53 protein-coding genes, 3 tRNA genes and 9 pseudogenes (1 of these 65 running past the window's edge) are annotated in these 57,671 nt (G+C 44.6%); 54 read left to right on the top strand and 11 right to left on the bottom strand.

What is annotated here, in order from left to right; translation table 11 throughout:
• The 13 genes and pseudogenes from JCM10519_RS00005 to JCM10519_RS00035 all read left to right on the top strand — a co-directional run.
• The coding region (locus JCM10519_RS00005) for an iron-containing alcohol dehydrogenase (protein ID WP_054737570.1) at positions 1-887 on the top strand (887 nt) is incomplete at its 5' end.
• Positions 888-963: 76 nt separating this feature from the next.
• Positions 964-1,935 (top strand): annotated as a pseudogene (locus tag JCM10519_RS00010) (dihydroxyacetone kinase subunit DhaK).
• A 91-nt stretch (positions 1,936-2,026) separates the two neighbouring features.
• Positions 2,027-2,350 carry a DAK2 domain-containing protein gene (locus tag JCM10519_RS24465; RefSeq protein WP_347842614.1) on the top strand — a complete coding sequence of 108 codons (324 nt, stop codon included), beginning with the start codon at positions 2,027-2,029 and terminating at the stop codon, positions 2,348-2,350.
• Positions 2,283-2,534, top strand: a complete 252-nt coding sequence (locus tag JCM10519_RS24470) for a DAK2 domain-containing protein (RefSeq protein WP_347842615.1) — start codon at positions 2,283-2,285, stop codon at positions 2,532-2,534. The genes JCM10519_RS24465 and JCM10519_RS24470 overlap by 68 nt, the downstream gene beginning before the upstream one ends.
• A 547-nt stretch (positions 2,535-3,081) precedes the next feature.
• On the top strand, positions 3,082-3,384 hold the full coding sequence (locus JCM10519_RS24475; RefSeq protein WP_347842616.1) for a PTS transporter subunit EIIB: 303 nt from the start codon (positions 3,082-3,084) through the stop codon (positions 3,382-3,384).
• A 69-nt stretch (positions 3,385-3,453) separates the two neighbouring features.
• Positions 3,454-3,921 carry a PTS transporter subunit EIIC gene (locus tag JCM10519_RS24480; protein WP_347842617.1) on the top strand — a complete coding sequence of 156 codons (468 nt, stop codon included), beginning with the start codon at positions 3,454-3,456 and terminating at the stop codon, positions 3,919-3,921.
• Complete coding sequence (locus JCM10519_RS24485) at positions 3,858-4,661, top strand: PTS transporter subunit EIIC (RefSeq protein WP_347842618.1); 804 nt, start codon at positions 3,858-3,860, stop codon at positions 4,659-4,661. The genes JCM10519_RS24480 and JCM10519_RS24485 overlap by 64 nt, the downstream gene beginning before the upstream one ends.
• A pseudogene (locus JCM10519_RS24490) lies at positions 4,618-4,862 on the top strand (PTS glucose transporter subunit IIA). The gene JCM10519_RS24485 and the pseudogene JCM10519_RS24490 overlap by 44 nt, the downstream one beginning before the upstream one ends.
• Positions 4,808-5,002 (top strand): PTS glucose transporter subunit IIA, encoded by a 195-nt coding sequence (locus JCM10519_RS24495; RefSeq protein ID WP_347842619.1) that lies wholly within the window; start codon positions 4,808-4,810, stop codon positions 5,000-5,002. Before JCM10519_RS24490 ends, JCM10519_RS24495 begins: the two are co-directional and overlap by 55 nt.
• Before the next feature lie 13 nt (positions 5,003-5,015).
• Positions 5,016-6,440 carry a family 1 glycosylhydrolase gene (locus tag JCM10519_RS00025; RefSeq protein WP_054737572.1) on the top strand — a complete coding sequence of 475 codons (1,425 nt, stop codon included), beginning with the start codon at positions 5,016-5,018 and terminating at the stop codon, positions 6,438-6,440.
• A 20-nt stretch (positions 6,441-6,460) separates the two neighbouring features.
• Positions 6,461-7,318: a PRD domain-containing protein gene (locus tag JCM10519_RS00030; protein ID WP_054737575.1), complete on the top strand. Its 858-nt coding sequence runs from the start codon at positions 6,461-6,463 to the stop codon at positions 7,316-7,318.
• Complete coding sequence (locus tag JCM10519_RS24500) at positions 7,315-7,554, top strand: hypothetical protein (protein WP_347842620.1); 240 nt, start codon at positions 7,315-7,317, stop codon at positions 7,552-7,554. Before JCM10519_RS00030 ends, JCM10519_RS24500 begins: the two co-directional genes overlap by 4 nt.
• A gap of 83 nt (positions 7,555-7,637) precedes the next feature.
• Positions 7,638-8,513 (top strand): MFS transporter, encoded by an 876-nt coding sequence (locus tag JCM10519_RS00035; protein ID WP_347842621.1) that lies wholly within the window; start codon positions 7,638-7,640, stop codon positions 8,511-8,513.
• A 35-nt stretch (positions 8,514-8,548) separates the two neighbouring features.
• Here the strand turns inward: JCM10519_RS00035 and JCM10519_RS24505 are convergent, their stop codons facing one another.
• From JCM10519_RS24505 to JCM10519_RS24520, 5 genes are all read right to left on the bottom strand, one after another.
• Positions 8,549-9,130, bottom strand: coding sequence for a S8 family serine peptidase (locus JCM10519_RS24505; RefSeq protein ID WP_347842622.1), 582 nt, complete (start codon positions 9,128-9,130; stop codon positions 8,549-8,551).
• 331 nt (positions 9,131-9,461) lie between these two features.
• Positions 9,462-10,220, bottom strand: a complete 759-nt coding sequence (locus JCM10519_RS24510; protein ID WP_347842623.1) for a S8 family serine peptidase — start codon at positions 10,218-10,220, stop codon at positions 9,462-9,464.
• A gap of 787 nt (positions 10,221-11,007) precedes the next feature.
• Positions 11,008-11,430, bottom strand: a complete 423-nt coding sequence (locus JCM10519_RS00045; protein WP_054737577.1) for a hypothetical protein — start codon at positions 11,428-11,430, stop codon at positions 11,008-11,010.
• A 121-nt stretch (positions 11,431-11,551) separates the two neighbouring features.
• Positions 11,552-11,707, bottom strand: coding sequence for a TetR-like C-terminal domain-containing protein (locus JCM10519_RS24515; RefSeq protein ID WP_347842624.1), 156 nt, complete (start codon positions 11,705-11,707; stop codon positions 11,552-11,554).
• Positions 11,685-12,062 (bottom strand): TetR/AcrR family transcriptional regulator, encoded by a 378-nt coding sequence (locus JCM10519_RS24520; protein WP_347842625.1) that lies wholly within the window; start codon positions 12,060-12,062, stop codon positions 11,685-11,687. The genes JCM10519_RS24515 and JCM10519_RS24520 overlap by 23 nt, the downstream gene beginning before the upstream one ends.
• A 313-nt stretch (positions 12,063-12,375) precedes the next feature.
• Between JCM10519_RS24520 and JCM10519_RS24525 the strand changes: the two genes are divergently transcribed.
• The 37 genes and pseudogenes from JCM10519_RS24525 (at position 12,376) to JCM10519_RS00200 (ending at position 48,505) form a co-directional block, all read left to right on the top strand.
• Complete coding sequence (locus JCM10519_RS24525) at positions 12,376-12,639, top strand: hypothetical protein (RefSeq protein WP_347842626.1); 264 nt, start codon at positions 12,376-12,378, stop codon at positions 12,637-12,639.
• A 162-nt stretch (positions 12,640-12,801) separates the two neighbouring features.
• Positions 12,802-13,345 (top strand): annotated as a pseudogene (locus JCM10519_RS24530) (MMPL family transporter); the annotation flags it as partial.
• 399 nt (positions 13,346-13,744) lie between these two features.
• The gene (locus JCM10519_RS24535) at positions 13,745-14,560 is read left to right on the top strand and encodes an MMPL family transporter (RefSeq protein ID WP_347842897.1); all 816 of its coding nucleotides are present in this window, start codon (positions 13,745-13,747) and stop codon (positions 14,558-14,560) included.
• On the top strand, positions 14,547-14,762 hold the full coding sequence (locus tag JCM10519_RS24540; protein WP_347842627.1) for a hypothetical protein: 216 nt from the start codon (positions 14,547-14,549) through the stop codon (positions 14,760-14,762). Before JCM10519_RS24535 ends, JCM10519_RS24540 begins: the two co-directional genes overlap by 14 nt.
• A complete protein-coding gene (locus JCM10519_RS24545) occupies positions 14,740-15,117 on the top strand; it encodes a hypothetical protein (protein ID WP_347842628.1) in 378 nt (125 codons plus the stop codon). The genes JCM10519_RS24540 and JCM10519_RS24545 overlap by 23 nt, the downstream gene beginning before the upstream one ends.
• Positions 15,118-15,119: 2 nt before the next feature.
• Positions 15,120-15,734 (top strand): hypothetical protein, encoded by a 615-nt coding sequence (locus tag JCM10519_RS24550; protein ID WP_347842629.1) that lies wholly within the window; start codon positions 15,120-15,122, stop codon positions 15,732-15,734.
• A gap of 109 nt (positions 15,735-15,843) precedes the next feature.
• Positions 15,844-16,785, top strand: coding sequence for a hypothetical protein (locus JCM10519_RS24555; protein ID WP_347842630.1), 942 nt, complete (start codon positions 15,844-15,846; stop codon positions 16,783-16,785).
• A 417-nt stretch (positions 16,786-17,202) separates the two neighbouring features.
• Positions 17,203-18,529, top strand: a pseudogene (locus JCM10519_RS00070) (putative DNA modification/repair radical SAM protein).
• The gene (locus JCM10519_RS00075) at positions 18,526-19,305 is read left to right on the top strand and encodes a TIGR03915 family putative DNA repair protein (RefSeq protein WP_054737581.1); all 780 of its coding nucleotides are present in this window, start codon (positions 18,526-18,528) and stop codon (positions 19,303-19,305) included. Before JCM10519_RS00070 ends, JCM10519_RS00075 begins: the two are co-directional and overlap by 4 nt.
• A 289-nt stretch (positions 19,306-19,594) precedes the next feature.
• On the top strand, positions 19,595-20,017 hold the full coding sequence (locus tag JCM10519_RS00080) for a magnesium chelatase domain-containing protein (RefSeq protein ID WP_347842631.1): 423 nt from the start codon (positions 19,595-19,597) through the stop codon (positions 20,015-20,017).
• Positions 20,007-21,143, top strand: a complete 1,137-nt coding sequence (locus tag JCM10519_RS00085) for a YifB family Mg chelatase-like AAA ATPase (RefSeq protein WP_347842898.1) — start codon at positions 20,007-20,009, stop codon at positions 21,141-21,143. Before JCM10519_RS00080 ends, JCM10519_RS00085 begins: the two co-directional genes overlap by 11 nt.
• Positions 21,130-21,309, top strand: coding sequence for a hypothetical protein (locus JCM10519_RS24560; protein WP_347842632.1), 180 nt, complete (start codon positions 21,130-21,132; stop codon positions 21,307-21,309). The genes JCM10519_RS00085 and JCM10519_RS24560 overlap by 14 nt, the downstream gene beginning before the upstream one ends.
• Before the next feature lie 4 nt (positions 21,310-21,313).
• Complete coding sequence (dprA, locus tag JCM10519_RS00090) at positions 21,314-22,084, top strand: DNA-processing protein DprA (RefSeq protein WP_347842633.1); 771 nt, start codon at positions 21,314-21,316, stop codon at positions 22,082-22,084.
• Between the two features lie 19 nt (positions 22,085-22,103).
• Complete coding sequence (locus JCM10519_RS24565) at positions 22,104-22,232, top strand: hypothetical protein (protein WP_347842899.1); 129 nt, start codon at positions 22,104-22,106, stop codon at positions 22,230-22,232.
• A 14-nt stretch (positions 22,233-22,246) separates the two neighbouring features.
• Positions 22,247-24,314: pseudogene (topA, locus tag JCM10519_RS00095) on the top strand (type I DNA topoisomerase).
• 133 nt (positions 24,315-24,447) lie between these two features.
• Positions 24,448-25,263 (top strand): GTP-sensing pleiotropic transcriptional regulator CodY, encoded by an 816-nt coding sequence (codY, locus tag JCM10519_RS00100; protein WP_054737586.1) that lies wholly within the window; start codon positions 24,448-24,450, stop codon positions 25,261-25,263.
• A 325-nt stretch (positions 25,264-25,588) separates the two neighbouring features.
• On the top strand, positions 25,589-26,329 hold the full coding sequence (gene rpsB, locus JCM10519_RS00105) for a 30S ribosomal protein S2 (RefSeq protein WP_054737588.1): 741 nt from the start codon (positions 25,589-25,591) through the stop codon (positions 26,327-26,329).
• Between the two features lie 190 nt (positions 26,330-26,519).
• On the top strand, positions 26,520-27,443 hold the full coding sequence (tsf, locus tag JCM10519_RS00110; protein ID WP_054737590.1) for a translation elongation factor Ts: 924 nt from the start codon (positions 26,520-26,522) through the stop codon (positions 27,441-27,443).
• A 129-nt stretch (positions 27,444-27,572) separates the two neighbouring features.
• Positions 27,573-28,489: pseudogene (locus tag JCM10519_RS00115) on the top strand (ABC transporter permease).
• Between the two features lie 17 nt (positions 28,490-28,506).
• Positions 28,507-29,547 carry an ABC transporter permease subunit gene (locus tag JCM10519_RS00120; protein WP_054737592.1) on the top strand — a complete coding sequence of 347 codons (1,041 nt, stop codon included), beginning with the start codon at positions 28,507-28,509 and terminating at the stop codon, positions 29,545-29,547.
• 13 nt (positions 29,548-29,560) lie between these two features.
• Complete coding sequence (locus JCM10519_RS00125) at positions 29,561-30,571, top strand: oligopeptide/dipeptide ABC transporter ATP-binding protein (RefSeq protein ID WP_054737595.1); 1,011 nt, start codon at positions 29,561-29,563, stop codon at positions 30,569-30,571.
• The gene (locus JCM10519_RS00130) at positions 30,568-31,548 is read left to right on the top strand and encodes an oligopeptide/dipeptide ABC transporter ATP-binding protein (RefSeq protein WP_054737597.1); all 981 of its coding nucleotides are present in this window, start codon (positions 30,568-30,570) and stop codon (positions 31,546-31,548) included. Before JCM10519_RS00125 ends, JCM10519_RS00130 begins: the two co-directional genes overlap by 4 nt.
• A 116-nt stretch (positions 31,549-31,664) precedes the next feature.
• Positions 31,665-33,347, top strand: coding sequence for an ABC transporter substrate-binding protein (locus JCM10519_RS00135; protein WP_054737599.1), 1,683 nt, complete (start codon positions 31,665-31,667; stop codon positions 33,345-33,347).
• A gap of 193 nt (positions 33,348-33,540) precedes the next feature.
• The gene (locus tag JCM10519_RS00140; RefSeq protein WP_054737601.1) at positions 33,541-35,241 is read left to right on the top strand and encodes an ABC transporter substrate-binding protein; all 1,701 of its coding nucleotides are present in this window, start codon (positions 33,541-33,543) and stop codon (positions 35,239-35,241) included.
• 160 nt (positions 35,242-35,401) lie between these two features.
• Entirely contained in the window at positions 35,402-36,103 is a 702-nt protein-coding gene (pyrH, locus tag JCM10519_RS00145) for a UMP kinase (RefSeq protein ID WP_054737603.1), read from the top strand.
• A gap of 14 nt (positions 36,104-36,117) precedes the next feature.
• Positions 36,118-36,672, top strand: a complete 555-nt coding sequence (gene frr, locus JCM10519_RS00150) for a ribosome recycling factor (RefSeq protein WP_054737605.1) — start codon at positions 36,118-36,120, stop codon at positions 36,670-36,672.
• A 201-nt stretch (positions 36,673-36,873) separates the two neighbouring features.
• On the top strand, positions 36,874-37,596 hold the full coding sequence (locus JCM10519_RS00155) for an isoprenyl transferase (protein WP_054737606.1): 723 nt from the start codon (positions 36,874-36,876) through the stop codon (positions 37,594-37,596).
• Positions 37,597-37,615: 19 nt separating this feature from the next.
• Positions 37,616-38,418 (top strand): annotated as a pseudogene (locus JCM10519_RS00160) (phosphatidate cytidylyltransferase).
• A 103-nt stretch (positions 38,419-38,521) separates the two neighbouring features.
• The gene (locus JCM10519_RS00165) at positions 38,522-39,664 is read left to right on the top strand and encodes a 1-deoxy-D-xylulose-5-phosphate reductoisomerase (RefSeq protein WP_054737609.1); all 1,143 of its coding nucleotides are present in this window, start codon (positions 38,522-38,524) and stop codon (positions 39,662-39,664) included.
• Between the two features lies 1 nt (position 39,665).
• The gene (locus JCM10519_RS24570) at positions 39,666-39,866 is read left to right on the top strand and encodes a site-2 protease family protein (RefSeq protein WP_347842634.1); all 201 of its coding nucleotides are present in this window, start codon (positions 39,666-39,668) and stop codon (positions 39,864-39,866) included.
• Positions 39,863-40,726: an RIP metalloprotease RseP gene (gene rseP / locus JCM10519_RS00170; protein WP_347842635.1), complete on the top strand. Its 864-nt coding sequence runs from the start codon at positions 39,863-39,865 to the stop codon at positions 40,724-40,726. Before JCM10519_RS24570 ends, rseP begins: the two co-directional genes overlap by 4 nt.
• A 223-nt stretch (positions 40,727-40,949) precedes the next feature.
• Positions 40,950-42,006 (top strand): annotated as a pseudogene (gene ispG, locus JCM10519_RS00175) (flavodoxin-dependent (E)-4-hydroxy-3-methylbut-2-enyl-diphosphate synthase).
• A gap of 8 nt (positions 42,007-42,014) precedes the next feature.
• Positions 42,015-46,569: pseudogene (locus JCM10519_RS00180) on the top strand (PolC-type DNA polymerase III).
• Between the two features lie 153 nt (positions 46,570-46,722).
• A tRNA-Pro gene (locus tag JCM10519_RS00185) sits at positions 46,723-46,796 on the top strand.
• Positions 46,797-46,821: 25 nt separating this feature from the next.
• Positions 46,822-46,893 (top strand) — tRNA-Glu (locus JCM10519_RS00190).
• 150 nt (positions 46,894-47,043) lie between these two features.
• On the top strand, positions 47,044-47,490 hold the full coding sequence (locus JCM10519_RS00195; protein WP_347842636.1) for a flavodoxin domain-containing protein: 447 nt from the start codon (positions 47,044-47,046) through the stop codon (positions 47,488-47,490).
• 193 nt (positions 47,491-47,683) lie between these two features.
• Positions 47,684-48,505: a GGDEF domain-containing protein gene (locus tag JCM10519_RS00200; protein WP_347842637.1), complete on the top strand. Its 822-nt coding sequence runs from the start codon at positions 47,684-47,686 to the stop codon at positions 48,503-48,505.
• Between the two features lie 92 nt (positions 48,506-48,597).
• Here JCM10519_RS00200 and JCM10519_RS00205 read toward each other — a convergent pair whose 3' ends face one another.
• The 4 genes from JCM10519_RS00205 to JCM10519_RS00220 all read right to left on the bottom strand — a co-directional run bounded on the left by JCM10519_RS00205 (position 48,598) and on the right by JCM10519_RS00220 (position 51,407).
• Positions 48,598-49,935, bottom strand: a complete 1,338-nt coding sequence (locus tag JCM10519_RS00205; protein WP_347842638.1) for an SPFH domain-containing protein — start codon at positions 49,933-49,935, stop codon at positions 48,598-48,600.
• A gap of 304 nt (positions 49,936-50,239) precedes the next feature.
• Positions 50,240-50,312 (bottom strand) — tRNA-Thr (locus JCM10519_RS00210).
• Between the two features lie 593 nt (positions 50,313-50,905).
• Complete coding sequence (locus JCM10519_RS00215; RefSeq protein WP_347842900.1) at positions 50,906-51,208, bottom strand: GntR family transcriptional regulator; 303 nt, start codon at positions 51,206-51,208, stop codon at positions 50,906-50,908.
• Positions 51,180-51,407, bottom strand: coding sequence for a hypothetical protein (locus tag JCM10519_RS00220; RefSeq protein ID WP_054737616.1), 228 nt, complete (start codon positions 51,405-51,407; stop codon positions 51,180-51,182). Before JCM10519_RS00220 ends, JCM10519_RS00215 begins: the two co-directional genes overlap by 29 nt.
• Before the next feature lie 430 nt (positions 51,408-51,837).
• Between JCM10519_RS00220 and JCM10519_RS00225 the strand changes: the two genes are divergently transcribed.
• From JCM10519_RS00225 to JCM10519_RS00235, 3 genes are all read left to right on the top strand, one after another.
• The gene (locus JCM10519_RS00225) at positions 51,838-53,373 is read left to right on the top strand and encodes an alanine:cation symporter family protein (RefSeq protein ID WP_054737618.1); all 1,536 of its coding nucleotides are present in this window, start codon (positions 51,838-51,840) and stop codon (positions 53,371-53,373) included.
• A gap of 8 nt (positions 53,374-53,381) precedes the next feature.
• Complete coding sequence (locus JCM10519_RS00230) at positions 53,382-54,782, top strand: tyrosine phenol-lyase (protein WP_347842901.1); 1,401 nt, start codon at positions 53,382-53,384, stop codon at positions 54,780-54,782.
• Positions 54,783-55,379: 597 nt separating this feature from the next.
• Complete coding sequence (locus tag JCM10519_RS00235) at positions 55,380-55,661, top strand: acylphosphatase (RefSeq protein ID WP_054737622.1); 282 nt, start codon at positions 55,380-55,382, stop codon at positions 55,659-55,661.
• 274 nt (positions 55,662-55,935) lie between these two features.
• On the opposite strand, the gene JCM10519_RS00240 is transcribed toward JCM10519_RS00235, so the two are convergent.
• Positions 55,936-56,136 carry a cold shock domain-containing protein gene (locus tag JCM10519_RS00240; RefSeq protein WP_054737624.1) on the bottom strand — a complete coding sequence of 67 codons (201 nt, stop codon included), beginning with the start codon at positions 56,134-56,136 and terminating at the stop codon, positions 55,936-55,938.
• A 610-nt stretch (positions 56,137-56,746) separates the two neighbouring features.
• Here JCM10519_RS00240 and JCM10519_RS00245 point away from each other — a divergent pair.
• Complete coding sequence (locus tag JCM10519_RS00245; protein WP_347842639.1) at positions 56,747-57,010, top strand: hypothetical protein; 264 nt, start codon at positions 56,747-56,749, stop codon at positions 57,008-57,010.
• 48 nt (positions 57,011-57,058) lie between these two features.
• Here the strand turns inward: JCM10519_RS00245 and JCM10519_RS00250 are convergent, their stop codons facing one another.
• A protein-coding gene (locus JCM10519_RS00250) for a hypothetical protein (protein ID WP_347842902.1) crosses the window boundary here: on the bottom strand, positions 57,059-57,671 show its 3' portion. The gene runs 65 nt beyond the window's last position; 613 of the gene's 678 nt are visible here — the last part of the coding sequence; the start codon falls outside the window, past its right edge — the gene reads right to left on this strand; its stop codon occupies positions 57,059-57,061.

Below are 57,671 nucleotides of genomic sequence, written 5' to 3' on the forward strand. Positions count from 1 at the left end.
TGGCTGTGGGCGGAGGCTCTGCCATAGACACGGCAAAGGCAGTCAGCATTGTGATGGCAAACGGGGGTAAGGTAGAGGATTATGAAGGGGTGGGCCGCTCTCTTAATCCGGGAATGCCCATTGTTGCAGTGAATACTACCGCAGGAACCGGTTCTGAGGTCACCTCGTTCTATATCGTGACCGACCCCGTAAGACATTCCAAAATGTGTATGGTGGACCCTAACTGCATGGTCACCATTGCCGTCAATGATGTGGATTTCATGATGAGCATGCCAAAGGCCCTTACGGCTTCCACGGGAATGGATGCCATGACCCATGCCATTGAGGCGGCTATAGCGAAACGGGCCACTCCCTATACAGATAAGGACGCTCTATGGGCAATGGGCGTGATTAATACCTATCTTCCTGAAGCGGTGGCCGACGGAAGCAATGAGAAAGCCAGGGAAATGATGGCTTATGGGGAATACAGCGCGGGCATGGCGTTTTCCAATGCAGGCCTTGGCATGGTTCATGCCATGGCTCATTCCCTTGGAGGGCTTATGAACCTGCCTCACGGCATCTGCAATGCGGTTTTGCTGCCTTTTGTCATGGAATTTAATGGAAGCAGACCGGAAGCAGCAGAACGATATAAGAAAGTGGCAGAGGGACTTAGGCTTCCCGGGGCGGCTTCCATGACTGGGGAACAGGCAGTGAAGGAATCGGTGGCCTGTATCAGGCGGCTGTCAAGGAAGGTTGGGATTACACAGAGCCTTGGGGAGCTTAAAGTAAATCCTGAGGATTTTAAGGCTCTGGCAGAGATTGCGCTGAGGGATTCCTGTATGGAGGACAATCCCTTTAAACCGACTGTACAAGAGGTCATAGAAGTATATCGGAACGCATATGGTTGAACTGCAATAAATTGTGGGAAGGAGAAGGAATTGATGAAAAAAACTGATTAATGTACCGGAAAACTATGTAAATGAGATGCTGGAGGGAATCTATCTTGCTCATCCAGACTATGTTACTTACGCCGAAGGCGACTTGCGCTGCCTGGTCACCTCCAATAAGGTGGAGGGAAAAGTGGGGATCGCGACCGGAGGGGGTTCGGGACACCTTCCTCTGTTTTTGGGTTATGTAGGAAAAGGAATGTTAGATGGCTGCTCGGTTGGAGATGTTTTCCAGTCTCCCAGTGCGGAGCAGATGCTCAACGTGACGAAAAGCATTGATTCCGGAGCAGGTGTTCTTTATATTTACGGAAATTATAACGGGGATATCTTTAATTTTGACATGGCTGTAGAGATGGCCGACATGGAAGAGGGAATCCGCGTGGAAAGCGTTGTTGCAGGGGAAGATGTGGCATCCCCTAAGGCGGCTCCCGGAGAAAAAAAACACCAGAAGAGGAGTGACCGGTATCTTTTTTGTATATAAATGCGCTGGAGCGGCGGCGCGGCCGGGAAGAATTTGGAAGAGGTAAAGCGGATTGCAGAGAAAGCAGCTGCCAATGTAAGGACCATGGGAGTGGCACTTACCCCTTGTACAGTGCCGAGAGTCGGTCATCCGGGGTTTGAGATCGGAGAGGATGAGATGGAAATCGGCATGGGAATCCATGGAGAGCCTGGAATCCGCCGGGGGAAAATGGAAACAGCAGATGAGGTCACATCGGAAATGATGGAAAAGATCCTTGAAGATATTCCTTACTGCGCTGGAGACGAGGTTGCGGTTCTGGTCAACGGGCTTGGAGCCACTCCTCTTGACGAACAGTACATTGTGACGAGAAAGGTCAATCAGATTCTGGAAGAGAAGGGAATCAGGGTGCACCGTTATTATGTGGGTGAATATGTGACTTCCATTGAGATGGCCGGCCTGTCCATTTCCCTTTTGAAAATGGATGAGGAATTAAAGGGATATCTGGATGCTCCGGCTGATACCCCATTCTTTAAGCAGGGTATTGTCTAAATATATCATATATAGAAGAAAATGGCAGGGACACATACCCTTTGTTACGATTATTTAAGCCGCCGTCATCAGCGGCAGAATGGAGGTTTATATGAACCAGCAGGAACTGATAGCCATGCTTGGTAGAATAAGTAAGATCATGGTGGAAAACCGAAACTACTTAATTGAACTGGATAGTGTTGTGGGAGACAGTGATCTGGGGCTGACGATGACGGATGGATTCCAGGCGGCCTACGAAGCGGTAATGGATGGATCGGAGACGGATCTGGGCAGGCTTTTGTACAAGGCAGGAAAGACCATGGGAAATAAGGTACCTTCTACCATGGGGACATTGATGGCGGCAGCTGATGCGTGCCGGAAAGACCTTAAAAGGAAAGACGGAATTATCCGGCGCAGATGTTGTTGCTTTGTTTGAAGCCTATGAGGCAGGTGTTGCTGATCTTGGTAAGGCCAAACTGGGAGATAAGACCTTTTTGGATGGATTTCATCCCGGAGTACAGGTGCTAAAAGCGGAAGTGGAAGCCGGAGTGCCCCTGAAAGAAGCTTTTGAGGAAGCTGCAACGGCTGCATGGAATGGCTTTGAACGTACACAACGATGATTGCGGTTCACGGAAGAGCGGCAACACGAGGGGAAGCATCCCGTTCCTTAAAGGATCCCGGGGCTGCTGTGGCAGCACTTATTATGAAAGCAGCGGCAGACAGATAAAATAATGACCGGAGCAAACGGAAATGGGTTGCTCCGGTTTTTGTTTGATTTGCCATTGAGCCCGGGCGCATCAAAACATTTATGGTTAAGCCGGAATAATAACGGGAATTTTTAAGGAAAACGGAAAAAAGTATTTGTGTTAAGATTTTTGTAAAAAAATAGCCGATTTTTCGGTTGAAAAATTGGGAAAAATGCAGAAAATTCTAAAATCGGTTGCATCAATCTGCAAACGGTGTTATATTGTGCTTAGTTGAGAACAACTGAATAGCAAAACAGGAAGACGTGTTACTGGTAATGCAGGCAAGATCGGATTGAGCGAAGAGTTATAAGACTTATTATTATTTATGGTCTTATGATTCCCATAGCTTGGTCGGGTCTTTTTTATTTTGTCATTCCGGCCGGATGATAAGATATTAAAACACTTGAAAGGGGTTTGGAAAATGAATTATAATCAAATAGCCAAAGACATCATAGCAAACGTCGGCGGCGACCATAACATAAAGGGACTTACCCATTGTTTTACCAGATTAAGGTTTGAGTTAAGAGATTCAAAGAAGGCAAAGAAAGAAGTAATTGAACATCTGGAAGGTGTTATTTCTGTTGTGGAAAGCGGCGGGCAGTTCCAGGTCGTACTGGGAACAAAGGTAACAAAGGTTTACGAAGCAATCCTTCCCATGGTATCATTAGAGGAAAGCACAGCTGCCGGCATTGAAGATAAGGTTCTGTCTGGAACCGGATTCTGATTGCCATTTCCTCCATGTTCACTCCTATGGTTCCGGCGATTGCGGCCTCCGGTCTTTTAAAAGGTTTTTTTGACCATTGCAAGAATTACGGCCTCCAATCACGGGATGGATATTACGGTCAACCAGACTTATATTCTTATTATGGCTGCCACAGACGCATTGTTTTATTTCATGCCCATTATTCTTGCCTATACCAGTGCAAAGGTATTTAAGGCAAATGAATTTATTGCCATGGCTCTGGGCGGTACCATGTGCTACCCGGCAGTTGTTTCCCTGATGACCGGGAAAGAGGCTGTAAGCATGTTCGGCATTGCCATTACCAAGGCAAGCTATGCATCATCAGTAATTCCCATTGTTATCGGGGTATTTATTCTTGCATATATACAGAAGTTTTTAGAAAAGATAATTCCGGAAGTATTGAAGATCATACTTGTTCCAGGCATATCCTTACTGGTTATGATCCTGCAACCTTTATGGTGTTTGGCCCTATCGGCATCTACATCGGTAATGGCATTAACTTTATCTACACTGGAATGATGAATTTAAGCCCTGCCCTGTGCGGCGCTTTTGTGGGCGGTATGTGGTGTGTATTTGTTATTTTCGGAGCACACAGGGCCCTTCTTCCCATTGGGATCAATGATGTGGCCCAGTTCGGCCACCAGAACCTGCTGGCTTTTGCCGGTGCGGCAAATTTCTCCCAGGGCGGTGCAGCCCTTGGTGTTATGTTAAAAACGAAAAGCAAGGATTTAAAAACAGTCGCAGCTTCTGCAGCCATATCCGCTTCTGTGTGCGGCATTACGGAGCCGGCCATTTACGGCTGCAACCTGCGGTTGAAAAGGCCTATGATCTATGCCATTATCTGCGGCGCAATCGGCGGTGCCATCATGGGCATAGGCGGCGTGTACGGCGATTCCTTTGCCAATAATGGAGTGCTTACCTTTGCAACCTATGCGGCTTTTGGTATGAAGACCTTTATTTATTATCTGATCGGTGTTGCCGTATCCTTCTTTGGCGCAATGGGCCTTACCTTCCTTTTTGGTTTTGATGATATTACTGGAAAAGGCGGACAAGGTTCCGGATCAGGCGGAGCTTCTGACCGGAAAACAGAGGAAGGATCAGCCGAATTTCAGGATGTTTTGGATATCACTTCCAAAGCAGACATATTGATCAGCTCACCGGTGGAAGGCAGGGCAGTTCCCATGACATCGGTAAACGATGAGGTTTTTTTCTTCCATGGCATTGGGGAACGGAATTGCCATTATCCCGGAAAAGGGTGAAGTCGTCGCTCCCGAAGACTGTACCGTGACCCTGGTCTACCCGACCTTCATGCCCTTGGGCTTATGCTGGACAGCGGGGCTGAAATGATTATTCACGTAGGCATCAATACGGTCCAGCTGGAAGGGAAGCATTTTAAAAAAAATATGTGGAAGAAGGGGTCCATGTCAAAAAGGGAACCAGACTTCTGTCCTTTAACTTAGATGCCTTAAAGAAAGAAGGATATGATACGGTCGTTCCAATCATCATCAGCAATACCGCCGCTTTCCATGAAGTGACGGGAATTAACGGAGTCAGGGCTTCTCTTGAAAAGCCGGTGATTGCAATCAAAAATAATCAGTAAAGGAAATGTAGATATGGAAGTAAGGAAAGCAAATTTTCCGGAGAACTTTTTGTGGGGAGCCTCTTCTTCGGCATTCCAGATAGAAGGCGGATGGGATGAAGGAGGAAAGGGCCTTACGGTTGCCGATGTAAACTCCTTTAAGCGTTCGGATATACAGGCTGACAGCAAGGCCGCCAGTGATTTTTACCATCATTGGGAGGAGGATATCCGGCTCATGAAGGAACTGGGAATGCAGATTTACCGGTTCTCCATTTCCTGGGCCAGGATCCTGCCAGATGGAGATGGGGAAATAAACCAGGCAGGGATTGATTTTTATAATAAAATCATTGACCGTCTGCTGGAACAGGGCATTCAGCCTTTTATCACCTTATATCACTTTGACCTTCCTTATGCCCTTGTTGAAAAATACAATGGCTGGGAATCCAGGGAATGTGTAAAAGCCTTTGAGCATTACGCAAACATATGCTTTAAAGCCTTCGGAGACAGAGTCACTTACTGGCAGGTCCACAACGAGCAGAATCTTATGGTGAGGGTAAATGAACGTGTGAACATCACCGCGGACGAGCCATGGGAAGCCGACCGCCAGAGAGCCCAGATGGACTACCATATGTTCCTGGCTCATGCCCTGGCAGTGAAAGCCTGCCATTCCATCATACCAAATGGAAAGATCGGTCCTGCAGTATCCGCCACCTGCACCTATCCGGAAAGCAACAGACCGGAGGATGTATGGGCGGCCCGAATGAACGACTGGTTTAAAACGGATTACTGCCTGGATATGCATTATTACGGCCGTTATCCGGGATATTACATGCGCTATCTGGAGGAAAGAAATATTGTGCCGGTTATGGAGCCGGAAGATGAGGAAATTTTAAAAGACGCAAAGATGGATTTTATTGCCCTGAATTATTACCGGACCTTATGTGTCAGGTACCTTCCGGCAGATGAGGGACATCCGGCAGGGGAGAGGGCGTTCCCCATCAATGAAGTAGATTTTGACCAGTATGGTTATTTTCATCATATTAAAAATGAGCATCTGGCTTCCAGTGAATATGGAGCCCAGATCGACCCGCTTGGCCTTCGGACCGTATTGAACAGCTATTATCAGAAATACCACCTTCCCCTCATTATTACGGAAAATGGCCTGGGATCTGCCGATACCCTGACAGAAGACGGCAAAGTCCATGATGAGTACCGGATCAGCTACTTAAGGGCGCACATCCAGGCCATAAGCCAGGCAATGGAAGACGGGGTTTCGGTCATGGGATATTCTCCCTGGTCGTTTATGGATCTTCTAAGTTCCCATGAGGGCTTCCGAAAGCGGTATGGTTTTGTCTATGTCAACCGGGAAGACCATGACTTAAAGGATATGCGCCGCATCAAAAAGGACAGTTATTTCTGGTACAGGCGAGTGATTGAAACCAATGGAAACGAACTCTGATTGAGAAATGGGGTTGGGTTATGAGGGTTGTAAAAGTAATGAATAATTCCCTGCTGCTGGCACTTGATGACAGCGGCAGGGAAGTGATCCTGATGGGCAAGGGAATCGGATTTAATAAGTCCATCGGGCATCATTTAAAAAGTGAAGACATTGAAAAGGTATTTGTCTTAAAGGATCGGTCTATATCCAAGAATATCATCAGGCTTGCCTCCGAAATAGACAGTACCTATTTTGAGCTGGCAAAGCAGGTCATTGATTATGCCATCGACACCTATGGAATGGTACTGATGGAGCATATTTATCTGGGACTTACGGACCATTTGTCCTTTGCTGTAAAAAGAAACAATGAGGGGATTTTAATACAGAATTTTTACACGCAGACCTTAAAACGTTTTAATCCAAAGGAATACCAGGTTGGCTTATATGCCCTGCAGCTTGTGAGGGAGCAGCTGCAGGTGGAGCTTCCTGAAGATGAGGCCGGAAATATTGCTTTTCATTTTATCAATGCACAGACAAATAACTCTGACAGTACGGATAACCAGAAGATATTTGAAACGGTCAAGGGAATTTTGGATATTGTAAAATACAATTTCTCCATCATCTACGATGAGGACGGCATCGGCTACACCCGCTTTGTGACTCATCTGCGTCTCTTTGCACAGCGGCTTGTAAACGGCAAACAGGATTTATATGATTATGAAGATTCTTTTTATTCTCATGTGCTTGAGAGCTGCACCAGGGAATATGAATGTGTGAAAAAAATCGGCGTTTTTATTAAAGAGAAATTTGATTCAAAACTGTCCAGACAGGAAGAAATGTACCTTGCCGTCCATATTCACAGGATTTTAGAGGAATACGCTCAGAGGAAGAAAACATGAAAGAACAGACTTTTAATCAGCTTACGTTTACACGCGATCAGGAAATCCGTTATCTTGCTATGGTATCGCTGTTCTGGTTTGCGCAATATGTATATATTCCATACCAGACCACTTTTTTTGACTGCCAGCGGAGCAAGCAGCGCATTTACCGGAATGGTTGTGGGGGCTTATGGAATTTCCCAGTTGTTGTTAAGGTTTCCCATAGGACTTTGTGCGGATTCTGTTGGCAGGCATAAGCATTTTATTATGGCAGGAGCTATCGCTTCCGGAACCGCATCTGTTTTCCGGGTATTTTGGTGTAATGGAGCCGGCTTTCTGGTTGCCAATTTTTTTCTCAGGACTTGCTTCCGCCATGTGGATTTCTTTTATGGTGTTCTATACCAATCATTTTTCTGCCGGGGATCAGCAGGCAGCCACCAGCCGGATTGTACTGTTCAATAATTTTGGAATGCTTCTTGGTTTTCTGTGCAGCACAATCACCTATCACCGTATCGGCATGGCTGGAATCTGCCTGTTAAGCGTCTGTGCAGGCTTGCTTGCTTTTCTTCTTTCTGCCGGGATCAAAGAAAATGATGTGAAACCCGGCATACATAAGACCAGGGAACTGCTTTCTGTTTGTAAAATCAGGCATCTGTGGATGTTCTCTGCCATTGCCCTGATTCAGCAGGGGATCCAGCTGACCACTGCCATGTCATTTACAAACCAGATATTAAAAACACTGGGTGCAACAGACGGAGTTGTAGGGATATCCTCTGTGATCTATATGATGTCATCAGTAGGATTTGCAGCTTTCGCAGCTTCCGGCACCTGCAGCCGTAAAGGTCCAAGATTCTGGATCCCCCTGGTATTTGCTGTTGTGGCTTTGTACTGTATACTGGTTCCGGCCGCAGGAAGCGTGCCTGTGATTTTACTGCTGCAAATTTTACCGGGGATGTCCACGGGAATTTTGTTTTCTTTTGCGACCTCGGAAGCAATGCAGAAAATTCCGGCCGGCTGTAAATCCACGGCAATGGGACTTTACCAGGCTGTATATGCGGTGGGGATGACAACTTTCCCGGTTTTTACAGGGGCGCTGGCTTTAAGGGCAGGAATATTGAACGGGTATCTGCTGCTTTCCGGAATTGCCTTTCTGGGCGGCATTGGAGCAGTAGTATATTATAGAAGAGAAGCTGCCAGCCAGGAGGCAGGCAGCTAAAGCTTATTTTCTCATTCTTAAGTTCCATGCGTTCATCAGATCACAGAGATCCTCTGAAACAGTCTGTATACGTCTATCTGGCCATATCCCCAGATATTATTGGGATACGCATAGGTGCCGTTTCTTTGTGCACCCCTCATCATCATATGGTTGATCTGGACACCGGTGACGGTGGTATGGTTGCCTTTGCAGTACCCCCATTCCATGATCATGGCAGAGGCTCCTGCAGCATGTGCTGCGGCTGCTCCGGTACCTGTAATGCTTCCATATTGATTTCCCGGGATCGCGCATGGAATCTGGTATCCGGGAGCGGCGATATCCGGAACGATCACACCGAATCTTGAATAGCCTCTTCCTGATTCTACCTGAATGCTGTCGTCGAACTGGTTATAGGCGGCAACTGTCAGGGGATTTCTTGCATTTCCCGGAGCTGTAATGGTGGTGTCAGGGTCTGATTGGTAGAAATATGTCTCGTGTGAAATTAAATTTCCTGACGGGAGCCAGGAATGGAAGGAAAAAGGCTCTTTCTCTATGCTGGTGAGCCGGAAATGCCAGATCCCTGGAATCGGATTGTCAAACCGTACTAAAATAACCTGATCCCCGGTAGAGCCTTCCAAGAGGACATTATTGATCCATATGGTAGTCTGGCCAAGGGAAAGGCTGAATTTTTGGCAGTCATCGGCAGAAGGGGATATACTTTGAACGATTTCACGGTTAGGTGAAAAATTTCAATTGTTACTTTTCCAGGGGGAAAGGGCCAGAGTTCCATTGTGAATTTTTTTGTCGTTTCTCCCTATTTTTAAGTTAAACCCACTGCAGAAAGGCGCCGCCTCTGACTGATGGAAATAGTGTCTGCGGTGGTTTCCTTCATTCCCTGCGGCAACTGTTACGTTGGTTTTGGGCAATTGTACGATTTGGTCTAAGTAAGTGCTGATAACACCAAGTCCGTCATGGCTCCCTGGCTGCTACCCGTCGCAATGCATATGACGAGAGGACGGTCTGTTTTTTGGGAAACGGAGAGAAGGTAACGGATTCCAAGCAAGAGATCTGATTCCTGATAGCACAGGGCATTTTCCGGAGCAAAGAACAGCTTTTTAAATTTTGTTTCGCTTCTTTTAATTTTACTACGATAAGTTCGGTTTGAGGAACAATGCCGGTAAAGCCGTGTTCTTCATCGGGGGTACCGGCAATAACGCTGGCGATTGCCGTACCGTGTCCATTGCTGTCAAAGGTAGGTACAATGGATAAGGGATCCTTTGATTTCAGCGCGGTATTTATGTGGTTTTTGCCGTATTCCGAACCGAAACTAAAGTCTTTGGGAGGCTTGCCGCTTTGGTCGGTCTGGTCCCATATAGATAGAATGCGGGTGGTACAGTCACGATTTCTGAATGCAGGATGCTGGTAGTCGATGCCGGTATCTATGATGCCGATGGTCACTCCCAGCCCCATGAGGCTTAGATCGGGATGTCTGCGGACATTGGTAATACCTGATTTTTCCATGCTCACTTTAGAAGTAAGTGTAAAAAGAGAGGGAAAATTATCATAAGGATGCCGGCCCAGGTCACAGGCGTCCATATTGTTTTTCCATATATGCAGCAAAGAATATTTATCATTCAGAACCGTTATGTTATCTCCGGTATCAAAACCAGGAACTAAAGCATTGCTGATGATCAGATCATAATAATCGTTATCTAATATTTTATTCATGATAAAGCCCCCGACCTGCTGTTTTAAATGCAGTATATATTTATCTTATGCATTTATATGGGGCTTCATGAAAGGTTACTGCTCTTTAGGAGACCTAATGCCTCTGGCATAAAAAGGAAAATAGAAAAAGACGGAACCAGTCCGAAGGACTGTCCGTCTTTTTCGTGTGAAATTAACTCAGCGGAATCGCCTTTCCTGTTACTTCATCGTACTGGAAGGCTACACTGCCGGTATTATAGTCAAATAAATAGGTGGCAACATAAGTCAGAGTATTGTCAGGCTGGCGTTTGTAGGTCCTGACCGTATAATAATCATTTCCGTCTATTTTCGATATTCCAGGTGCTGTAATATATTCATAAGAGTCAATCGCTTCCGACAGGCCAAGCTTTTCCTGGCTCTGGGCCCGGACAGCTTCCTCCGCCTGTTCAATGGTATTGGTGGATTTTGGCTGTTTTTCAAAATCAGAGATTATTTTTTTCTGCTGGTTCCACTGGTCCTTAAAATAAGTGTTCCAGGGCTGGTTTTCCTTGCTGGTGGTTACGGTATAGCTGTCCGCTTCGGATTCCAGGGTAATGGAAAGGTAGGAAGAGGAATCTTTAGAGGGTCCGGCAAGCTGATAAATCTCTGCGCTGGTCTTTGAGGCCTCGTCTGCAGAAGGCTGTCCGGACTCTGGCTGCTGGGATTGATCTGTTATGTTAATGAAATTCTTTTTTTCCCTCCAGGTAATCCATGTAGTTTTTTATATCAGCAGAGGTATCTTCCACGTTAAAGTACTTGTAACGCGCCCTCATGCCGGAGGCTTGTGAGGAAGCATCGGCAGAAGATGTTTCTTTCGTTTCTGTTTCAGAGGTGGCTTCAGAAGCTCCTGCTTTTCAAAATCCCGTTCCCCTACAATTTCAGTAACCGAAGAAATATCTTCGTCTTTTGAAAAGTAGTAGGTCGGAACTTCTTCTACTTCTTCTTTCTGTACATTCTTTTTTTGGGAGGTGAGCAGAACAATGGCCTGAACAGATCCCATAATAACGATCAACAGAGCGGCTGCCATCAAAACGAGAACTCTTTTATTTTTAGGCAACAGACCTTTTCCTTTTTTTTGTTTTTTTGGGGCCTTGGCCGGTTTTACCTTGTTTTGTTTGGTTTTTACGGCCTTCCCTTTTTTGGGTCTTGTCTTGGGAATCTTTTCTTTCTTGGATTTATTAAGTTTTAGCATAAAAATCATCCTTGTGTAGTTATTGATGCGAATTCAGCTGAAAGGCTGTATGGCATCGATATCCATATATCGGTTGATTCCAGGCGAAAAATAAGGATTTAAAATAAAAAAATGATTTTGTTTAAACAGCCAGAAGCTTTTTGGCAGTTCCCATAATCATCTTATCCACAAATTCGGCCACTTCTTCCTTTGGCTGCTGCATATCCGTATCAAGCCATTGCTTTAGGACACCGGTCAGCCCATAGGTAATAAATTCAAGATAATAGTTCAGGGTCACTTCTCTGGCAGCCGGATACTGCTCCCTGATGACCGCTGTGCCGTTTTTTTAAGACAAGGGTATGGAAACGGTTTACAAAATCATTGGAGGAGCTGTTCTCAAAAAGGATTTTACAGATCTTTTTGTTCTCTTCAATATAATGTATGATTGGTATGACAACGGGCAGGAGCGAGTCCTTTTTAAAGGCATAGCGGCAGTTGCTTACCATATCCTGGAAATCATTTAAGACTTCGGATTCCATCTCCTGTAACAGACAGTAAGTATCGGCATAGTGAAGATAAAAAGTACCCCGGTTTAAATCTGCCAGTTCCGTGATATCTTTTACGGAAATATTCTTAAAGTCTTTTTTTTCCATGAGTTCAAGAAGGCTTTCCTTTAATAACTTCTGAGTTTTTCGGATACGGCGATCCTTTTTTTTGAATTTCCATATGATTCCTCCATTGTGTTTCTGAACTTGCTTCTAATTTCAGGGTCTGAATCTCCAAAAGCCATGATCATTATGTCAAAAAGTGTTGATTATTACACTGAAATAAAATTTGTGTCTGTTAATAGATCGTTCCTTATTGATTGATTATTGAAACTTATCTACAAGAGTATTATAATGTACACGTGTTCAAAAGTCAATAATATATCTATTAACAGAATAAGGATGGGTAATGGAGGAAACTATGAAAAGAGACAGAAGTTTATTTGATAGAATCGTACATTTTATTGTGTTCAGGGGAAAGGAAATAGAGATTTTTTTCTTTCTCACGGCCATCATCTGTGCAATCTGTTTCCCTTTTGTAAAGGTCAATTACGATTTAAGCAAATACCTGCCGCAGTTTGCTCAAACAAAACAGGCTCTTGATGTGATGGAGGATGAGTTTGGATATCCTGGAATGGCCCGGATCATGGTAGAGGATGTAAGCTTCAGGAAGCAAAAAGAATAAGACAGCAGATATCCGACCTGGAAGGTGTGGATCTGGTCATAGGCCCGGATCTGACCACCAATGTCTATATGGGAACATCTTTTTTTAAATCAGGGGATCACCGATATGATGTCTGTGGATGCCTTTGCCATGGAAGATTATTATTGTGACGGCTACGCTCTGATGGATGTGATATTTGAAAATGGCGATGACAGTGAGGTGACCCGGAGCGCGGTTGACGGGATTTATGAAATTGTAGGAAAAGACAGAGGCTATTTTGCGGGAAGTGCCGTATCCAGTAAGGAACGGGAAGAATCCATAACAAAAGAGATTACCATGGCGATTGGAATGGCGCTTATAATCATCTGGGTGATATTAACCCTTACCACAACATCCTGGATGGAACCGTTTTTGTTTATTTTCGTCATGGTTATTGCCATCATCCTGAATATGGGATCTAACCTGATGTTTGGCACCATATCATTTTTTTACGTTTTCCACGGCAGCCATTTTACAGCTGGCAGTATCCATGGATTATTCCATTTTCCTTTTACATACTTTTACGGCAATTAAAAATACCGGCATTGAGCTGCGCAAGGCCATGGAGCTGGCAATAAAGGAATCCTGCAGTTCCATACTGGCAAGCGGGGCCACCACCATTGTAGGGTTTCTTGTGATTGCATTCATGCGTTTTACCATTGGTAAGGATGTGGGTTTTGTGCTGACCAAGGGGATCATCTGCAGTCTGGCTACTGTATTGTTCCTTATGCCGACTTTGATCCTGCACTTTAATGATAAGATCGAAAAAACAGCCCATAAGCCCTTTATTCCTTCCTTTGACAGGTTCGCAAAACTGATGAACCGGATCCGGAAGCCTGTATTTATTATTGCCTTGTTCCTGGCCGTTCCCTGTTACTTCGGACAGAGTATGAACGTTTTCTACTACGGGGATGATGCCATCGGAGCCGGGCCGGGAACCAGAGTTTTTGAAGATACCAAGACCATCAATGAGGAGTTCGGGAAATCAAACATGATCATCGGCATAGTTCCCAATGGTTCGATTGTGACCGAACGGCAGCTGACGGATGCTTTGGAGGACCTGGAGTTTGTTAATTATGCAATGTCCATGGCAGGAACCGTGCCCAAGGGAATTCCGGAAAGCTTTCTTCCGGAGAAGGTAAGCGAACAGCTTCGAAGTGAGCGGTATGCCAGGCTTTTGATTTCCCTGAACACAGTTCAGGAGAGCCAGTATGCCTTTGAAAGCAGTCAGGAGCTGGAACGGGTGATCAGGGAATATTATCCGGAAGATGCTTATGTAATAGGCATGACTCCGACGACAATTGATATCCGTGATATATTGACCGATGACTATAATAAGGTTTCCCTGTTATCTTTAGCGGGAGTTGCCCTGGTTGTTTTTGCCACCTTCCAGTCTGTTCTGGTTCCGATCCTTGTAATCATACCCATTGAAGTCGCCATTTACTTAAACATGACGCTTCCCTATGTGATGGGAGACAGCATGGTATATATCGGATACATCATTGTAAGCTGCCTGCAGCTTGGTGCTACGATTGATTATTCCATCCTGATGACTAATAATTATCTGGGCTTTAGGAAGACCATGAATAACACGGACTCCGCCATGGCTGCCATTTCAAAAAGTACCCTTTCTATCCTGACGTCAGGCGGTATTCTTACGGTAGTTGGTTATCTTTTGTTTTTTACGTCGTCCATACAGGCTATTTCCCAGGTGGGACGCCTTGTGGGAAGGGGAGCGCTCTTAAGTATGATTTTGGTGCTTTCTCTTCTTCCGGCCTTGCTTAGCACCTTTGACAAGCAGATTCAGAAGCAGCAGCTCCGTGCGGCAAAGAGAAAGGAAAAACGGCGTTTAAGATATGGAAGAGCAAAAATAAAAGGAGAGAATGACCATGAAAAAGTATAATAGAATTCTGAGTATGGGCCTGGCTGTTATCGTTTCCCTTGAGTCCGTACTGCCGGCCCTGGCCGCGCCTGATGTGCCCCAGTATGATGAAACTCTTTATGTGACTCTGGATCCTTATGGGGATATAAAAGAAAGCAGCATTGTAAAAAAATTATCTGATGAATGGGAACAGCAGTATCGTGGATTACGGAGTTTACGATAAAGTAATGAACTTAACAGACCATTCGGAAGCTGTAATAGGAGAAGACGGCTCCATCACTTTTTCTCCGGAAGAAACGGGAGCACGGTTTTATTTTGAAGGCCGGACAAAAACAGAGAAATCCCAGCTTCCCTGGGACATTAAAGTGAGTTACCGTTTAAACGGGGTAGAAAAAAAGGCAGAAGAGCTGGCTGGTGAAAAAGGGCTTATTGAGGTCAATGTAGATCTGGTTCCCAATAAAGAAGTATCCGATTACTACCGGAATAACATGGCCCTCATGGCCAACACAGTTGTGGATATGGATAAGAACTTAAGCCTGGAGCCGAAGGAGCCCAGATACAGGCCGTTGGTAACTTAAATATGGTTGTTTTCTTTGAACTGCCTGGTGAGGAAGGCCATTATTCCATCCGCATCGGTTCAGATGATTTTAAATTTCCCGGCATAGTCTTTGCAATGGTGCCTTTGACCGTAAGCCAGCTTGATAAGGTTGCGGATTTAAGAGATGCCAAGGAAACCATGGAGGATTCGGCGGATGCTATCAGTGACAGCCTGGATGTGGTTTTTGACACCATGGGGAACATGCAAAAGGGGATTGCGGATACGGCAGATGGCCTCAGAGGACTTGATAAGACCAGACAGATATTTGCCGATTCCAAGGGCAAGGTGTATGAGAATGCGGACGAAGCCCTGGCGGCTCTTGACAATCTGTCCCAGACCCTGCGGCCTTTTTACAACCACACCCAGAATGCCGGAAATGCTTTAAACGAGATCAGGACCCAGACAAATCACATGGTGGCAATTCTTGATGACCTGTCACCTGATTTGGGAGAGTTGCAGGACAGCGTCCGGTACTTAAGGGATGAAGTGAAAGAACTGCGAAAAATGGCAAAAGATAATCAGACGGATTTAAAATCACAGGCTTTTTTGGCCCAGGTCAAAAAAAGTAGAAGGGCACTTAAATACCCTGACGGCTGAGCAGAAGCAGCTGGCAGATGAGCTTGCTTCTCTTGGGCAGGCGCTTCCTAAGCTGGCAGCGCTTAGCAATACCCTTAGTACGTCAACGGCAGGGATTAAGGATGAAGATTTGCGGAATTTAATCCAGGAGATCAAGGATGAAGGGCTGATAGACGAAGATGAGATATCCTCCTACCTGTTTAATGAAAAAGGCTACTCCATTCAGGAAATCAATGCCCTTACCAGTTACTTGTCCTCTGCATTGGGAACCGGCCGTATTGCCACCCCTTCTAAGGCATCCAAGGAAATGCTGGGTGCAGCCGCTCCTCTGGCGTCAATTCTTCCCCAGATTGTTGACAGCGGTGCAGGACTGACCGGAGATTTGGGGAAAATGCTTGGGATGACCGATATGCTGGTGGCAGACCTGCATTCTTTAAAAGGCCCTGTAAACGGAACGATTAACGGAGTAATTGACATAGCCACTGCTACAGGGAATATCTGTGATACGGCTGACGATCTGATCAATTCAACCGATGAATTAAATGGTATTTTAAACCGCCACCATGATGATCTGATCGCGACCTTAAATGATGTTGGAAAAATGACCGACAGCGCCTCCAGAGGCATTGATTCCATGAATGTATTTTTCCGCTCTCTTGAAAACCAGATGAAGGTAGTAGGTGATTCCCTAAACAGCAGCACAGAGAAAACCTTAAACGGCCTTGCAGGCACGTTAGATGAGGCGGGAAATGGGCTGGATCAGACCGATGTATTGAGAAACGCAAAAAATACCATCAAGGGGATGATTGATGACAAATGGGATGAATATACAATGGACGATACGACCATTTTAAACATTGACCTGGAGGCATCTCCGATGTCCATGACATCGGCGAAAAATCCGTCTCCCAGAAGCATTCAGATGATACTTCGTACCGAAGAAATAAAAGATAAAGAGGACAGTGAAGATTTAAAGGTGGATGAGGATTTTCATCCTGACGGAAATATTTTCCACCGTATTGGTAATATCTTCAAATATATCTGGGCGTCCATAACTTCTGTTTTTAAATAACGGTGTACAGGATCTTCCTGTCGTGGAGTACTATGGGAAGCCTTGGGCAGAGGCATAGTATTAAGCCTTAGAAGAAATTACATAACCTGCTCCTTGGATTCTGCCGGACGGCGGGGAGAGGACGGAATTTCATGGATATGCGGGGGACCGGCCAAAGGACTGACCGGAAGGGATTCAAAACAGAAGGATTTTAAGTTTACTAATAGACAGCAGAAAAAGAGATGGATTATGTCATATAATTCCTTCTCTTTTTCTGCTGCTTTTTATAGGCTTCCAATTCCCATGCGGTATTAAGAACTTTCATAGCCCTGATTGCGCAAAATCTTCAGATTCCAGAACATACATTCGAAAACACTTGAAAAAAATGGTTTGTCTATGTTACAATAAAGAAAAAGAACGTGTGTTCGAGGTGTAAAAATGCTGATTCAGGAAGAATTAAGTGTTCAGGAAAAGCTTGAAATATTATCAGATGCCGCAAAATATGATGTTGCCTGTACCTCCAGCGGAGTGGACCGAAAAGGAAAGGCAGGTACTCTTGGGAATACAAAGGCAGCGGGAATCTGCCATAGCTTTTCCGCAGACGGCAGGTGTATTTCTCTTTTAAAAATATTGTTTACCAACCAGTGCATCTATGACTGCAAGTACTGCATCAACCGATGCTCCAATGATGTGGTAAGGACTGCCTTTACCCCTGAGGAGGTGTGCCAGCTGACGATCCAGTTTTACCGTCGTAATTACATTGAAGGGCTGTTCCTCAGCTCAGGAGTTCTTCACAGTGCGGATTATACCATGGACTTAATTTACCAGACCCTTAAAAAGCTTCGTGAGGAATACCATTTTCACGGCTATATCCATGTAAAGGCAATCCCAGGTGCGGATCCGGTCTTAATTGAAAAGACAGGATTTCTGGCAGATCGTATGAGCATCAACCTGGAGCTTCCCACTGCCGACGGTCTTAAAAAGCTGGCGCCCGGTAAAAGCAGGAGCAAGATTCTAACGCCCATGAAGCAGATTCAGACAGGAATCGCGGCCAACCGTTACGAGCTGATGGAATATGGAAAGGTTCCGTCCTTTGTGCCCGCAGGTCAGAGCACTCAGATGATCGTGGGGGCCACTGGAGAGAATGATTTTCAGATGATGATGGTGGCAGAGGCACTTTATCAGAATTATGATTTAAAACGGGTCTTTTATTCAGCGTTTGTTCCGGTCAACCAGGACAGCAGTCTGCCGGCACTTCCGGGGGGACCTCCCCTTTTGCGGGAACACCGGCTGTATCAGGCGGACTGGCTCATGCGTTTTTATGGATTTCAGGCGGGAGAGCTGCTTTCTGAAGACCGTCCTAATTTTAATGTACTTCTGGACAAAGTGTGACTGGGCATTGCGTCACCTGGAATTATTTCCGGTGGAAGTAAATAAGGCGGATTATTATACTCTGCTGAGGGTTCCCGGAATGGGAGTGAAGTCGGTAAAGCGTATTATTGCGGCCAGAAGGAATGGTCCTCTTGATTTTGATGCCTTAAAAAAGATTGGTGTTGTATTAAAGCGGGCACTTTATTTTATTACCTGTTCCGGCAGGATGATGTATCCGGTCAAGATCGAGGAAGACTATATTTCCAGTCACCTTGTGGGTGAGGAGCAGAGAAAGGTATGGGAGATCGGTTCATCGGGAACCTTCCGCCAGCTTTCTTTGTTTGATGATAGGAATGTGCCCGCTTTGACAGATTTGGGAGGAGTCAGGCTATGAAGACAGTCTATTTGTGCGAGAACAGCGTGGAAGGCATTCTAAGCGGTATATATGCGGCATGGACCAGCAGAAAGGGACATGAGAATGTAAAGCTGGAACTTATGGGAGATGAGGACACCATGGAGCTGTTCTGCCAGTATGAAGAGGTTCCGGTCAATGCCCGGAACGCAGACAAGGTAGTACAGGCTATCAGGGGAAAGATATCAGAGGAAGCCTATATTGCTGTATATAAAGCTGCATTAAGCAAGGAAAGAGACCGTGGGGATAAGATATACCGCTTTTTAATTTACGGCTTTCATTTTTGTGCAAAGGTTGTTTCTATGCTTCAGGTTAAGGAGGTATTCGATATTTTTCAAATGTGCCGCAATATTGATAATGAGACTCATCTGCTCACAGGCTTTGTGCGCTTTGTGGAAATGGAGGGAGATCTTTTAGTGAGCCGGATCGGACCAAAGAATGATGTGCTTGTTCTTCTGGCGCCCCATTTTATGGACCGCCTGTCAGGAGAGAATTGGGTTATCTATGATGAAAACAGGAGAAAGGCAGTTTTGCATCCGGCATTTCGTCCCTGGTTCCTGGTGGATCTGATTTCACCGGAGTGGGAGGAACGAATGAAAAAGGCGTCGGCTGAAGACGAATATGAGGCGCTTTTTCAGCGGTTCAGAAAAAGTGTTTCCATTAAAGAAAGGACAAATCCGGTTTGCCAGCGCAATCATATGCCGCTCCGTTACCGGGCCTATATGCCTGAATTTTCCCATGGTTTAAAGGATTCCTGAGCCTTTCCGGTTTCAGGCAAAAGAAAGAAAAACCATTGTCTTTTCCCTTTTTTTCGGTTATCATAAAAGCAGGTTCCGGTTCAGGAACATTCCATATGCGTTTCTGCATGTTTTCCTGGTTTGCTGTTTATGAAACTGAATAATGAAATACCCTGCGGGTATATCTTTACACCCGGTAAAACGGGGTGGGCCCTGCCCAGAAATCATGGGCAGGAATAATGAAACACCCTGCGGGTATACCTTTATGCCCAGAAATCATGGGCAGGAATAATGAAAGGAGAGGCAGTATTTGTATAGTAAAGTTCATAGTGTGGGAATTAAGGGAGTAGAAGGGGTCCCTATCCTGGTGGAGGCGGATGTCAGCGATGGACTTCCGGGTTTTTCCATGGTTGGTTATCTCTCCTCTGAGGTGAGGGAAGCTCAGGACCGGGTAAGAACGGCGTTAAGAAATTCCGGTTTCCGGCTGCCTGCAAGAAAAGTCACTATCAATTTGTCTCCTGCCGACATTCGCAAGGAGGGAACTGCTTTTGATCTGCCCATTGCGGTTGCAATTCTGGCAGCTTCCGGCATGGTTAGGCCTGCTTCTTTGAGTCATTGCGTGATTTCCGGGGAATTAGGGCTGGACGGAGAGATTAAGTCCGTAAGGGGAGCGCTTTCCATTACTGCGGCTGCAAAAAAAGGACGGAAAGACTCAGTGTTTTCTGCCCAATGAGAACGTCAGAGAGGGCTTAATAATAGAAGGAATGGAAATTATCGGAGTGGGCCATCTGAAAGATTTAACAGAGCAGCTGAACTATCCGGAAAAACAAAAAGCAGGCTGTTTAATAAAAGGCGGGGTGATGGGGCAGAGGCAGACTTATGATGTCGATTTTTCGGAGATTGGAGGCCAACTCCTTTTAAGGCGGGCCACAGAGGTAGCGGTGGCAGGAATGCACAACATTCTTTATATTGGGCCTGCGGGGACCGGAAAGACCATGTTAGCCAAACGAATTCCAACGATCATGCCATCCCTGTCAATGGAGGAGGCAGTGGAAATATCAAAGATATACAGCGTATGCGGGCTGCTTTCCCAGGAAGAGCCTATGGTGGTAAAACGGCCTTTTCGAAGTCCTCATCATACCATTAGTCCAACGGCTCTGGCCGGAGGAGGGCGGATACCAAAACCAGGCGAGATCTCCCTGGCATCCGGAGGCGTTCTGTTTCTGGATGAATTACCCGAATTTCAAAGAAATACCATAGAGCTTTTAAGACAGCCTCTTGAGGAGCGGAAAATAACTGTTTCCAGAATGTTCGGCGCATATGAATTCCCGGCGGACTTTATGATGGCGGCAGCCTTAAATCCCTGCCCCTGCGGTTTTTTTCCGGACCGGACAAGGTGCAGATGTTCAGAGCAGCAGGTACGCAAATATTTAAGCAGGATATCAAAACCGCTGCTGGACCGGATCGATATCTGTGCGGAATCCGCAGCGGTCACATATGATGAGTTGCAGGAAAAAAGAGGCGGTGAATCCTCTGCATCCATACGGAAACGGGTTGAGAAAGCAAGAAAGATTCAAAAAAAGCGGTTTGAAGGCCGCGGGATATACTTTAACAGTTCCATGAATAAGGCTCTGATTGAGTTGTCCTGCGGTCTTGGAAAAGAGGAGCAGGAGTTTTTAAGAAAGGTATACGAAAATCTGGGACTCAGTGTGAGAGGCTATGAAAAGATATTAAAGGTATCCAGGACGATAGCAGACCTGGAAGGCTCTGATAAAATAAGAAAAAACCATCTGGCAGAGGCGGTGGGACTGCGCAGCATGGAAGAAAAATATTGGGGAGGAATTTATGGACAGTCATGAGGAACGGGAGTATTTATACTGGCTTTGTCATGTTCCGGCTCTGGGAGCCATAAAAATAAAAAAACTTTATGATTACATCGGAAGCTATAAAGGAATATATAATATAGAAGAAAAAGAATTGGAACGGTCAGGGCTGCTAAAAAAAGACAGAAGCTTCCCTTTTTGAGGAGATGAAAAGGAAGAAAGACGCCTGCAGATCAGAGCTGGCGGAATTGGAAAATAGAGGAATTCATTTTGTTACGCCTTATGACAAAGAATATCCAAAACGGCTTCTTGCAATTTATGGATACCCGATGGGAATCTTTTATAAAGGAAAGCTGCCCGAAGATGAAAGGCCTGCAGTTTCCATAATCGGAGCCAGGAATTGTACCAATTATGGAAAACAGATGGCCGCTTACCTGGCAAGGGAGCTTTCCAGGGCAGGAATCCAGATTATCAGCGGACTGGCATGGGGAATTGACGGTGCGGGCCATCAGGGAGCGTTAGATGCCGGCGGGGATACCTATGGAGTTTTGGGCTGCGGAATCAATATCTGCTATCCCAGGGAGAATTATGGATTATATGAACGGATGGCAGCCCAGGGAGGAATCCTTACGGAGTTTATGCCAAACGAAGCGCCAAGGCCCTGTAATTTTCCCATGAGGAACCGGATCATCAGCGGGCTGTCAGATGGGATCCTAGTGATTGAGGCCCGGGAAAAAAGCGGCTCCCTGATCACTGCAAACCTGGGACTTGACCAGGGAAAAGAAATTTTTGCTCTTCCCGGAAGGGTGACAGACCCCTTAAGCGCGGGCTGTAACCGGCTTATTTCCGAAGGTGCTGGAATTTTGTTAAGCCCTGATTCTGTGCTGGAATATTTCAAATTACAGGGTGGTAATATATTAAGAGTTCATGAAAAAGATAAGAACGGACTTGTCAAAAAAAGAAAAAATGGTGTATAGTTGCCTAGATTTGCAACCGATGAATCTGGAAAAGATTATATCTTTAAGTGGATTGTCTGTCAGCGATTGTATGAGCGCTCTTTTAGAATTAGAGCTGAAGGGCTGTGTCGTGCAGACATCCCATCAATATTATGGTAAGAAACTATAGGCGAGGAGTTTGGTATGGCGAACTGTTTAGTAATTGTGGAATCACCGGCAAAGGTAAAAACGATAAAAAAATTCCTGGGAGCGAATTATGAAGTGGATGCCTCTAACGGACATGTGAGGGATCTCCCGAAAAGTCAGATGGGAATTGATGTGGAGCATGATTTTGATCCCAAATATATAACAATCAGGGGAAAAGGCGATATCCTGGCCAAACTTAGGAAAGAAGTGAAAAAGGCCGACAAGATTTATCTTGCAACTGACCCTGACCGGGAGGGAGAAGCGATTTCCTGGCATCTGATGAAGGCTTTAAAGCTTGATGAACTAAAGGATAAGCAGGTGTACCGGATCAGCTTTAACGAGATTACGAAGAATGCGGTAAAGACTTCCTTAAAAACCCCAAGAGCGATTGATATGGATCTGGTGGATGCCCAGCAGGCCAGAAGGGTTTTGGACCGTATGGTTGGATATATGATCAGTCCTCTCCTTTGGGCGAAGGTAAAAAGAGCTTAAGCGCCGGCCGGGTCCAGTCAGTGGCATTGCGTCTGATCAGTGACAGGGAGGAAGAGATCAATGCATTTATTCCAGAAGAATACTGGAACCTGGAAGCCATTTTAAAGCAGGATGGAAGCAAAAAGCCTCTGACTGCTAAATTTTATGGTGATAAAACGGCAAGATTGCCATTGGTAAAAAGGAAGAACTGGATGAAATACTGAAAGGTCTTGAAAATCAGACTTATCAGGTGGAAGAAGTAAAAAAAGGGGAAAGAGTTAAGAAAGCCCCCATACCATTTACTACCAGCACCCTTCAGCAGGAAGCGTCCAAGGTACTTAATTTTTCAACCCAGAAAACCATGCGTCTGGCCCAACAGCTATATGAAGGTGTGGAGGTCACAGGACATGGAACCGTGGGACTTATCACCTATCTGCGAACCGATTCCACCAGAATCGCGGAAGAGGCAGATATTGCGGCAAGAGAATATATTGGAAAGCAGTATGGCAGCCAGTATGTGGCAAATGGGGAACAGGCGAAAAAAAGCAATGCAAAGATCCAGGATGCCCACGAGGCGATCCGTCCTACTGATATTGCCCTGACCCCGGTTATGGTAAAGGAATCCCTGCAGCGGGATTTATTCAGGCTTTACCAGCTGATCTGGAAACGTTTTGCAGCCAGCAGAATGCAGCCGGCCGTTTACGAGACCACTTCAGTAAAAGTGGGAGCCGGAAGTTATGTTTTCACGCTTTCCGCGTCAAGACTGTCCTTTGACGGTTTTATGTCCGTATATGTACAGGAAGATGATAAGGAAGACAACAATGTATTGCTGGGCAATCTGGAAAAAGGCAGCATCCTTAAGCTGGATAAACTGGAGAGCGGACAGCACTTCACCCAGCCGCCGGCGCATTTTACGGAGGCCGCCCTTGTAAAGGCTATGGAAGAACAGGGGATCGGGCGTCCAAGTACTTATGCCCCTACCATTACGACTATCATTGCCAGGCGTTATGTGGCAAAGGAAAATAAAAATCTTTATGTGACAGAACTGGGCGAAGTGGTCAACAGCATGATGAAACAAAGCTTCCCAAGCATTGTGGATGTTACTTTTACTGCCAATTTAGAATACCTTCTTGACAGAGTGGGAGATGGTTCCGTCCAGTGGAAGACGGTTGTGAAAAACTTCTATCCGGATTTAAAAGAAGCGGTAGATAAAGCCCTTGTGGAATTAGAATCCGTGACCATCGCCGATGAAGTGACAGATGAAATCTGCGAGCTGTGCGGTCGGAACATGGTCATAAAGTACGGCCCTCATGGTAAATTCCTGGCTTGCCCCGGATTTCCTGATTGTAAGAATACAAAGCCCTATCTGGAAAAGATCGGCGTACCTTGTCCGAAATGCGGAAAAGAAGTAGTAATAAAGAAAACCAAAAAGGGCAGAATATATTACGGATGTGAGGCGAATCCTGAATGCGATTTCATGTCCTGGCAGAGGCCTTCCACTAAAACCTGCCCCAAGTGCGGTGCTTACATGGTTGAAAAAGGAAACAAATTACTTTGCTCGAATGAGCAATGCGGATATAGCGCTGACAAATAGGAAAAAAGAAATATTATTAAGAAAATCGAAAATCTTCAAAAAACTATTGTTATTTGAATATAATAATGTTAATATTTAATCATTAGAGGTGTATTTTAGTTTTTCACATAAATTCTTAAGGAGGTTTTCGGCTATGAGCGTACAGTTGTTGGACAAAACTAGAAAAATTAACAAATTATTGCATAACAATAATTCGCATAAGGTAGTATTTAACGATATCTGTGAAGTGCTGACCGAGATCCTGAATTCGAATATTCTTGTGATCAGCAAGAAGGGAAAGGTGCTGGGCATTGGCCTGACACCGGACATTGAGGAGATTCAGGAGCTGATCGCGGACCAGGTTGGCGGTTATGTTGATACCATGTTAAATGAGCGTTTACTAAGCATTTTATCAACGAAGGAGAACGTTAATCTGGAAACGCTGGGTTTCACTGGTGACAATATCAGAAAATACCAGGCAATTATCACACCTATTGACATTGCAGGGGAAAGGCTTGGAACCCTGTTTATTTATAAATCCGATTCCCAATATGATATAGACGACATCATTTTAAGTGAATACGGCACTACGGTGGTGGGACTGGAAATGATGCGTTCCGTTAATGAGGAAAATGCGGAGGAGACCAGAAAAGTGCAGATTGTAAAATCTGCAATCAGCACCTTATCTTTTTCCGAGCTAGAAGCCATTACCCATATCTTTGAGGAACTGGATGGCAATGAGGGCATCCTGGTGGCAAGCAAGATCGCTGACCGTGTAGGAATCACCCGTTCCGTTATTGTCAACGCCCTTCGGAAGTTTGAAAGCGCTGGAGTGATTGAATCCAGATCCTCCGGTATGAAGGGAACTTATATCAAGGTATTGAATGATGTGGTGTTTGATGAATTGAAAGCCATTAAGGCCGGAAACGTTAAAAATATACAGGAACGCCGTGATATAAAAGATATGTAAGATCCAATGTCAGAAGAAAAAGAGCAGAGAGAAAAACTGCTCTTTTTTATAGTAAAAGGTGAAAGAAAAAAACGTTCAGTTTTTAATTTGTGAACCGGTCAATATTCCTTCCCATCCAATTGATTCATAAGTACACAAAATATGGCAGTATGTGTTTAATTTGAACACAAAATGTAAAAAAAATACTTGCATCGTGTAGAAAGATATGCTATACTGGCTAAGCTGACAAAAAACACGCCTGCGGATTCCAGAGGAAGGTGCCGGATACCGGTCTCCTCGGAAGCAAAAGAAGCGGGCGGAAGTAAAACCAAATGGAGGTAATAACATGAGTGTTATTTCAATGAAGCAGCTTTTGGAAGCTGGCGTACACTTCGGTCATCAGACCAGAAGATGGAACCCTAAGATGGCTCCATACATTTACACTGAGAGAAACGGCATCTACATCATTGATCTGCAGAAGTCTGTAGTAAAGGTAGATGAAGCTTACAAGGCAGTATCCGATATTGCTGCAGAAGGCGGCAAGATCCTTTTCGTAGGAACAAAGAAGCAGGCTCAGGATGCTATCAAATCTGAGGCAGAGCGTTGCGGAATGTATTTCGTTAATGAGAGATGGCTTGGCGGTATGCTTACAAACTTTAAGACAATCCAGTCCAGAGTTGCAAGATTAAAGCAGATCGAGACCATGTCCGAGGACGGTACATTTGATGTTCTTCCTAAGAAAGAAGTTATCGCTCTTAAGAAAGAGTGGGAGAAATTAGAGAAGAACTTGGGCGGAATCAAGGATATGAAGAAGATTCCGGATGCGATTTTCGTTGTAGATCCTAAGAAAGAAAGAATCTGCGTTCAGGAAGCTCATACACTGGGAATTCCGTTAATTGGTATCGCTGATACAAACTGTGATCCTGAAGAACTTGATTTCGTGATTCCAGGTAATGATGATGCGATAAGAGCCGTTAAGTTGATTGTATCCAAAATGGCAGACGCAGTGATCGAGGCAAACCAGGGCGAGGCAGTAGCGGAAGAAGCAGAAGCAGCTCAGGAAACAGAAGAGACTGTAGAAGCTTAATTATTCAGGCGATTGGATGCTTCGACCTGCTTTGAGAAGCGGGTCGAAGCTTTTTTTTACTGGAAAAAGGTTCCTGTGCATAAAATGACCTTTGAGATTATCAAAGATGAAATAAACGCTCTGCAGGCATACCTTTATGCCCGAAAAGCATGGGCAATAGCAATGAAATCAATTGATGGAGGGAAAACAAATGGCAGCAATTACAGCTGGAATGGTAAAAGAATTAAGAGAGATGACTGGCGCGGGCATGATGGACTGCAAGAAAGCTCTCGCACAAACAGATGGTGATATGGAAAAAGCGGTAGAGTTCTTAAGAGAAAAAGGACTTGCAGCTGCTTCTAAGAAGGCAGGAAGAATTGCAGCAGAGGGTATTGTTACCACTGTTGTGACCGAAGACGGAAAGTCTGCAGCAATTGTTGAAGTAAACAGCGAGACAGACTTCGTTGCAAAGAACGCCCAGTTCCAGGAATATGTTGCAGATGTTGCAGCTCAGGTGCTTGCTTCCCAGGCAAATGACATTGATGCATTCCTTGCAGAGACATGGATAAAGGACAGCTCCTTAACCGTTGCTCAGGCACTGTCCAGCCAGATCGCAGTGATCGGTGAAAATATGAACATCAGAAGATTTGAAAAGATCGCTACCGACGGTGTGGTTGTTGATTATATCCATGGTGGCGGAAGAATCGGTGTTTTGATTGAAGCGGAAGCAGAAGTGGTAAATGATGCGGTAAAGGAAGCTTTAAAGAATATTGCTATGCAGATTGCTGCATTAACACCAAAGTATGTGAGGAGAGATGAAATTTCTCAGGAATTCATTGCTCATGAGACAGAAATCTTAAAGGCACAGGCTAAGAATGAGAACCCTGATAAGCCGGACAACATTCTTGAGAAGATGATCGTAGGCCGTTTAAACAAGGAATTAAAGGAATTCTGTCTTGTTGACCAGGCTTATGTAAAAGACGGAGATTTAACAGTTGGCAAGTACTTAGAGCAGGTTTCTAAGGAAGTCGGCGGTAAGGTAGATGTGAAGAAGTTCGTACGTTTTGAGACTGGCGAAGGTCTTGAAAAGAAGGAAGACAACTTTGCAGAAGAGGTTGCAAAGCAGATGCAGTAATCTTGTAACAGGATTCTGGGGGGAATCCCATGGGTATCCATGGGATTTTTCTTTTAAGACAGTGTCCGTTTACCATTGACAGATGTTTCCATATTAGCGAACATCACTATACCAAAGGAGTTGAGGAAAGTGGCTAAATATATTTTAAAGCGTATCGCTATGGCGATTGTAACCATCTTTGCTGTTGCATCGGTTACTTTCTTTGTCATGAATATGGTGCCAGGCGGCCCCTTCATGTCTGAGAAGGCTATCAGTCCACAGCCCAGGCGGCCCTTAATGAAAAGTACGGCCTGGACAAACCATTAAGCGAACAGTATACGACCTATATGAAGGATTTGCTTCACGGCAATCTGGGATTGAGCGTAAAACAGCGTGGCCGTACAGTAAATATGATCATTGAAACAAAGTTCCCTGTATCTGCAAGAATCGGCGGGATTGCAATCCTGACTGCTGTTCTTGTTGGTGTTCCATTAGGCAGTATTGCTGCATTCAAGCGCGGAACCGCTGTTGATAATATCATTATTATCTTCAGTACATGCGGTATCGCGGTACCAAGCTTTGTGGTATGTACTATTTTAATGTATGTTTTGAGCTTGAAGCTGGGACTTCTTCCCACGTTTGGACTGGCATCGTGGAAAAACTACATCATGCCCGTAATGGCTCTGGCATTTTATCCGTCCTCCTATATCGCACGTCTGATGCGTTCTTCCATGTTGGATGTTATGGGACAGGATTACATGCGAACAGCTCGTGCGAAAGGACTTTCCCAGATGGTCAGCATCTTTAAGCATGCACTTCGTAATGCGATTCTTCCGGTTGTTACATACTTAGGACCGCTTTTAGCCTATACCGTAACAGGAAGCTTTATTGTAGAGAAGATATTTACGATTCCAGGCCTGGGATCTGAATTCATTGGTTCCATTACAGGACGTGACTATCCTCTTATTATGGGTACTACGATTTTCCTTGCTACTTTAATGGTTATCATGAATGTGATTGTCGACGTTGCTTATAAATTCATCGATCCACGAATTAATCTGAAGTAAGGGAAAGGAGAAAGAAGATGCCAAAGAATAAATTATCAATGCAGCTTAATGTGGAAGACTTTCTCCCGGCAAGTGATGCAGAAAAAGAAAGCCTGACTGTCATGCGCAAGAGCGTTGGATTTTGGAAGGATGGAATTAGGCGCCTTAAAAAGAACAAGATTTCAATGGTCAGCCTTGCTGTGATCATTATTGTATTTATATTGTCCTTTATTGTTCCTCAGTTTTACCCATATAGCTATGAGCAGCAGATCCGCGGAAGCGAAAATCTTGCTCCCATGCAGTATTCCCAAAAGGAACTGACTGCCATGGATGCAGGAGAGGATGTATTTCCTCATATTTTAGGAACGGATAGTCTGGGACGTGACTATGCGGTCCGTGTCATGATGGGAAGCCGTGTTTCCCTGATGGTCGGCCTGATTGCTTCCTGTATCATTTTACTTATCGGATCCATTTACGGTTCCATCGCAGGCTTTTTCGGCGGCTGGGTGGATATGATCATGATGCGAATTGTTGATATGATTTATACGGTTCCGGATATTCTGATCATCGTATTGCTCTCCGTTGCCTTTGACCAGCCTCTAAAAGCCTTGTCCCAAAAGGCAGGTTTTCAATGGATCCAGGTCATCGGTGTTAACCTGATCAGTATTTTCGTTGTATTTGCCCTGCTTTACTGGGTGGGTATGGCCCGTATCGTACGAAGCCAGATCCTGATTTTAAAGGAACAGGAATATGTAACCGCGGCAAGAGCCCTTGGCGCCTCCAGTGGTCATATCATTAAGAAGCATTTGCTTACAAACTGCATTGGTACTTTGATTGTTACGACTACACTGCAGATTCCGTCCTCAATTTTTACGGAAAGCTTTTTGAGCTTCCTTGGCCTTGGTGTTGCTGCACCCATGCCTTCTTTGGGAAGCCTTGCAAGTGCCGCATTAAATGGTCTGCAAAGCTATCCTCACCGTTTGTTTGCGCCGGCTTTTGCAATTTCTATTATTATTTTAAGTTTCAATCTGTTGGGCGATGGTCTGCGTGATGCATTCGATCCAAAACTGAAAGATTAAGGAGGAGAGATCAATGAGTGAATATTTGGTTAATATTGAAAATGAACGTCTTTCCTTCTTTACTCCAGCAGGAGAAGTTAAGGCTCTTAATGATGTATCCCTTCATCTTCGTGAGGGAGAGGTTCTTGGCATTGTTGGCGAGTCTGGTTCCGGTAAGTCTGTAACAGCTTACAGTCTTATGGGCCTTACCGCTTATCCCGGACGCTTGATCGGCGGATCCCTTCAGTTTAACGGCCACCAGATTGAGCAGATGACAGAGAAGGAAATGAGAAAGATCCGTGGAAATGAAATTTCAATTATTTTCCAGGACCCCATGACCAGCTTAAACCCGGTTTATACCATTGGAAACCAGATTACTGAAGTAATCATGCTCCATACAAATAAAAATAAGCAGCAGGCAAATGAAAGAGCAAGAGAGCTTTTGGCCCTGGTAGGAATCAATGAGCCGGATAAGCGTTTGAAGCAGTACCCTCATGAGCTGTCCGGTGGTATGCGTCAGCGTGTCATGATTGCCATTGCCCTTGCATGCGAACCAAAGCTTTTGATCGCAGATGAGCCGACTACGGCTCTGGATGTGACCATTCAGGCACAGATTCTGGAGCTTATGATGGAACTCAAAGAGAAGCTTGGAATGGCAATCATCATGATCACTCATGACCTGGGTGTTGTTGCCAACATGTGCGACCGCATTGCAGTTATGTATGCAGGAAAAGTGGTGGAATATGGTGATACAAATGATATTTTCTATAATCCAAGCCATGAATATACAAAAGGATTGATCCGAAGCATTCCAAAGCTTACGGAAAAAGAACATAACAAGCTGGTTCCCATTGAAGGAAGCCCTGTTGATATGCTGAATCCGCCTGCAGGCTGTCCTTTTGCACCCAGATGCAGGGCCTGCATGAAGATTTGTCTGCGTGAAATGCCGCCGTATACGGATATATCTGATATTCACTATAGTGCCTGCTGGCTGCTTCAGAAACAGGATTTTGAGAAACAACAGGCGCAGAAGGGAGACGCATGATGGACAATAAATATCTTGTAGAGGTTAAGAACTTACAGCAGTATTTCCCTGTTGCCGGAGGCAAGTTATTTGAGAAAAAGGTCGTAAAGGCAGTGGATGACGTTTCCTTTGGAATCAAAAAGGGTGAAACTCTGGGACTGGTTGGAGAATCAGGCTGCGGAAAAACCACCACAGGCCGTACTCTGCTTAGGCTATATGAGCCTACCGCAGGAAAGATTTTCTTTGACGGAGAAGATATTACCAAGGTAAATATGCTCCCTTACCGTCAGAAGATGCAGATCGTGTTCCAGGATCCTTATGCCAGCCTGGATCCCCGTATGACCGTTGGGGATATTATTGGTGAAGCGATTGACATCCATCATCTGGCTTCCAGTAAAAAGGATCGTACAGATCAGATCATTTCCGTGCTCTCTACCGTAGGACTTAATTCAGAGCATGCAAACCGTTATCCTCATGAATTTTCCGGCGGTCAGCGTCAGCGTGTGGGCATTGCCCGTGCCCTGGCAGTGAATCCTCAGTTCATTGTCTGTGACGAGCCGGTATCGGCGCTGGATGTTTCCATTCAGGCACAGGTTGTCAATATGTTTGAACAGCTTCAGGAAGAAATGGGCCTGACCTACCTGTTTATTGCCCATGATCTTTCCATTGTGAAGCACATTTCCAACCGGATCGGCGTTATGTACTTAGGAAAAATGGTAGAGCTTGCAGACAGCTATGAACTGACCTTCCACAGCGTGCATCCGTATACCAAGAGCCTGATTTCTGCTATTCCTATCGCAGACCCGGAAACCAGCCGTAAATCCAAGAGAATTGTCCTGGAAGGGGATGTACCAAGCCCGGTAAATCCGCCATCCGGCTGCCGTTTCCGTACCCGGTGCCCTTATGCAGATGAGCTTTGCGCTGCTGAAGAACCAGAGTGGAGAGAGGTTTCTTCCGGCCATTATGCCGCATGCCACCATCTGGACAAAGTAAACTGATTTCCATTGCCATTTTATGGTTTTTATGCTATGCTAAGAATTAATCGGCACAACAAGCGTACAACGTGTTGCTGTGCCGATTAATATATTTTGTAGGAGGGAATTTATGAAAAAAAATGTCACTTGTATTGGCTGCTGTTATGGCAACCGGCATGATTCTTTCTGCCTGCGGCGGTAATAAATCAGCTGGTCCATCTGCAGGCGGTACCACTGCCTCGGCAAACGGGGAGACAACGACCCCCGCAGGAGGAACATCAGGAGGCCTTGACCTTGCAGTTCAGGTTGGCCCGGATCCGGAAAGCATTGATCCCGCTTTAAATAGTGCGGCTGATGGTGCGAACGTGATCGTACATGCATTTGAAACCCTGATGATTGTGGATTCAGAAAACAAGATTGTTCCTGGCCAGGCAGAATCTTATGATGTATCCGAGGATGGGATGACCTATACCTTCCACCTTCGTGACGGTCTGAAATGGAGTGATGGATCTCCTTTGACTGCCAATGACTTTGTGTACTCATGGAAGAGACTGGCAGATCCTGAGACAGCGGCTCCTTATGCAGCAGATATGCTGGGCTATGTAAAGGGCTATGAAGAGGCTGCAGCCGGAAACCTGGATGCACTTGGTGTTTCTGCTTCCGATGACAAGACACTTGTAGTGGAATTATCCGCTCCCTGTGTATATTTTTCAAAGCTTGTTACCCATGCATCCATGGTTCCTGTACAGCAGGCATCTGTAGAGGCAAATGGGGAGCAGTGGAGTTTAAAGCCTGAGACTTATATTTCCAACGGACCTTTAAAGATGACCGAATGGGTACCAGGTTCTCATATTACCTTTGCAAGAAATGAAAATTACTGGAATGCAGATAAGATTACTTTAAATACATTGAAATTCGTTCTGATGGAAGATTCCAATGCGGCTTACAGTGCTTATCAGACCGGTGAAGTGTCCATGATTAAGGATGTGCCTACAGAGGAGATTCCTGCTCTTAAGGGCAAAGAAGAGTTCCATGTAGAACCAGGCATGGGTATTTCCTATATAGATTTCCAAAACCAGAAAGAGCCCTTTAATAATCCGGATGTGCGTAAAGCTTTAAGCCTTGCAATTGACCGTGATTATCTGGCTAATACTGTTATGCAGGGAATTGGCGCTCCGGCAACAAACTTTGTTCCCCGCGGTGTTTCAGATGCGGAGGGCGGAACCTTTTTTGAGGATGTAACACGGAAGAATAACGGCGGCGACTTCTTTAACGTTGAAGATTATGAAGCCGATGTTGTAAAGGCAAAAGAGCTTCTTGCAAAGGCCGGATATCCTGATGGAAAGGGTTTCCCCATTGTTGAGTACATGACCAATGACGCAGGCTATAACAAACCGGTGGCTGAATACTTACAGAGCTGCTGGAAAGAAGCCCTTGGCATCAACGTGGACATTAAGATCATTGAGTGGGCTACCTTTACACCTACCCGCCGTGCCGGTGATTATCAGATTGCCCGTGATGCATGGAGTCTTGATTATGATGATCCTTCCAATCTGCTGAATTTAATGATGTCTACAAGCGGCAATAACAATGCCTTGTACAAAAATCCGGAGCTTGACAAGCTGCTCAATGAAGCAAACTCTACCGCTGATGTTGCAGAACATTATGCGAAGCTTCATGAGGCAGAAAACATGATCCTTAACGATGCTGCCATTGCTCCTATTGTTTATAGGAATGAATTCTGGTTACAGGATCCTAAGTTAAAGGGAACATGGTATTCTCCGTATGGTTACTGGTTCTTCCAGTATGCTACCATGGAATAAGAAAAATCTATTGTTTATAAACAGCACCCGGGAATATTCCCGGGTGTTTTTTGTCGGTGTAATCTTGTCATATAAACCATTTTTCCATTGCTATTTTCCTGCTTTTATGTTATGCTAAAAAGTAAGTCGCCGCAGTAGCTGATTAAAGCGTTATTGCGTTGATAGAATATGATTTTTATTAGGAGGACGATCTATGAAAAAAATGTCACTTGTGTTGGCTGCTGTTATGGCCTCCGGTATGATTCTTTCCGCTTGCGGCGGAAATAATACTGCTGGCACAAAAGCAGGTTCTGACACAAACACAACTGCGGCAGCCGGCGGCGAAACCACAGCTCCCGCAAATGGAACATCCACAGCACTTGATCTTGCAGTACAGGTTGGACCAAATCCCGAAACAATTGATCCGGCATTGAACAGCGCCGTAGATGGTGCAAATATAATTGTTCATGCATTTGAGCCTCTGATGATCGTTGATTCGGAGAACAAGATTGTGGGCGGTCAGGCTGAATCCTATGATGTATCTGAGGATGGCCTTACCTATACCTTCCATCTTCGTGACGGCTTAAAGTGGAGTGATGGCACACCGCTGACAGCCGAGGATTTTGTATTTTCCTGGAAGAGACTTGCTGATCCCAATACGGCTGCTCCATATGCAGGAGATATGTTAGGCTATGTAAAGGGATATGAAGAAGCAGCGGCAGGCAATCTGGATGCCCTTGCTCTTACCGCTCCTGATGATAAAACCTTTGTGGTTGAGTTATCAGTTCCCTGTGTATATTTTTCAAAGCTAATTACCCATGCATCCATGGTTCCGGTACAGAAGGCTGCGATTGAAGCAAGTGGTGACCAGTGGACCTTAAAGCCGGAAACCTATGTGAGCAATGGGCCTTTAAAGATGGCTGAATGGGTACCAGGCTCCCACATTACCTTTGCTAAAAATGAAAACTACTGGAATGCAGAGAAAGTTACTTTAAATACCCTGAAATTTGTTCTGATGGAAGATGGAAATGCGACCTACAGCGCATATCAGGCTGGAGAAGTTTCCATGATCAAGACCCTTCCTACGGAAGAGATCCCAAGCCTTAGAGAAACCGAGGATTTCCAGATCGGATCCACCATGGGTACGTATTATATCAGCTTCCAGACACAGAAGGAGCCCTTTAATAACCCGGATGTACGTAAGGCACTGAGCCTTGCAATTGACCGTGACTATGTTGCCAATACTGTTATGCAGGGAATTTACGCTCCGGCAACGAACTTTGTTGGCCCTGGCATCTCTGATGAAGAAAATGGTTCTTCCTTTGAAGAAGTGACCCGTAAGAATAATGGCGGCGATTTCTTTAATGTTGCCGATCATGACGCTGATATTGCCAAGGCAAAAGAACTTCTTGCAAAAGCAGGCTATCCGGATGGCCAGGGATTCCCGACCATTGAATACATGACCAATGACCAGCTGTTCCATAAACCATTAGCTGAGTATTTACAGAGTTGCTGGAAGGAAGCACTGGGAGTTAATATGGATATTAAGATCGTTGAATGGTCTACCTTTACACCTACCCGCCGTGCAGGAGATTTCCAGATCGCACGTAACGGCTGGTTATATGACTATGACGATCCATCCAATATGCTGAACTTATTGAAATCCACCAGCGGTAATAATGATGGTAAGTACAACAACCCTGAAGTTGATAAAAAGCTTGATGAAGCAAACTCCACTCCTGATGTTTCAAAGCACTATGCATTGCTGCACGAAGCAGAGAACATGATTTTAGAGGATTCCGCTATCGCTCCGGTTGCTTACTACAGCCAGCCATGGTTACAGGATCCCAAGTTAAAAGGCACATGGTATTCTCCATATGGCTACTGGTTCTTCCAGTATGCTACCATGGAGTAGGAAAGGTTGTCTGAATTAAAAAAAACACCCGGAAAATAATTCCCGGGTGTTTTGCTTTTATCCGGTCTTTGCTCCCTGCCTGCAAACTTCCTCTTTCCAACCATCCGAAAGTATGCTATAATCTCCTAAGACAATACAAAAGTACAGGAGAGTTAAGGCTATGAATCCAAGACGTGTATTATTAAAACTCAGTGGCGAAGCTCTTGCTGGTGCGAATAAGACGGGCTTTGACGAAGCTACTGTTAAAGAGGTTGCACGGCAGGTTAAAATATCCGTGGAGGCAGGTGTCGAAGTAGGCATTGTCATTGGCGGAGGTAACTTCTGGAGAGGCAGAACCAGCGATGCCATTGACCGTCCAAAGGCGGATCAGATCGGCATGCTTGCTACAATAATGAACTGCATTTATGTTTCCGAGATTTTCCGTAATGCCGGGATGGGCACTCAGATACTGACCCCGTTTGAATGTGGTTCCATGACTGAGCTTTTTTCTAAAGACAGGGCTAACATGTATTTTGCAGAAGGTAAAGTCGTATTTTTTGCCGGAGGAACAGGTCATCCTTATTTTTCAACCGATACAGGCATTGCGCTTCGTGCCATTGAAATGGAGGCGGATTGTATTTTACTGGCAAAGGCCATTGATGGTGTATATGACAGCGATCCGAAGACAAATCCCAATGCTGTTAAATATGATAAGATCTCCATTCAGGAAGTCATCGAAAAGCAGCTTGGTGTCATTGATTTAACAGCTTCCATCATGTGTATGGAAAATAAGATGCCCCTTACTGTATTCAGCTTAAATGAAAAAGATAGCATTGCCAATGCAATGCAAGGAAAAATAAACGGTACCATAGTGACCGCATAAACCAGGAGGACGATATGCAGGAAAGTTTACAGGTTTACGAAGACAAGATGAACAAGACATTAAAAGCGCTGGAGAATGAATACATGACAATCCGCGCAGGACGTGCCAACCCGCATGTACTGGATAAAATCAAAGTGGATTATTATGGAACGCCAACCCCTCTCCAGCAGGTCGGCAACATTTCCATCCCGGAAGCCCGGATGATTGTGATCCAGCCATGGGAGAAGAGTCTGTTAAAGGCAATTGAAAAAGCAATTCTCACCTCTGATCTTGGAATCAACCCGACCAATGACGGCAATGTGATCCGCCTTGTATTTCCGGAGCTCACTGAGGAACGCAGAAAAGATCTGGTAAAGGATGTAAAGAAAAAGGGAGAGGCAGCAAAGATTGCTATCCGTAACATCCGCCGGGATGCCAATGACTTATTTAAAAAGCAGTTAAAGGCAGAGGAAATTTCAGAAGATGAACAGGCAGAGGCTGAAGACAAGATTCAGAAGCTGACAGACAAGATGATCGCCCAGGTAGACAAAATGATTGAAGAAAAGTCAAAGGATCTTCTTACTGTATAAATATTTTGAACAGGGGCAGGCATTTTGCCTGTCCTGTTTTATATATCAGAATATTCCTTTGGAATTCCCTGATATATAAAACCGCGCTCCTCTGGGATGCGCACTCCGCGCTAAGGAAGTATGGTTGCTAAAGCAACTGCGCTCCGGCGCAAGAGTCTGCTCTGCAGACTCTTTATTCTGTTTTAAAAGGAGCGGCATTATATGGACAAAATGAATGAGAACATGGTGATTCCGGAGCATGTGGCAATTATATTGGATGGCAATGGCAGATGGGCAAAAAAACGGGGGCTTCCAAGAAGCGTGGGCCACAAGGAAGGATGCGTGACTGTAGAAAGAACGGTGGAGGATGCAGCAAGGCTTGGAATTAAGTATCTGACGGTTTACGGTTTTTCAACGGAAAACTGGAAACGCACTTCAGATGAAGTGGGAGCCTTAATGCAGCTGTTCCGCTATTATATGGTCAGGCTTTTAAAAGTCGCCAAAGCCAATAATGTGCGTGTAAAGATGATCGGTGACAGGAAACGGTTTGACCAGGATATTGTAGAGGGAATCGGTAAACTGGTGGAAGAGACGAAAGGCAATACAGGCCTGACCTTTGTCATTGCGGTTAATTACGGCGGCCGCGATGAAATTGTCCGGGCTGTCAGGAAGATCATGAAGGATTCGGCGGAAGGTAAGCTTTTGCCGGAGAATATGACAGAAGAAGTTTTTTCTTCTTATCTGGACACAGAGGGAATTCCGGATCCGGACCTTCTCATACGCACCAGCGGAGAGCTGCGGCTATCCAACTACCTGCTGTGGCAGCTGGCTTATACGGAACTCTATGTGACGGATTGCTTTTGGCCTGATTTTAATATGGAAGAAATGAAAAAGGCAATTGCAGCGTACAATAGTAGGGAACGAAGATTTGGGGGAGTGAAGTGATTCGGAGGGAGGAAACACCATGTTTACAACCAGACTGATAAGCGGAGTCATTCTCGTTATAATTGCTCTTTTTACAGTTGGAAGTGGGGGAGTCTTGCTTTTTGCCACAACCGTTTTCATTTCCATGATTGGTTTGTTTGAGTTGTATCGTGTGATGAAAATACAGAAAAACCCACTGGGATTTATGGGGTATCTAACGGTCTTGTCCTATTATGGGCTGCTGTGGTTTCGTGGAGAGCAGTTTATGATGCTCATGTCCATTGCATTTTTGATGATCCTTATGAGTATTTATGTATTTGCCTTTCCAAAGTATCAGATGGAAGAGGTGACTGTGGCCTTTTTTTGGAGTTTTTTTATGTTGCAGTCATGCTGTCCTATCTTTATCAGGTCCGTACCATGGCAGACGGGAAATATCTGGTGTGGCTGGTATTTTTAAGCTCATGGGGATGCGATACCTGTGCTTATTGCGTGGGAATGCTTATTGGGAATCACAGGCTGGCACCTGTACTTAGCCCTAAGAAGTCCATAGAAGGGGCAATCGGCGGAGTGGCCGGTGCAGCACTTTTAGGAGTTCTTTATGCATCTGTTTTTGGAGGGTCCATGACGGAGATACGCAATCCTCAGGCAGCCTGCGGACTGGCCTGTGCCATTGGGGCGGTAATCTCCCAGATTGGGGATCTGGCTGCATCTGCAATAAAACGCAATCACCAGGTAAAGGATTATGGAAAATTAATTCCGGGCCATGGGGGAATTCTGGACCGCTTTGACAGTATGCTTTTTACGGCGCCTGCCATTTATTTTGCGGTGACATTTTTACGTTAAAGGATCATTTGGCCTGGATTTTGGAAACACCTTACAAGGAAAGCCTTTTTTTCCCGGAAAGAATGGCGGTAAATTGGAAAAGAAAAGGAGTAAGCGGCATAAGATGAGGAAAATAGCAATTCTGGGTTCAACGGGATCCATCGGAAAACAAACTCTGGAGGTGGCTGAAAATCAAAAGGATATAGAAGTGACTGCTCTGGCGGCAGGCAGCAATATCTGCCTGTTAGAAGAACAGATCAGAAAATTTCATCCAAAGATGGCATGCGTGTGGAGAGAAGATAAGGCCAGGGAGCTGGCGGCATCGGTAAAGGATCTGCCGGTCCGTATTGTTTCCGGAATGGAGGGACTTATTGAAGTTGCCAGTTCATGCTCTGCAGAAATTGTGGTCACTGCCATTGTGGGGATGATAGGAATCCGTCCTACCATTGCAGCCATTGAGGCTGGAAAGGACATTGCTCTTGCCAACAAGGAAACCCTTGTAACTGCCGGGCACATCATTATGCCATTGGCAAAAGAACGGGGTGTGAAGATTCTTCCTGTGGACAGCGAGCACAGCGCTATTTTTCAGTGCTTGAACGGGGAAGATAAAAAAGCAGTCCATAAGATCCTTCTGACGGCGTCCGGCGGTCCTTTCCGTGGAAAAACCAGAAAGGAGATGGAGTCTGTGCAGGTGGAGGATGCTTTAAAACATCCGAACTGGTCTATGGGCAGGAAGATTACCATTGATTCCTCTACCATGGTCAATAAAGGCCTTGAAGTGATGGAAGCAAAGTGGCTTTTTGGCGTGGAGATGGATCAGGTACAGGTGGTAATCCAGCCTAAAAGCGTGATTCATTCCATGGTGGAGTTTGAGGATGGAGCGGTTATGGCACAGCTTGGAACTCCGGATATGAAGCTCCCGATTCAGTATGCACTTTTCTATCCGGAGAGGAGATTTCTTCCCGGTGACCGTCTGGATTTCTGGAATATTGGTCAAATAACGTTTGAAAAACCGGATATGGTAAATTTTCCCGGTTTAAAATTGGCATATATTGCCGGAAAGAAAGGCGGAACACTTCCAACGGTTTTCAATGCTGCCAATGAACGGGCAGTTGCCAAATTTTTAAATAGAGAAATTACATATCCGGCAATAACTGATATGATAGAGGGAGCTATGAACGGGCATACTGTAAAAGAGAATCCCACAATAGAGGAAATTCTTGAAGCAGAGGCTGCAGCTTATGAATATATAGAAAGCAGGTGGTAAATTGTCCAGCGTTATCGTAGCGATTCTGGTTTTTGGACTGATCGTTTTAATTCATGAATTAGGGCATTTTTTATTCGCAAAAGTAAACGGGATCGCGGTGGTTGAGTTTTCAATCGGCATGGGGCCAAGGCTGGTCCGTTTTAAAAAAAAGGTGAGACCATTTATTCCATTAAGGCACTGCCCCTGGGCGGTTCCTGTATGATGCTTGGGGAAGATGAGGAAAACCCCGATGAACGGGCATTCCAGAACAAATCAATTCCGGCCAGGATGTCAGTGATTGCGGCAGGTCCCATATTTAATTTTATTTTAGCCTTTTTCCTGGCAGTGATTCTTGTAGGAATGAACGGATATGATACTACCTATATAAAGGAAGTAACCGAAAGTTCACCTGCTTATGAGGCGGGAATCCGTCCGGGAGATAAGCTTCTTAGGATCAATGGGGAAAATGTATCCATGTATCGGGATTACATTCTTTATAAGCTTTTAAAGCCTGAGGAAAAGATGAATGTTGTGGAATTTTCCAGACTGGATCCCTCTACAGGCAATGTAAGCACTCACTCTGCTTCTGTCACTCCCCAGTATTCAGAGGATAGCGGAAAATATTTAATCGGCATTATCATTGCACCTGAGAATAAGAAGGTCGCCTCTTTTGGCCAGCTTGTAAAATATGGATACATGGAAATGGAATACGATGTAAAGCTGACAGTAAAAAGCCTTGGCATGCTCTTTACCGGAAAGGCAAGCGTCAATGATTTAAGCGGTCCTGTGGGCATTGTGGTCATGATCGATGATTCGGTTAAGGCCGGACTTACGGTCAGCGTTGCAGCGGCACTTATGAATGTGATCAGCATGTGTATTCTGCTGAGTGCAAACCTGGGCGTTATGAATCTTCTTCCCATCCCAGCCCTTGACGGAGGGAGGCTTTTATTCCTGATCATTGAAGCCATCAGAGGAAAGCGCATGGATCCGGAGAAAGAGGGCCTGGTAAATCTGATCAGCATGGCGGCTCTTATGGCCCTCATGATATTTGTAGTGTTTAATGATATCAGCAGGTTTACATGAGCAAACCATATTTAACCGAATCAAGTAAGCCCCCCTGCTTCAAATGCGGAAAGCATAAGTGTGTGTGGGCTTGCTTAGGTAACGGGCCAAAGGAACATACTTATATGTTTACCTGGCGGCTGCCATAATAACCGGATGAAACCCGTAAAGCGGGTTGCTTCCGGTTTTGGGCGTGCTGGAATCGGCAGCATGGGAAAAAGGCATGCACAGAATGGAGGAACGTATGAGCAGAGAGAAAACAAGAATAATCCGTATTGGAGACCGGGTAATCGGCGGCGGAAATCCTGTACTGATCCAGTCCATGTGTAATACGAAAACACAGGACGTGGAATCAACCGTGAGTCAGATCAAAGCTCTGACAGAGGCTGGCTGTGACATCATCCGGGTCGCGGTGCCGGATATGGAGGCAGCAGCAGCCTTAAAGCAGATAAAAAAACAGATTGCAATTCCCCTGGTGGCTGATATTCATTTTGATTACCGGCTGGCCATTGCTGCCATAGAATCCGGAGCAGATAAGATCCGGATTAATCCGGGGAATATCGGATCAGCAGAACGTGTCCGGGCAGTGGTGGAAAAAGCCAGGGAATTTGATATTCCAATCCGGGTAGGCGTAAACAGCGGTTCCCTTGAAAAGAATCTGATTGAAAAATATGGCGGGGTGACTGCAGAAGGTATTGTGGAAAGTGCTCTTGATAAGGTCCGCATGATCGAAGAACTGGGATATGAAAATCTTGTCATCAGCATTAAATCTTCCAACGTGCTCATGTGCGTCAAAGCCCATGAATTGATTGATATACAGTCGGATTATCCCCTTCATGTGGGAATAACAGAAGCAGGCACGTTAGCTTCTGGTACAGTGAAATCCTCTGTAGGCCTTGGAATCATTCTCCATGAAGGAATCGGGAATACCATCCGCGTTTCCTTAACAGGTGATCCGGTGGAGGAAGTGAAGACCGCAAAGCTGATTTTAAAGACATTGGGCTTAAGAAAAGGCGGCGTGGAGGTAGTATCCTGCCCAACCTGCGGAAGGACCAGGATCGATTTGATCTCTCTGGCAAACCAGGTGGAGAAAATGGTTTCAGAATTCGACCATCTTGATATTAAGGTAGCTGTGATGGGCTGCGTGGTAAATGGACCGGGAGAAGCCAGGGAAGCGGATTTGGGTATTGCGGGAGGAATCGGAGAAGGCCTCTTAATGAAAAAAAGGAGAGATTATCCGCAAGGTTCCGGAAGATGAGCTGCTTCATGCCCTGAAGGAAGAGCTTATGAAAATGCAATAGGTGATAAAATGTCAAAAAAATTTTTGGAAGTTTTTCCAAGTTTAAATATTACAGAGGAATTACGGGAGCTTTTAAATCTGGTAGAAGTGGAGAAAGTCACTTTAGGCAGGGATAGAAGCTCTATTCGTATTTATCTGATGAGTCCAAGGCTTATACATAAACAAAATATTTACGGTCTGGAAAAAGGGATCAAAGACCAGCTGTTTCCCTCCAAGCGGATTACCATAAAGATGATAGAGCGGTTCCGCTTATCGGGCCAGTACACGCCGGAAAAGCTGTTAAAGGCATACCGGCAAAGTCTTTTAGTGGAGCTTAAAAATTACAGCATTATTGAATACAACATGTTTCGCAAAGCCGAATTCCAGTTCCCTGAACCGGATCTTCTTAAAATGACGGTAGAGGATACTATTGTTACCCATGAAAAGGCCGGGGATTTAAAAAGAGTTCTGGAAAAGATTTTCCATGAACGGTGCGGCATGCCGGTAGAGGTCCAGTATGAATATGTGGCTCCAAAAGAAAATGAGCTGGCAAAGCAAAAAGAGCTTCAAATGCAGCGTGAGGTGGAGGAAATCGTGAGCCGTACCTCCTTTGCCATAAGGAATAGTGAAGACCGGAATGAGTATGGTGCCGGAAACGGTGAGGGAACTGCCGGTCCTTCCATGGCAGATGGCGTTTCCCTGGATGTCCTGACGGCTGAATATGCGGCTTTTTCCCCATCTGACCAGGCTTCCCAGACTCCTGCGCCCTCGCTGCGCATGGGAGGGAAGAAGGAGGCCCCAAAGACAGGCGATGGGGATACCGGGAAAAAGGAGTGGAAGGATTATAAAAAGGGCTCCTCCTACGGACGCCGTTCGGATAATCCGGATGTATTATATGGACGAGACTTTGACGGGGAAACCATTGAGATAGAAAAAATCGACGGCGAAATCGGCGAAGTGGTCATCAGAGGCAAGATTTTAACTGTGGACAGCAGAGAACTGAGAAGCCAGAAGACTATTATGATCTTTGATGTGACGGATTTTACCGATACGATCACGGTGAAGATGTTTGCCAGGGAAGAGCAGCTTGAGGATTTAAAAGCAGCAGTGGTGCAGGGGAGCTTTATACGCATTAAGGGTGTTACTACCATTGACAAATTTGACGGGGAACTGACACTTGGGTCAGTGGTTGGAATCAAGAAATCCGAGGATTTTACCGGGAAGAGGGTAGATAACAGCCTTGAAAAACGGGTGGAGCTTCACTGCCATACGAAAATGAGCGATATGGATGGCGTATCAGAGGTAAAGGATATCGTGAAACGGGCAAAGCGGTGGGGAATGCCTGCCATTGCCATAACAGACCACGGATGCGTCCAGTCCTTCCCGGATGCAAATCATGCGCTGGAAAAGGGAGATACCTTTAAGCTGATCTATGGCGTGGAAGGGTATCTGGTAGATGATTTAAAGCAGCTGGTAGAAAATTCCAGAAACCAGGGCTTGTCGGATTCCTATGTTGTTTTTGATATTGAGACAACAGGCTTTAGTTCTTCCAGGAACCGGATCATTGAAATCGGAGCGGTAAAGGTAATAAACGGAGTCATTACCGATAAGTTCAGTACCTTTGTAAACCCTGATGTGCCCATTCCTTTTGAGATCGAGCAGCTTACGGGCATCAATGACAATATGGTCCTTCCTTATCCAAAGATCAATGAAATACTGCCTCAGTTCCTGGAATTTTGCGGGGATTCCGTTCTGGTTGCTCATAATGCAGCCTTTGACGTGGGCTTTATCGCTATAATGCGGCAAGGCTTGACCTGGCCTTTGATCCTACAGTCATTGACACGGTGGCGCTTGCAAGGCTACTCCTTCCCAAGCTTAACCGCTATAAGCTGGATACGGTTGCAAAGGCGCTTAATATTTCCCTGGCGAACCATCACAGAGCGGTAGACGATGCAGGATGCACGGCTGAAATATTTGTGGCATTTGTGAAAATGATCCGGGAGCGAGGGGTGGAAACCCTGGATGAGCTTAATGGGCTAAGCACCATGACGGCAGATATGATTAAAAAGCTTCCTACTTATCATGTGATCATACTGGCTGCCAATGATGTGGGAAGAGTAAATCTCTATCGTTTGATTTCTTACTCCCACATTGACTTTTATGCAAGAAGGCCCAGAATCCCCAAAAGCGTGCTGAACAAGTACAGGGAAGGACTGATCGTAGGCTCCGCCTGTGAGGCAGGGGAATTGTATCAGGCCCTTCTTCGCGGCGTTTCCGATGCAGAGGTGGCAAAGCTGGTCAGTTTTTATGACTATCTGGAAATACAGCCCCTGGGAAATAATGCATTTATGCTCAGGGATGAGAAAAGTACGGTAAAATCACAACAGGATTTAATCGACATCAACAAAAAGATCGTAACCCTTGGAGAACAGTTCGGAAAACCGGTCTGCGCCACCTGTGATGTTCATTTTCTGGACCCGGAGGATGAGGTTTACCGAAGGATCATTATGACCGGCCAGGGCTTTAAGGATTCCGACGAACAGGCCCCCTTGTATTTGCGGACCACAGAGGAAATGCTAAAGGAATTTGAATACCTGGGTCCCAATAAGGCAGAAGAGGTAGTAATAAAAAATACAAGAAAAATTGCCGACATGTGTGAAAAGATTTCTCCGGTGCGCCCGGATAAGTGCGCGCCTGTCATTGAGAATTCCGACGAGGATTTAAGAAAGATCTGTTATGACAGGGCCTATGCCATCTATGGAGAAAACCTTCCGGCCATTGTTACGGAGCGGCTGGAAAGGGAGCTTCATTCCATTATCTCCAACGGGTTTGCGGTCATGTATATCATCGCCCAGAAGCTGGTTTGGAAATCCAATGAGGATGGATACCTGGTAGGTTCAAGAGGTTCTGTCGGATCTTCCCTTGTGGCCTATTTATCCGGTATTACGGAGGTAAACTCCTTGAGTCCTCATTATTATTGCGCCTCCTGCCACTATTATGATTTTGATTCAGATGAAGTAAAAAAGTTTTCCGGTATGGCAGGCTGTGATATGCCGGATAAGGTTTGCCCGGTATGCGGACTTCCCCTGTCAAAGGACGGATTTGATATCCCCTTTGAGACCTTCCTGGGCTTTAAAGGAGATAAGGAGCCGGATATTGACTTAAACTTCTCCGGTGAATACCAGAGTAAGGCCCATGACTATACGGAGGTCATCTTCGGCAAGGGCCAGACCTTCCGGGCAGGTACATAGGTACCCTGGCAGATAAAACGGCTTTCGGCTATGTGAAAAATTATTATGAAGAGCATGGAGTCAGAAAACGCAATTGTGAGATCAGCAGGATCGTACAGGGCTGTGTGGGTGTCAGAAGGACCACCGGACAGCATCCTGGAGGGATCATCGTGCTTCCCCATGGGGAGGAGATCTACTCCTTTACCCCGGTTCAGCGGCCTGCAAACGATATGACCACCATGACAGTAACCACCCATTTTGATTACCATTCCATTGACCACAACTTGTTAAAGCTTGATATTCTTGGGCACGACGATCCAACCATGATTCGTATGCTTCAGGATCTGATCGGATTTGACCCGGTAAAGGATATACCCTTAGACAGCAAGGAAGTCATGTCCCTGTTTCAGGATACCTCGGCCTTAGGAATTATGCCGGAGGATATCGGAGGATGTAAGCTTGGAGCTTTGGGCGTTCCGGAATTTGGTACGGACTTTGCCATGCAGATGCTTATTGACACCCAGCCCAAGTATTTCTCCGACCTGGTGCGAATTGCCGGCCTTGCCCATGGTACGGATGTGTGGCTGGGAAATGCCCAGACCCTGATCCAGGAAGGGACGGCGACCATTCAGACGGCGATCTGTACCCGTGACGATATTATGATTTATTTAATATCAATGGGAATCGAAGAAGGCCTTTCCTTTACTATTATGGAAAGCGTACGAAAAGGAAAAGGGCTGAAGGATGAGTGGGTAGAGGAGATGACTGCTCACGGAGTTCCGGACTGGTATATATGGTCCTGTAAAAAGATCAAGTACATGTTCCCCAAAGCCCATGCTGCTGCCTATGTTATGATGGCATGGCGTATTGCTTATTGCAAGGTGTTTTATCCTCTGGCTTATTATGCCGCCTTTTTCAGCATCAGGGCCAATGGCTTCAGCTATGAGCTGATGTGTCAGGGACGGGATAAGCTGGAGCATTATCTGGCTGACTATAAAAAGCGGATCGACACTCTTTCCAAAAAAGAGCAGGACACCTTAAGGGATATGAGGATTGTACAGGAGATGTATGCAAGAGGATATGACTTTATGCCCATAGACATTTACCGGGCAAAGGCAAGGCATTTCCAGATCATTGACGGCAAGCTGATGCCGTCCTTAAGCAGCATTGACGGACTGGGTGAAAAGGCGGCTGACGCTGTCGTGGATTCGGTGAAGGATGGTACCTTCCTGTCAAGGGAAGATTTCAGAAACAGGACAAAGGTCAGCAAGACCGTCTGTGACCTGATGGGAGACTTGGGACTTCTTTTTGATCTTCCGGAATCCAACCAGCTGTCCTTGTTTGACTTGGGCTGACAGGGGAACAAAACCCCTGTGGCCCTGGGTTTTTTAGGACAAAGCAGTAACAGAATTTTTTTGGTAATTTTTCCAGTATTTAATAAAAATAAAAAAAATTTTGAAAATAAGGTTGACATACGCTGGGATTTGTATTATACTACCTAACGTAATCGAGGCGTGGCTCAGTTTGGTAGAGCGCTGCGTTCGGGACGCAGAGGTCGCAAGTTCGAATCTTGTCGCCTCGATTCTGTATCAGTAATATTTGTAAATGGCCTATTGGTCAAGCGGTCAAGACGCCGCCCTCTCACGGCGGAAACCCGAGTTCGATTCTCGGATAGGTCATAATAAAAACCTTCAGGAGCAGCCTGGGGTTTTTTTTCATTAAGCGGAACAATTTGTAATATGGACGCTGTTATTTTTTTTGATTGATGGTATAAAACAATTGGTAACACATAGGTCTTACATAGATAAATAATATAGGGGGAGCCTGTTATGAAGAGAATTGCTGTAGTATATCAATCAAAATATGGAGCGACCAGAAAATATGCGGAATGGATCGCAAAGGAATTATCCTGTGATCTATTTGAAGGAAAAGACATAAAAGCAAGTGATCTGGAACCATATGATACCATTATTTTTGGCGGCGGCCTGTATGCCGGGGGTGTCAGCGGAATTAAGTTATTGACAAAGAACTTCTCCAAGTTCTCCCAGAAGAATCTGGTGCTTTTTACCTGTGGGCTGGCTGATCCTGCCGACTCAGTTAATACGGAAAATATAAAAAAGGGCCTGAATAAGGTACTTACTGAGGAAATGCAGGAAAAGATTAAAGTATTCCATTTAAGGGGCGGCATGGATTATTCAAAACTAAGCCCTATGCATCGGACAATGATGAATCTTGTCTACAAGATGGCGGCAAAAAAAAGGATCAGGACTCTTTGACCGAGGAAGATGAAGAGATGCTTGCAAGCTATGGAAAAAGCGTCGACTTTACAAATAAAGAAACAATATTGCCACTTATAAAATATATTGGGGATTTATAAGTGTTACGGGGTTAGAATGGATTATATTTCGCTGGAAGAGATAAAGGACAAAATAGACTTTTTTTTATAAAATGTATGATGTGGTACGCCTGGTGGACCCGCTTCACAAAAGGGTTCTGGACTACCGGCAGTCTTCTTTGGCTGAGACGCCGGATGTATGCTATCATTATTGGAAGAACAGCAGAATTTGTGACAACTGTATTTCTGTAAGAGCCCATCACGAAAACAAAAGCTTTATAAAGATGGAAAGGAGCGGGGAGGAGGTTCTTCTTGTGACAGCTGTTCCCATTGAAAACGCCGCCAGTCCTGCTGTGCTGGAGCTGTTTAAAAACGCTACCGATACAATGTTTGTCGGAAACGGTGATTATAATGAGGGAGAACTATTTTCCAGCTTTGTAAAGGAACTTAATGATGCGGCTGTGAAAGATCCTCTCACTTCCCTTTATAACAGGCGTTTTGTGGATGAGCGCCTTCCTGTTGATATTATTTATGCCTTGTTGAAGCATGTACCTTTGTCCGTATGCTTTATGGATCTTGATAACTTTAAATCAATAAATGATCTTTATGGGCATGAGACAGGAGATATGGCGATCAAGGCGGCCGGCGAAGCCATTTCCCCAAATATTAATCCTGAGGATGTTTGGGCGGCAAGATATGGAGGAGATGAGTTTCTTCTTTGCATGAGTGGCGCCGATGAAGTCCAGGCGCGTGCAATTGCAGACCGTATACAAAGGAAAATTAAAAAAATGGCGGTAAGACAGGCTGTGAAAGGGGTTCCTCTTTCTATTTCTTATGGAATAGAAACCATGAAGGAGGTTCCTGTGACTGCGGAGGAGCTTATACGCAGGGCGGATGAAAAGATGTATAAGGCAAAAAAGGAAAAAAAGTTCGGATATATGAAGGATAGAAGATAGAAGATAGAAAAACACCCTGTACTGTGAGATGATCCCATAAAGTTTGACTTTTTGGGTCACCTCAAAATACAAGGTGTTTTTTATTCCTGCTTTTATTCTTTGTCAGTGCTTTCAGCAATTTCTTTACTTATATTTGCAATAGTTACTGCTTTTGCCGGATCATTTATGTCTGTGCCATCAGGAATTCCAGTAATATTTACGTTTCTGGTTACCTTGGCATCGTATGTATTTGCCTTCATGATTTCTGTGATATCTAATCCGGTTGTTTCTTTTACCGCTTCAATTGTTTTAGCCAAGACAGCCGGCACATAGCCTCCCATGGAAGGGACCCCTGCATCACCATTGCCGCTGTCAATGATGGTAACCTTATCAATTGTAGCCAATGGCTCTGCAATTGCCTTTGCCATCTCAGGTAATGCCTTTACGATCATTTCCATCATTGCGGCCTGCCCGTATTTTGTCATTGCATCCGCTTTCTTTTCCATTGCTTCTGCCTCAGCAATACCTTTCGCCTGGATTGCAGCGGCTTCCGCTTCACCTTTGGCTTTTATACCTTCGGCTTCCTGGAGCATAGCATATTTTTCGGCTTCAGCCTGGGCTTTCCTTGCTTCAGCCTCTTTTTCCTGTTCATATTTCTTTGCTTCTGCTTCGCGCTGTCTTCTCGCTAAGTCAGCGGAAGCTTTCTGTTCCACTGCATAACGCTCTGCATCGGCTTTCTTATTAATCTCGGCTTCCAAAGTCTGCTGCATTACGGCAACTTCTTTGTTCTTAAGCTCGGCCTCTCGTTCTGTTTTAGCAATCTGGGCATTTACCGTAGCCGTCTGAATTGTTTTTTGCTGTTCCTGGTTCTGAATTTCATAGGCCGCATCAGCTTCAGCCCGTTTTGTGTCAGATTCTCTCTTTAATTCAGCCTTTTTAATCTCAAGTTCGTTATTCTTCTGGGAGATTTCTGTTTGAGCAAGCACTCTTGCATCATTGGAAGCTTTATCTGCTTCAGCCTGGGCAATTGCAATGTCTCTTTCAGCCTGGGCTTTTGCGATGGAAGCATCTTTCTTGATTCTTGCCGTATTGTCGGCACCAAGATCCTTAATAAGGCCATTTTCATCGCTTATATTCTGGATATTGCATGATACAATTTCGATGCCAAGCTTTCTCATATCTTTTGATGCTTTTTCCATAACCTGATCGGAGAAGGAATCTCTGTCAGTATTGATTTCCTTTAAAGTAAGAGTACCGATAATTTCACGCATATTACCCTGAAGGGAATCCTGTAAGTCAAGCGTAATCTGATCCTGGTTTTTGTTTAAGAAGTTCTTTGCTGCTAATTTAATTCCTTCTTCTGTTGGCTCGATTCTCACCTTTGCCACAGCGTCAACATTTACGTTGATAAAATCATTTGTTGGAACAGATTGTTCTGTCTTGATATCCACCGTCATCTGGCCAAGATAAAGCTTATCCAGCCTTTCCAGAAATGGGATTTTGATTCCGGCGCATCCAATTAAAATTTTTGGTTCTTTCTTTAAGCCTGAAATAATGAAAGCCTGTCAGGCGGAGCTTTTACGTATCCGCTTGCTAAAATTCCAAGCAGGATAATTGCCGCTAAAAGGACCAGAACAAATGGTAGAATAATTTGTAACATAATTTCTCCTTTCAATCTTAAAATGTTACAGATGCAGTGTAGAGAATAATTCTTTATATGAAGAAAAAAACCCCGTAAATACGAGGTTTTTCATAAGCTCCCGGGGGGACTCGAACCCCCGACCCACGCATTACGAATGCGTTGCGCTACCAACTGCGCTACGGAAGCAATCCGGTGTATTATTACAAGGTCTGAACCTTTGATAGTATAACAGCTAAATAGTAAAAAAATCAACCCTTTCATGTAAAAAAACTTAAATTATGGAAGGATTACCAACCCTTACATAAAAAGATATAATTAGTGAAAGAGTCCAAGAGAGAAATCTTATTTCTGCGGAGTTAATTTTCTATGCAAAGGATAGAAGATCCCCGTCGATGTATTGCAGCAGAGGGAGTGTAATACGTAGAAACCGTAGATTTTTTTAACGTCAGCGGGCTGTGATGTAATCCTGGGGTATGTGTATGCCAAGCCAATGCAGCTGATGCCTTTGATGAAATGTTATTATTAAATAAAAGAGATACATTACATACAGACGAAAAATATGGAAATGAGTGAAAGAGATCTAAAAAATGTTAGGCCTCTTTTAGACCTAACATTTCGGATAGATAAAAACACAATGGCTGGGCTTCCGTGCATTGAGCTGTTTGCTAAATATGTGGAAACCTGTTCAAGCGGTATAAAGAAAAGATGAAATGCTGGCTAACTTTTAATGAGATCAATACTTTTCTGAATGGATACAGTCTTTAGTCTGATGGCTCTTTCTATGGATTATATCCTTTGATCAGTGAAAGGCCGTGGATATAGTGCTGCTCAAGAAGCTGGGCTGCAAGGTCAAAATTGCCGGAGCTGTAAGCATTGACGATATCTCCGTGCTGTTTGATGGAGCAGGACCGGTCCTCAGCTGTACGGATAGCAAACTTGATCAGAAGGAAACGGATAAGATTGTATCTCTTGTAGGTTTCTTTCAAAAACTGGTTGCCGCAGAAGTCAAAGAACGACTTATGAAAATGGAAATCTGCCTCAAAGTAGGCATCGTCATCCGGAGCAATTGTCTGTTTTTTCAGGTGTTTTTTTCAAATGCTTTGTCACTTCCTTGTCTGCACCCCTGGCAATGGTCATAGTGAGGGCTACACAGGAGATAGCTGCAATGAATTCATTGATTTCTGCCGCATATCCATAGTCAAAGTTGATTACCTGGGCACCTGTTTTTGTAACCTCTTTTACGAGGCCGTCCTGATAAAGCTTGTTAATAGTATCTCGCACCGGTGTGGAGGAAACTAAAAAAACGCTCCTGCAGTTCTCTGTTTGTAATTTTGCTTCCCAGAGGAATGGTTCCGCTCATGATTTCATTTTTTTAGAATGTTGTATAACTGTTCGCTTAGGGTCGTTTTCACAAGAGTATTCTTCATTTTCGTCTCCTTCCTGATTAGTTTTAATTGCTTGTATTTTACAGTTTACTATAAATCTTTCTTAAAAGCAATAAAAGTGACAATTGTTGATCTGATTTGTCTATATGTTTCCCGGAAATATAGGAATATAAATAGATTTAAAAATATAAAAATAAATATTGACATATTTTCAAATTATTGTATAATGAACTCAACAACGTATGATGCATCACGCATCATGCATCAATAGAACGGACTGGAAGGTAGAATGCAAAAAAACTAAATACGAGAAGGAGGATGGGGAAATGCAACTATTTGAATGGTTGGGGCATTACATCGTAAAGATCGTAATGGCACTCAATAACCTGTTGTGGGGCGACATGTTCATTCTGGAATTTTCAAATGGTGAAACCAAGTTCGGCATATCATTGCTGGTAATCCTGTTGATTCCCGCAGGATTATATTTCACCGTAAAAACTAGATTCCTGCCATTCCGGCTTTTTCCTGAAATGATTCGGGCGACTTTGAGGAAAAAAACTGGAGAGGATCAGAATTCAATTTCCGGTCTTCAGGCACTGATTATCGCCACGGCCACCCGCGTGGGTATGGGGAATCTGGCAGGCGTGGTGGCGGCTATTTCCTTTGGTGGGGCAGGTGCAGTATTCTGGATGTGGGTGACTGCTATTATAGGCTCGTCTACTTCTTTCATAGAATCAACACTGGCTCAGATTTACAAAGAAAAAGATCCCCTCTATGGAGGATACAGAGGTGGACCTGCCTACTTCATGGACAGGATCCGGTTTATTACAAAGGTGAAGCGTGAAGATATCTTTGTACGGGATGTGCAGAAGGAAGCAGAGTATGTGGCAATGGACGGCAACACATATTACATAAAGGGCTGCAAGTGCACATTCCTTGGAATTGCATTTGCGCTTTCAGGTCTGCTTTGCTGGGCAGGTATCAGCCAGGTAATCGGAAACTCGGTTTCAACTGCCTTTAAAAATGCATTTGGTATTCCTCAGTTAACCACTACTGTGGTTTTGGTTGCAGTTTCCGCATGCATCGTGCTCCGCAAGAATGCTACTGTGAAGGTGCTCGACAAGGTTGTGCCAATTATGGCATGCGCTTATATCGCAATTACGTTTTTCATCATTGCCAGGAATATTGTTCAGCTTCCAGCTGTGTTTGGCAGCATCTTTTCTCAGGCATTTGGATTTAAGCCTGTGGTAGGCGGAGGATTGGGAGCTGTTGTTATGAATGGAGTAAAGCGCGGACTTTTTTCCAATGAAGCAGGAAGCGGCTCCGCTCCCTGTGCAGCGGCGGCAGCCGAGGTGGATCACCCGGTAACGCAGGGACTGATTCAGTCTCTGGGCGTTTTCATCGATACCCTGGCGATCTGCAGCTGTTCCGCATTCCTGATGCTTTTGGCACCGGCTGAGGTTATCGAAGGATTGGAGGGAATGGATCTTTTGCAGGGAGCCATGAACTATCACTTAGGCAGATTCGGAGTTGTTTTTATTGCAATTATCCTGTTCCTGTTCAGCTTTTCTACTTTTATTGGCATTCTATACTATGCACGCTGTAATGTGGCCTATATCTTCAAGGATACATGGGCAGCCCAGACAGGATACAAAATTTTTGCGCTGGTGATGCTGTTTATCGGCGGAATCGCTGCATACAGCTTTGTGTGGGATTTAGGAGATCTTGGAGTAGGGCTGATGACCATTTTCAATATGCTGGCAATCATTCCGTTGTCAGGCCAGGCCATTGCATCGCTTAAGGATTATGAAAAGAATTTTTCAATTAAAAAGAAAAATAAAATCATTTTTAAGGAGGAGTAATAATGGATATGATGAAATTTGCACCAGAGCCTTTCAAAATTAAGATGGTGGAGCCTATGGGCAACCTTAACAAAGAAGAGAGAAAAGAAGCAATCAAGACAGCAGGATATAATACTTTCCTGCTAAAATCAGAGGAATGCTTTATTGACCTTCTGACAGATTCAGGAACAAATGCAATGAGCGACAGACAGTGGGCAGGACTGATGTTAGGTGATGAAGCCTACGGCGGATCCAGGAACTTTTACCATCTGGAAGAGACTGTGCGGGAATTATTTGGATTCAAATATGTAGTTCCTACTCATCAGGGACGTGGCGCAGAGAATATTCTGTCTTCCCTTACCATTAAGCCAGGAGACTATGTGCCGGGCAACATGTACTTCACCACAACCCGTTTCCATCAGGAACACAATGGAGCTACCTTCCGCGACGTGGTTATTGACGAGGCCCATGATCCAGCCGCAGTCCTGGACTTCAAGGGCAATGTAGACTTAAATAAGTTCCAGGCTCTCATTGATGAAGTCGGCGCAGATAAGATCCCATATATCTGCCTTGCAGTTACTGTAAACCTGGCAGGCGGGCAGCCTGTTTCCATGGCTAACATAAAGGCTGTATCCGAGATGGCCCATAAGAATGGCATTATGGTAATGTTTGATGCCACCAGATGCGTGGAGAATGCATATTTCATCAAGACAAGAGAAAAAGGCTATGAGGATAAGACCATCAAGGAGATTGTTCACGAATTGTTCTCCTACGGCGATGGCTGCACCATGTCCGGAAAGAAAGACTGCCTGACCAATATCGGCGGATTCCTGTGCATGAATGACAAAAATTTATATATCCGTGCAACTGGAATGGTCGTCCAGTATGAAGGTATGCCTACCTACGGTGGAATGGCAGGAAGAGATATGGAAGCCATGGCAATTGGTCTTAGAGAGTCAATGGAATACAACTACATCAGCCACCGCGTAAATCAGATCCGTTACCTTGGCGAGAAGCTGGATGCTGCAGGAGTTCCTATGGTTAAGCCGAGCGGTGGCCATGCAATTTTCGTAGATGCCCGTGCATTCTTAGACCATTTAGATCAGAAAACAGACTTCCCGGCACAGGCTCTGGCAGCAGCTGTTTACGAGTACTCCGGTGTTAGAACCATGGAGCGCGGCATTATCTCCGCAGGAAGAGACATTAAGACAGGAGAGAACCATGTGCCGAAGCTGGAGACAATCCGTCTGACCATTCCGAGAAGGGTCTATACATATGCACATCTGGACTATGTTGCTGACGCAATAATCCAGTTGTATCAGGTGAGACATGATATCAGCGGTCTTAAATGGGTATATGAGCCAGAAGTTCTGCGCTTCTTCACCGGACGCTTTGAACCAAAGAATGGGGAGTTAATTAAGGGATTCTGAAACTTAGAATTAAAAAGATAGCCTATAATGAAATCTTTGTGTGGAATGGGGGTGACAAGACCACATTCAAACGGAGGCAATAATGTAAGTTATCATTTGATTTTTTTTAAAAATATCTTTTCAAGCATGCTGCGGAGTTTCATAATGAGCCTCCGGAGCATGCTTTCTTTTTGGATTACACTAACTTTGAATCTTTTTATTAACCAGTCCTTCCCAAAAATCACTCAGTTAAAGACTTGAAGGATTATTTTTAAAATATCAATAGTCTTGACAAAGATAAAGGAGATTTGGTGAAATCTGTTGCACAGTATTTTGCTGATCAGAAATTACAAAACAAAAAAATAAGAGTATTAACAGAGCCGAGAACATTACTCCTGAGCCTTAGAACATATGAAAGACTGTATAAATTATTTAAACTTGCTTTATCATCTATGGGGCAATAATTAAAATAAATATTGAAATACTATAAAATGGATGTTATGCTTAAGACATAATTTCTAGAACACTTTTTAGATCAGTCTCACTTCGAGATATTTTCCGGCTATATGTAATGAGGAGACCCTGTCACTGGAAATTGTCAGGGTATAGGAGATTGTTATGGAAAAATGGGATAAAATCCGAAAGCACATTTATGTCAGCGGACGGGTTCAGGGGGTGGGCTTCCGCTTCCGGACCCAGCAGCTTGCTCGGGGACTTGGCCTTACGGGTTGGGTGAGAAACTTGGATGACGGACAGGTAGAAATGGAAGTGCAGGGGCGGGATGCTGAAATAGACCGTCTGCTTGACAGTTTAAGAAAGGACCGTTATATTGTGATTGACAGCTTTCAGGCAGTACGGATCCCGCTGTCGGAAGAAAAAGGATTTCAGATAAGGTATTAAAAATGGGGAAAGAAAAGCGAAGATCAAAGGTGAGCAAGAAACGGACTTTTCTGTAATCAGTATGCGTCCTTGATTATCTGGAAAAATACGTTTAAATGATATTTTAGGTTGAGTCAGCAAGGAATATATAAATAAACCCTGCTGACTTAGCTGTAATTGTTAAACATAGCTCTGACTTCTTTAATATACAGATTTTTGGTACATATACATTTTATCAATTTGGTATTTTGAAGAAAATGGATAAGTTAGATGTGATTAATAATTTGGCAGGAGATTATGCGACGTGTACATTAACGGCTTGTAAACCACGATTACCGTTGATTGTTTCGAAAGTGACAGACTGACCATCTTCTAAAGACTTGTAACCGTCCATAGCAAGACCGGAGAAATGAACGAATATATCATTGCCCTCTTCATCGCAAATAAAACCAAACCCTTTTTGTGCATTAAACCATTTCACCGTACCTTTATACATAAAAGATACCTCCTTAAAATTATTGTATTTCCATAAAATAAAAAATCGCATATATGTGTAAATCATCAATAGAATAATGACTTACAAATATATGCGAAATCAAAACTTTATTAAAAATACTAATCGAGTATAGCACGGAAGTGCGAAGAAGTCAAGCGTAAAAAGAGGATTATCCAAATTGTTTTGGAAGTCCTCTTTTTTTCCTGTAAATAAAAATGAGAACCGAACCCGCCTCCTTGGCTTGGGAGACGGATGTTCTTTGGAATGGTGTTTGCCATGGTTTATCTCGTTTTGTTTATTGGGAAACTCTGAGGTGTCTATTTATCTTTAATTACCTTTAATAGAAAGTGGTGTCAAAGTGGTGTCAGAATAGAATGGAACAAATTGGAGACGCTTAAGTCAATACTGGATAGTTAGCCTAGAAGTGAAGGAGGTAATAAGATGCCGGAAGTCAAATTTATTACCTGTTTTACCAGAGATTATATAGCGCATATGGATTATAACCTTTAGGGATAGCGGTGTGATCGAGAATGGCGGGTGAGTATGCCAGAAGTCCTATAGCTTATCCTACTAGAGGGTTATGGGGTATGGTCGGTCGGATTGGAGTATAGTGGAGCAACCAGAATATACCTTAGGTTGGAACCATGACAAAAATGGTTGGTGGTACGCTGATACTAAAACCACTTACTATAAATCCTGTTGGCATATCATTAACGGTCATAAGTACTACTTCAATACAGATGGATATGCTGTGACAGATTGGCAGGTAATAGACGGTAAGAATTATTACTTTGAGCCTATAGAGGGACATGATCTGGAGTATGCGTTCTACAAGGCAGACAGTAATGGAGTGCAGGAGCCGGCCGAGTTTTAAACAAATAGATTTAAATACCCCCACCACTATGGGCAGGGGTAAATATAATTATGACAGCTTTTTTAATGTACCTAGAATTTTTTGAGTCATTTCCTGCGTGTCAGAAGTGTACCCTACATAAATAGTAAACATTTTTTTTCCAGCTGAGCAAATGTATAAATCAAAATTGCTTCCATCATTATCAAGATAACTATCTTTAATAGCAGAGAACTCTCCCAGATTAGTGGCAATTACATCAATGCAAGATGCATGTTTTATAGCATTATCATGAAAGCCTAATTGAAAAATCTTCAAATATGTTGCAGGATCTGCATCTGCTGGTATCGTTAGGCTATCGAATTGGATTAACATGTTCTTAGTGGTTATATCAAAAGACTCTGAGTTTCCATCAAAAGCAGTAGTAGCCACATTAGACGGAACTTGAAGAGAATAACCGATTTCTGTATTTGTATAAGTTCTGTAAGTTATTTCTGCTGAAGAGTTAGGATCTATCCACTTACCAGAAACGTCAAAAGTGTAAACCTCACCATCGATTCTTTGAGTGGTATTTGCGAGCATCACACCATTTTCATCAAAATAATACCAGATTCCTTGATCCTCAATCCATTGGCTGGTTACTAGTGTTCCGTTCTGATCGTATTTCCACTGACCATTATCTTCT

The sequence above is a fragment of the Clostridium sp. NkU-1 genome (assembly GCA_001312405.1).

Coding starts and splice junctions, on each gene's coding strand:
- JCM10519_RS24465 (WP_347842614.1), top strand. CDS start 2,027: ATGAACCAGCAGGAACTGATAGCCATGCTTGGTAGAATAAGTAAGATC.
- JCM10519_RS24470 (WP_347842615.1), top strand. CDS start 2,283: ATGCGTGCCGGAAAGACCTTAAAAGGAAAGACGGAATTATCCGGCGCA.
- JCM10519_RS24475 (WP_347842616.1), top strand. CDS start 3,082: ATGAATTATAATCAAATAGCCAAAGACATCATAGCAAACGTCGGCGGC.
- JCM10519_RS24485 (WP_347842618.1), top strand. CDS start 3,858: ATGGTGTTTGGCCCTATCGGCATCTACATCGGTAATGGCATTAACTTT.
- JCM10519_RS00025 (WP_054737572.1), top strand. CDS start 5,016: ATGGAAGTAAGGAAAGCAAATTTTCCGGAGAACTTTTTGTGGGGAGCC.
- JCM10519_RS00030 (WP_054737575.1), top strand. CDS start 6,461: ATGAGGGTTGTAAAAGTAATGAATAATTCCCTGCTGCTGGCACTTGAT.
- JCM10519_RS24500 (WP_347842620.1), top strand. CDS start 7,315: ATGAAAGAACAGACTTTTAATCAGCTTACGTTTACACGCGATCAGGAA.
- JCM10519_RS24510 (WP_347842623.1), bottom strand. CDS start 10,220: ATGAATAAAATATTAGATAACGATTATTATGATCTGATCATCAGCAAT.
- JCM10519_RS00045 (WP_054737577.1), bottom strand. CDS start 11,430: ATGCTAAAACTTAATAAATCCAAGAAAGAAAAGATTCCCAAGACAAGA.
- JCM10519_RS24520 (WP_347842625.1), bottom strand. CDS start 12,062: ATGGAAAAAAAAGACTTTAAGAATATTTCCGTAAAAGATATCACGGAA.
- JCM10519_RS24525 (WP_347842626.1), top strand. CDS start 12,376: ATGAAAAGAGACAGAAGTTTATTTGATAGAATCGTACATTTTATTGTG.
- JCM10519_RS24535 (WP_347842897.1), top strand. CDS start 13,745: ATGGCAGGAACCGTGCCCAAGGGAATTCCGGAAAGCTTTCTTCCGGAG.
- JCM10519_RS24540 (WP_347842627.1), top strand. CDS start 14,547: ATGAAAAAGTATAATAGAATTCTGAGTATGGGCCTGGCTGTTATCGTT.
- JCM10519_RS24550 (WP_347842629.1), top strand. CDS start 15,120: ATGGTTGTTTTCTTTGAACTGCCTGGTGAGGAAGGCCATTATTCCATC.
- JCM10519_RS00075 (WP_054737581.1), top strand. CDS start 18,526: ATGAAGACAGTCTATTTGTGCGAGAACAGCGTGGAAGGCATTCTAAGC.
- JCM10519_RS24560 (WP_347842632.1), top strand. CDS start 21,130: ATGGACAGTCATGAGGAACGGGAGTATTTATACTGGCTTTGTCATGTT.
- dprA (WP_347842633.1), top strand. CDS start 21,314: ATGAAAAGGAAGAAAGACGCCTGCAGATCAGAGCTGGCGGAATTGGAA.
- JCM10519_RS24565 (WP_347842899.1), top strand. CDS start 22,104: ATGAATCTGGAAAAGATTATATCTTTAAGTGGATTGTCTGTCAGCGAT.
- codY (WP_054737586.1), top strand. CDS start 24,448: ATGAGCGTACAGTTGTTGGACAAAACTAGAAAAATTAACAAATTATTG.
- rpsB (WP_054737588.1), top strand. CDS start 25,589: ATGAGTGTTATTTCAATGAAGCAGCTTTTGGAAGCTGGCGTACACTTC.
- tsf (WP_054737590.1), top strand. CDS start 26,520: ATGGCAGCAATTACAGCTGGAATGGTAAAAGAATTAAGAGAGATGACT.
- JCM10519_RS00120 (WP_054737592.1), top strand. CDS start 28,507: ATGCCAAAGAATAAATTATCAATGCAGCTTAATGTGGAAGACTTTCTC.
- JCM10519_RS00125 (WP_054737595.1), top strand. CDS start 29,561: ATGAGTGAATATTTGGTTAATATTGAAAATGAACGTCTTTCCTTCTTT.
- JCM10519_RS00130 (WP_054737597.1), top strand. CDS start 30,568: ATGATGGACAATAAATATCTTGTAGAGGTTAAGAACTTACAGCAGTAT.
- JCM10519_RS00135 (WP_054737599.1), top strand. CDS start 31,665: ATGTCACTTGTATTGGCTGCTGTTATGGCAACCGGCATGATTCTTTCT.
- JCM10519_RS00140 (WP_054737601.1), top strand. CDS start 33,541: ATGAAAAAAATGTCACTTGTGTTGGCTGCTGTTATGGCCTCCGGTATG.
- pyrH (WP_054737603.1), top strand. CDS start 35,402: ATGAATCCAAGACGTGTATTATTAAAACTCAGTGGCGAAGCTCTTGCT.
- frr (WP_054737605.1), top strand. CDS start 36,118: ATGCAGGAAAGTTTACAGGTTTACGAAGACAAGATGAACAAGACATTA.
- JCM10519_RS00155 (WP_054737606.1), top strand. CDS start 36,874: ATGGACAAAATGAATGAGAACATGGTGATTCCGGAGCATGTGGCAATT.
- JCM10519_RS00165 (WP_054737609.1), top strand. CDS start 38,522: ATGAGGAAAATAGCAATTCTGGGTTCAACGGGATCCATCGGAAAACAA.
- rseP (WP_347842635.1), top strand. CDS start 39,863: ATGATGCTTGGGGAAGATGAGGAAAACCCCGATGAACGGGCATTCCAG.
- JCM10519_RS00195 (WP_347842636.1), top strand. CDS start 47,044: ATGAAGAGAATTGCTGTAGTATATCAATCAAAATATGGAGCGACCAGA.
- JCM10519_RS00225 (WP_054737618.1), top strand. CDS start 51,838: ATGCAACTATTTGAATGGTTGGGGCATTACATCGTAAAGATCGTAATG.
- JCM10519_RS00230 (WP_347842901.1), top strand. CDS start 53,382: ATGATGAAATTTGCACCAGAGCCTTTCAAAATTAAGATGGTGGAGCCT.
- JCM10519_RS00235 (WP_054737622.1), top strand. CDS start 55,380: ATGGAAAAATGGGATAAAATCCGAAAGCACATTTATGTCAGCGGACGG.
- JCM10519_RS00240 (WP_054737624.1), bottom strand. CDS start 56,136: ATGTATAAAGGTACGGTGAAATGGTTTAATGCACAAAAAGGGTTTGGT.